This window comes from Pseudomonas sp. 11/12A (assembly GCF_000800055.1).
Taxonomy (GTDB): domain Bacteria; phylum Pseudomonadota; class Gammaproteobacteria; order Pseudomonadales; family Pseudomonadaceae; genus Aquipseudomonas; species Aquipseudomonas mohnii.
This window is the reverse complement of sequence record NZ_JUGV01000001.1, coordinates 5,550,269-5,592,500: the sequence shown is the minus strand read 5'-3', so window position 1 is coordinate 5,592,500 and position 42,232 is coordinate 5,550,269. Positions and strand designations below refer to the sequence as shown.

The window sequence follows — 42,232 nt, the reverse complement described above, 5'->3', positions numbered from 1 at the left end:
AGGAGCAAACCATCCCTCTATATAGAATAAGCCCCTAGAGCACTCCGGACTTTTTAAACGACGCCACCACATCCGCGCCCAGCCCCAACACCCGCTGCAGAACCTCCGACGTATGCTCTCCCAGCAGCGGAGGCGCATAACGGTACTCCACGGGCGTCTCGGACAACCGGATAGGGCTTGCCACTTGCGGCACCATCCCGGCCAACGCATGCGGCAACTCAATCGACAACCCTCGCGCCTTGACCTGAGGATCCGCAAACATCTGCGCAAGATCGTTGATAGGCCCGCACGGCACTCCCGCCTGCTCCAGCTGTGCCACCCATTCAGCGGTGGTCTTGAACACCGTCGCCTGACGAATCAGCGGGATGAGCACTGCACGGTTAGCCACCCGCAGCTTATTGGTAACGAACCGCGGATCGTCTGCCCATTGTGGTTGACCCGCCACCTCGGCAAATTTTCGGAACTGTCCGTCGTTCCCTACTGTAAGAATGAAGTCGCCATCCGCCGTAGGAAAATCCTGATAAGGCACGATGTTCGGATGAGCATTGCCCAGGCGTTTGGGTGCATTGCCGGTAGTCAGGTAGTTCATCGCCTGGTTGGCCAGGCAGGCCACCTGAACATCCAGTAACGCCATATCAATATGCTGACCGCCACCGCCCTGACCCCGATGCGCAAGCGCCGCCAGGATCGCCACCGTCGAATAAAGCCCGGTCAAAATATCCGTCAACGCGACGCCGACCTTGACCGGCCCCGCACCTTCTTCACCTTCAGGTCGCCCCGTCAGACTCATGAGCCCGCCAAGCCCCTGGATCATGAAGTCATAACCCGCACGCTTGGCATAAGGACCGGTCTGGCCAAACCCGGTGATCGAGCAATAAATCAGGTCTGGATTGATCGCCTTCAGCGACGCGTAGTCCAGCCCATAGGCGGCCAGTCCACCGACCTTGAAGTTCTCGATCAGGATGTCCGATTTAGCCGCCAGCTCACGCACCAACTTCTGCCCCTCCGGACGCGTGAAGTCGATGGTGACCGACTGCTTGTTGCGATTGGCCGACAAATAATAGGCGGCCTCGCTGGTGTTCTCGCCATCAGCGTCTTTAAGGAACGGCGGGCCCCAGGCACGCGTGTCATCGCCATTGCCCGGACGCTCGACCTTGATCACCTCAGCGCCAAGGTCCGCAAGAATCTGTCCGGCCCACGGCCCGGCCAGCACCCGCGATAAATCCAGAACCCGTAGATGCGAAAGCGCGCCCATGGCCGTTCTCCTATTAATAGAACGCCTGGATGCCGGTTTGAGCACGACCAAGGATCAGCGCGTGGACGTCATGCGTACCTTCATAGGTATTCACCACTTCCAGATTGACCAGATGGCGAGCGACGCCAAACTCATCGGAGATGCCGTTGCCGCCGAGCATATCGCGAGCCATGCGAGCGATGTCCAAAGACTTGCCGCAGGAGTTGCGCTTCATCATCGAAGTGATTTCGACCGCCGCAGTGCCTTCGTCTTTCATGCGACCCAGACGCAGGCAGCCTTGCAGCGCCATGGTGATTTCGGTCTGCATGTCAGCCAGCTTCTTCTGAATCAGTTGAGTGGCGGCCAATGGGCGACCGAACTGCTGACGATCCAGTGTGTATTGGCGAGCGGTGTGCCAGCAGAACTCGGCAGCACCCAGTGCACCCCAGGCAATCCCGTAACGAGCCGAGTTGAGGCAAGTAAAAGGACCCTTAAGGCCACGGATATCGGGGAAGATGTTCTCTTCCGGAACAAATACGTTGTCCATGACGATTTCACCGGTGATCGACGCACGCAGGCCGACCTTGCCGTGAATGGCCGGAGCGCTCAGGCCTTTCCAGCCTTTCTCCAGAACGAAACCGCGGATATCACCCGCATCGTCTTTGCCCCAAACGACAAACACGTCAGCGATTGGGCTGTTGGTAATCCACATTTTGTTACCGGTCAGGCTGTAGCCACCTTCCACTTTGCGCGCACGAGTAATCATCGCGCCTGGGTCGGAACCATGGTTGGGTTCGGTCAGACCAAAGCAGCCGATCCATTCACCCGAGGCCAGTTTCGGCAAGTACTTCTGCTTCTGCGCTTCAGTACCAAATTCATTGATTGGCACCATCACCAGAGAGGACTGCACACTCATCATCGAACGATAGCCGGAGTCGACACGCTCGACTTCACGGGCAATCAGGCCATAGCTGACATAGTTGAGGCCGCTGCCACCGTACTGTTCAGGGATGGTCGCGCCCAGCAGGCCCACTTCACCCATCTCGCGGAAGATCGCCGGATCGGTCTTTTCATGACGGAAAGCTTCGAGAACGCGCGGCGCGAGGCTCTGCTGAGCGAACTGCGCAGCGGTGTCGCGGATCATGCGCTCTTCTTCAGTGAGCTGTTGATCCAGCAGCAAGGGATCGATCCAGTTGAAGCTAGCTTTACCGGCCATGAGTATGTCCTCTCGAAACAGGTCTAATAACGTGGACTGATGCTAGGCCGGGTTCGACCTCCCGACAAACGAGGATTTTGCATACTGTTGTGCTAATTTCTCACTCCGAAACGTCGCGAAACCCATTTAATGCAATGAATTAGTGAGGTTGGCGTACATGCGTAGAAAAATACCCAGTACAACCGCCCTGATCAGTTTCGAAGCGGCAGCGCGCAACGAGAGCTTTACCAAGGCAGCACAGGAGCTTTCGCTGACACAGGGCGCCATTTGCCGCCAGATTGCCAGCCTCGAAGACTTCCTCGGCGTAGAGCTGTTCCGACGCTCGCGACGCGGAGTCAAACTGACCGAAGCCGGACTTTCTTACAGCCGCCGAGTCGCCACTCAACTGGACGCGGTGGAGCGCGACACCTTGTCCGTGATGGGACAGCAGGGTGCCAACGTGATCGAGTTGGCCGTGGTGCCGACCTTCGGCACCCAATGGCTGCTACCTCGATTGAAGGACTTCCAGAAAAAGCACCCGGAAGTGACGGTCAACCTGACTAACCGCACACGCCCCTTCCTGTTTGCCGACACCGACTTTGATGCCGCGATTTACTTTGGTGACGCGGACTGGTCGGGTACAGAATCCCACCGCCTGATGGGCGAGCATCCGCTCCCGGTATGTAGCCCCGCCCTACTGGGAAACAAGACCGTTCTGACAGCCGATGAAATCGCGGAACTGCCCCTCCTGCAGCAGACCACTCGCCCCTATGCCTGGCGGCAGTGGTTCGACTCCCAGCACCTGAATGTCCCTCGCGACATGACAGGGCCACGCTACGAGCTATTCTCCATGCTGGCTCAGGCAGCCATGCACGACATGGGAATTGCCCTGATTCCGCCATTCCTGATTCAGCGCGAACTGACCGAGAAACGCCTGGTGATCGCCAACCCTCAAGCCCTCTCGAGCATCAAGGCTTATTACCTGATGATTCCTGAACGAAAGGTCGAATCTGCGTCATTACGGGCTTTTCGAGATTGGTTGGTGAATCAAGCACACAGCTACAGCCTAGAGAAATGAAGGCTCATAGGCATTTGCTGACCCCGTAGTCAGCAAAATTAAAACCCTACAGATATAAGTATTTGTCGCATTTTCGCAGACTGTAGACAAAGGTAGTACAGACGTCCTACAAGCGCCTGAAGACGTGGCTTTGAGCTTCTATCTGAAAGCAATGCCGCATCATTCATATGGCCGATGCATAAATTGCTGAAAATCCGCCAAACTCCTTGCAAGGCACGGGTTATAAGGGATTGAGCCGATTAGTTGCGACATTCGGTCACGGGGTGACTTGTAGTTAATTTTCCGTCACCCGTCATAATCCCTTGAAGGGCACAAAGTTCGCCTGCAAAATGCCGCGCCCCGCCCTGATTTGGCGGGATCGTGCTGATCAGCCGCCCCAGTCGCACCATCCGTAGTGCATGGGTTTACTCAATAAGATCACGCAGGAGATTTGACGTGCACATTGGTGTTCCTCTCGAAACCCAGACGGGTGAAACACGGGTTGCTGCAACCCCGGAAACCATCAAGAAGCTGATCGGCCAGGGTCATAAGGTCACTGTACAAAGCGGCGCCGGCATTAACGCCAGTGTTGTCGACAGTGCTTATGAAGCGGCAGGCGCGATCATTGGCAGCGCCAACGATGCGTTTGGTGCGGAGCTGATTCTTAAGGTGGTCGCGCCCAGCGACAGCGAGCTGGCGCTGATCAAGCGCGGCACCGTTGTGGTGGGCATGCTCAACCCGTTCAGCAATGAAACCATCGCCAAAATGGCCGAGTGCGGCATGACCGCGTTCGCGCTGGAGGCCGCACCGCGTACCTCCCGCGCCCAAAGCCTGGATGTGCTGTCCTCGCAAGCCAACATTGCCGGCTATAAAGCCGTGCTGCTGGCCGCTCATTACTATCCGCGCTTCATGCCGATGCTGATGACGGCTGCAGGTACCGTGAAAGCGGCGCGCGTGCTGATTCTCGGCGCCGGCGTGGCCGGGCTGCAGGCGATCGCCACGGCTAAACGTCTGGGTGCCGTGATCGAAGCGTCTGACGTGCGCCCCGCGGTAAAAGAGCAGATCGAATCCCTCGGCGCCAAGTTCGTCGACGTGCCCTACGAGACCGACGAAGAGCGTGAATGCGCCGTCGGTGTCGGCGGTTACGCGCGGCCCATGCCGGGCAGCTGGATGCAGCGCCAGGCGGTGGCCGTGCACGAGCGCGCCAAGCAAGCTGACATTGTCATCACCACCGCGCTGATTCCGGGCCGCAAGGCGCCGACGCTGTTGAGCGCCGAAACCGTGGCACAGATGAAACCGGGCTCGGTGGTCATCGACCTTGCCGCCGCGCAGGGCGGCAACTGCCCGCTGACCGTGGCCGATCAGGTGGTCGTCGAAAATGGCGTGACCATTGTCGGTCCGACCAACCTCGCCGGTGCGGTCGCGGCAGATGCTTCAGCGCTGTATGCCCGCAACTTGCTGGACTTCCTGAAACTGGTCTTCACCAAGGAAGGCCAGTTCGAGATCAACCTCGAAGACGACATCGTCGCCGCGTGCCTGATGTGCCGCGACGGCCAAGTCATCCGCAAAAACGCCTAAGCAGGGATTCAGACGATGGAAGAGCTTATCTCCCCCGGTATCTACAACCTGATCATCTTCGTGCTGGCGATTTATGTCGGTTATCACGTGGTCTGGAACGTTACACCTGCGCTGCACACGCCTTTGATGGCCGTGACCAACGCCATTTCGGCGATCGTGATCGTCGGCGCCATGCTGGCAGCGGCTTTGACCGTGACGCCACTGGGCAAGACCATGGGCACCCTCGCGGTCGCGCTGGCGGCGGTCAACGTGTTCGGTGGCTTCCTGGTCACCCGCCGCATGCTTGAGATGTTCAAGAAAAAAGCCCCGAAAGCCGTAAAAGAAGAGGCGCCGAAGTAATGAGCATGAACCTCGTAACGACGCTCTACCTGATCGCGTCGATCTGCTTCATCCAGGCCCTCAAAGGCCTGTCGCACCCCACCACGTCGCGTCGCGGCAACCTGTTCGGCATGCTCGGCATGGCGCTGGCGATCCTCACCACCGTCGGCCTCATCTATAAGCTGGGCGCGCTCTCTTTTGGACAAGGCGGGGCGACAGCCGGCATTGGTTACGTGATTGTCGGCCTGCTGATCGGCGGCACGGCCGGTTCGATCATGGCCAAGCGCGTTGAAATGACCAAGATGCCGGAACTGGTCGCGTTCATGCACAGCATGATCGGTCTGGCCGCGGTGTTCATCGCCATTGCCGCCGTCGTCGAGCCGCAGTCCCTGGGCATCGTCAAGCACCTGGGTGATTCGATTCCGGCGGGTAACCGTCTGGAACTGTTCCTCGGCGCGGCCATCGGTGCCATCACGTTCTCCGGTTCGGTGATCGCGTTCGGCAAACTGTCCGGCAAGTACAAGTTCCGCCTGTTCCAGGGCGCACCGGTACAGTTCGCCGGCCAGCACAAACTGAACCTGCTGTTGGGCCTGGCCACACTGGCGCTGGGCGTGACCTTCATGCTGACCGGCAACCTCAGCGCCTTCGCCTTGATGCTGGCCCTGGCGTTCGTCATGGGCGTGCTGATCATCATCCCGATCGGTGGCGCCGACATGCCGGTGGTGGTGTCGATGCTCAACAGCTACTCCGGCTGGGCGGCGGCGGGTATCGGCTTCTCGCTGAACAACTCGATGCTGATCATTGCCGGCTCCCTGGTGGGCTCGTCCGGTGCGATCCTCTCGTACATCATGTGCAAGGCGATGAACCGCTCCTTCTTTAATGTGTTGCTCGGCGGTTTCGGCAACACAGCCGACGCAGGCCCGGCAGGCGCCCAGGAAGCCCGTCCGGTGAAATCCGGCTCGGCTGACGACGCGACCTTCCTGCTGACCAACGCCGACACCGTGATCATCGTTCCGGGCTACGGCCTGGCGGTGGCCCGCGCCCAGCATGCGCTGAAGGAACTGACCGAGAAGCTGACCCACCGTGGCGTGACCGTGAAGTACGCGATCCACCCGGTGGCAGGGCGGATGCCTGGCCATATGAACGTATTGCTGGCCGAGGCCGAGGTGCCTTACGACCAGGTGTTCGAGATGGAAGACATCAACTCCGAGTTCGGTCAGGCCGACGTGGTCCTGGTGTTGGGCGCCAACGACGTGGTCAACCCGGCCGCGAAGAACGATCCGAAATCGCCGATTGCCGGCATGCCGATCCTCGAAGCGTTCAAGGCCAAGACCATCATCGTCAACAAACGCTCGATGGCCAGCGGCTATGCCGGCCTGGACAACGAACTGTTCTACCTGGACAAGACCATGATGGTGTTCGGCGACGCCAAGAAGGTCATCGAGGACATGGTGAAGGCTGTCGAGTAATTCTCGCTGGCACCGCAAACGCCCCGACTTGTCGGGGCGTTTTTATTGGTGAAGACCGTCGGACAAACCGCCGCTTTGTTACCGATTCAGTAACAGTGTTTTGTTTAAAACATCAGGAATGGACGGCCCTTTTGCGACCTTGGTAGCGGGACGTGAACCTTCAAAATTCACTAGACTGCACATCCTGCTACCCGTTTCCCGAGATAACAATCCATGTACCGTGACCGTATTCGCCTGCCTTCGTTGTTGGATAAAGTGATGAGCGCCGCCGACGCCGCCGCTCTGATTCAGGACGGCATGACCGTCGGCATGAGTGGCTTCACCCGCGCCGGCGAAGCCAAAGCCGTACCCCACGCATTGGCCGAACGGGCCAAGGTCACGCCGCTGAAGATCAGCCTGATGACCGGCGCCAGCCTGGGCAACGACCTCGACAAACAGCTCACCGAAGCCGGCGTACTGGCGCGGCGCATGCCGTTTCAGGTGGACAGCACCCTGCGCAAGGCGATCAACGCCGGCGAAGTGATGTTCATTGACCAACACCTCTCGGAAACCGTCGAACAGCTGCGCAACCAGCAACTGAAGCTGCCGGACATCGCCGTGATCGAGGCGGTGGCGATCACTGAACAAGGGCATATCGTGCCGACCACCTCGGTGGGCAACTCGGCCAGCTTCGCGATTTTCGCCAAACACGTGATCGTCGAGATCAACATGGCGCACAACTCGAATCTCGAAGGCCTGCACGACATTTATATCCCGACTTATCGTCCGACCCGCACGCCGATTCCGCTGGTCAAGGTCGACGATCGCATTGGCAGCACCGCCATCCCGATCCCGCCGGAAAAAATCGTCGCGATCGTGATCACCAACCAACCCGACTCGCCATCCACCGTGCTGGCGCCGGACGCTGAAACCCAGGCCATCGCCGACCACCTGATCAGCTTCTTCAAGCAGGAAGTCGACGCCGGGCGCATGACCAACAAGCTCGGCCCGCTGCAGGCCGGCATCGGCACCATCGCCAACTCGGTGATGTGTGGCCTGATCGACTCGCCCTTCGAAGACCTGACGATGTACTCCGAAGTGCTGCAGGATTCGACGTTCGACCTGATCGATGCCGGCAAACTGAGCTTTGCTTCGGGCAGCTCGATCACCTTGTCGAGCCGTCGCAACGCCGATGTGTTCGGCAATCTGGAACGCTACAAGGACAAACTGGTGCTGCGCCCCCAGGAGATCTCCAACCACCCGGAAGTGGTGCGTCGACTCGGCATCATCGGTATCAACACCGCGCTCGAATTCGACATCTACGGCAACGTCAACTCCACCCACGTCTGCGGCACGCGGATGATGAACGGCATTGGCGGCTCGGGCGATTTCGCGCGCAACGCGCATCTTGCCATCTTCGTGACCAAGTCGATTGCCAAGGGCGGAGCCATTTCCAGCGTGGTGCCGATGGTCAGCCACGTTGACCACACCGAGCATGACGTCGACATTCTCGTCACCGAAGTCGGCCTGGCGGACTTGCGCGGCCTGGCGCCTCGGGAGCGAGCTCGCGTGATCATCGATAACTGTGTGCATCCGGACTATCGCGAAGCGCTCAATAACTACTTCTCGGCCGCTTGCGCCCTTGGCGGCCATACGCCACACATCCTGCGTGATGCCCTGAGCTGGCACATCAACCTGGAAGAAACCGGGAAAATGCTCCTGGCGTAACGGGTACAGATAGCCGCTGACGCAAACACAGTTTCGTCAGCGGGCTACCTTCAAGCACTATCCCTTCAAAAACTGTACTGCTGTACCGGTCATTTCCTACCGAATCGGCCTACACCCCCGCTCAAAATCCGCAAAATCGCGCCATAATGGTGCAGACAAGTACAGTTGCCTCAATTTCGACCAGTACACCCCCCTTAAACAGTTAACTGAGCCCTCACAATACAGGTGAACTGTATCTACAGAGACTAGGCAAACGAGAGGATCATGGGCACCAGTTAAACCACTACCTAATGCCGCCACAAGCGGAAGGATGACCACCATGGAACGTACAATCAGTTCCGATATGTTTCTCGAAAACACTGCTGCAAAAACCCAGGCTTCCATGCCTCTGCGCGTTATCGCCAACCTGATGCTGTGGCAGCGCCGCATCTCCAGCCGCCATCAACTGGCTCGTCTGGATTCGCGTCTGCTGGCCGATGCCGGGATCAGCGAAGCACAGCGCTACGAAGAGCTGAGCAAGCCGTTCTGGCGCTAAGTTAGCGTCGCTGGCTCTGACCTGTAGGGTCCACCGCCAGCAACCCGAATTGAAAAAACAAAACCCGTCGTGGGAAACCACGACGGGTTTTGTCGTTTAGGGTCACTAAATATGGCCACACAGTAGAGGTAGCGCCAGACAGGTACAGTTAAGTAAAAACCAGAACTGAACCAGTACAATTTAGGCGCATTGTGTCTGTCATGGAAATAGCCTCGGTATCACGATAGGGCCTCTATTCAGCACAAGGGACTGCGCCATGAATCACTTGGTAGATGCGCCTGCTTCCACGCTTCAATCAAACCCACGTTCACACTGGTTTCGCAGACTCTTGAGAGGGCTCTGCAACAGCCTTGAAAGGGCAAGAACCCGGCGAATACTCGGCCAACTCGATGATCGGCAACTCTCGGACATGGGCATCACCCATGCCGATCGTGTCAGCGAACTGGACAAACCGTTCTGGCGCTAATGCTTCACTCGAACAGACAGCACTGTGCTAATTGCCACGCGCAGGCCTAATATCAAACCAGAACGTGGCGAACGCCGAATGCCTGGCGTCTGACTATTCAGGCACCGCGCCCTCTTTCAATCGATTTACCCAAAGGAGTTACACCATGTGCCGTCTTCGTCTGCTCAGCGCTGCAGCCCTGCTTGCCGTGGCTGCCAATTCCCACGCCAGCAGCTTCATCGTGACCACCGATGCGGTCGTCAACGCGCTCAAGGCCACATCCGATGCGACCACCGATGTCGTCTCGTCGTCGTTCAAGGATAACAAGATCGTCCTCGCTGCCCGTGACGACGCGGCGAGCTTTGTTGCCACTGAAGGCGCGATCCGCGGCGTAAAACTGGAAAGTGCACTCGACTACATTCGTCATCAGGCGCCACAACTGAATGCAACCGACGCGCAACTGGCGCAAGCGATTCTGACCATCTAAGCGGCTGGCCTGGAGCGGGACACGCCAGTCGTGTCCCCATGTTGCGATGCTGGCTCTAGACCGGTGCTTGCGCTAGCCTTGGGACTCACCTTCAACTGTCGAGTCTCATGCGCTTTCATTCAAATCTGTTGATCTCTACGGTGTTTTTCGCGGCCATCCACTCGGGTTCGGCCCACGCTTTCGATGCCTTCAACCTCTCTACACAAGGCACTGTCGCCAGCGGTTACGCCACAAGCATGGTGACCTCGGCGCCCTTCGACCATAAACTGCTGCTCGCCGCCCGGGATGACGCTGCAGCATTCATCGCCAGTGACGGCCAACTGAGAGGCGCACAGCTGGAATCGGCCCTGAATTACCTGCGCCGGACCCAGCCAAAACTTCATGCCAGCGACCTTGAACTGGCACAAGCAATTCTCGTCCAATAGCTATCCCAAGTTTCTCCGGAGTCGTTCCATGCGTAACCCGCTGATTGCCGCCACCCTTGGCCTGCTGCTGCTCGCCGACGTGGCCCAGGCCCATACCCTGGTTGCCACCAGTAACATGCTGATTCGTGCCACCCAGCGCACACTTGATTTCACATCCGATACCACCACCTCCATCCGGGATTCGAAAATCGTCCGCGATGCCCAGGACGATGCCGCCAGTTTCGTTGCCAGCAACGGCGACATTCGTGGTGCACACCTGGAAGCAGCCCTGGGAATGTTGCGCACCCGCGTACCGGAGGCCCGTGACGCCAGTGATCAGGTTCTCGCCGAAGCCATTCTCGCGCTGTGAGGTTTCCAGCTGCCTGGCTGTGGGCCGGGGCGTTGTTGCTGTTCGGCAACACAGCCCATGCCGGCCTTGAATTACATCTCAAGAGCGACGGTCTGAGTCCCGCCCAACAGCAAGCCAGCCAAGCCTTGCTCGATGAAGCCATGCAGGCTCTGCCGCCGCGCTTCATCGAGCAACTCGACCGGCGCATCGACGTCGGCTGGACCGACGACATGCCCAGCAACGCCTACGGCCAGGCGTCGCTGGTGTCGGAACTCGACCTGAATCGCAACCTGCTGGCCAGCCTCACCGACGGCAGCGCCGCAAGCAAAAAGACCTATCGCCCCCATGGCACCGTACGCCGCGAGATGCTGGCGACGGTGCTGCACGAACTGACTCACATCTATGACCGTTCACGCCTGTGGTCGAAGTCGGAGCGCCAACTGATTCAGCGCTGCACCCGGCGCCAAAACAGCTCGGGGCTGATCGGTATCCCGGACGAATGCCGCGGTCAGTCCGATCGCCGCTTTACCCTCAGCGATGACCCACGCCTGCTCGACCTCGCCGGATGGCAGCAATACGTCGGCCGTCGTGGCGAACGCGAACAGCACAACCGTCAGATCGCTCGCAGTCCGGATATTTACGAGACCAGCAGCCCCAAGGAGTTCGTCGCGGTCAACATGGAGTATTTCCTCCTTGACCCGAGCTATGCCTGTCGCCGCCCAGCGCTGTACCGCTACTACAAGGAGCACTTCGGCTGGGCACCCAATGCCAAGGGTGCTTGCGGCAAAACCTTCGCCTTCCTGAATGCCGGTAACGATTTCGCCAAAACACCCCTGGGGCAGGTCGATCCGGAGCGGGTTTACGCTGTCGACTATCTGCTGGCGGAGGCCAACCAGAACTGGGTCAGCCGCTGGGGTCATAGCATGTTGCGGCTGGTGATCTGTGCACCAGGCCGACCGCGCGGGCCGGATTGTCGACTGGACCTGGACCAGCATCTGGTACTGTCCTACCGCGCCTTCGTCGGCGATGTTCAGCTGTCGAGTTGGGATGGCTTGGTCGGTAAATACCCGTCGCGCCTGTTTGTTCTGCCGTTGGCCCAAGTGATCGACGAATACACCAAGACTGAATTGCGCAGCCTGGCCTCGGTACCCCTGAACCTGTCGCGCCGCGAGATTGAAGATGTCGTGGAACGCGCCGCCGAAATGCACTGGAGCTACGACGGCAACTACTTCTTCCTGTCAAACAACTGCGCGGTGGAGGAGTTGAAGTTACTGCGTGGCGGCACCAACAATCCCAAGTTGGTCGCTCTGGACAACATCATGCCAAACGGTCTGCTGGAAGTGCTCAAAGGTCGCGGACTGGCGGATACCAGCGTGCTCGACGACCCTCGTGAAGCCCTGCGCCTGGGCTATCGCTTCGACTCCTTCCGCGATCGTTATCAAGCCATGTTCGAAGTGTTGAAACAGCACTTGCCGGTCAAGCAGGAAACCGTAGAGGACTGGCTGGACTTGAAAGCCGAAGAGCGCCGCAAATGGTTCGAACAGGCTGATTTGCGTACGAGCGCAGCGTTGCTCCTGCTGGAACAAGCCAGCTTTCGCCGCCAGTTGCTGTTGGCCCAGGACGAGGTCAAACAGCGTTATCTGGGCGCCAGAGAATTGAAAAACGGTGGAATGGACAAGGCGAACGAGACACTGAGGCAGATTCTCGATAACAGCGGCTTTCTAAGCCGACCGGCAGAATTGCTCGGCACCGGCGGATATGGCTTGCCACAGCCCAGTGAATCGCAACATCTGGAATCGGAAAGCAGCCAGCGACAGAAACAACTGCTGGCACTGTCCGGCGATCTGGATAAGGAAGTCAGAGCGCTGCTTGAACCGAGCCGTGCAGCCGAAATGGCGGCCAATGAAGCCAACGTGAAACAAATCGGAGAGCACCTGCGCAAGTTGCACAAGGCAGCGGGCGGCCTGGAGTTACCTTAAGACCAGAACCTGTAGGAGCGAGGTTGCTCGCGGTGAGGCCGGCACATCCAGCATAGAGACTGGCTGGCCTGCCGCCATCGCGAGCAAGCTCGCTCTAACAAGGGTCAGGACGTTCGCCCATCAGCCTACAAACCTGTCAGTACAGAACCCCCTGCAATACCTCATAGACAATCCCCGTTCCTACAGCGATCAGCACAACATCCGCACCCGCCCGGCGCCATTCGTAACCGGGGTAATACGGCAAGTGGTTCAACGCCCGATTATCCAGGCGCTCGCCGTAATAACCTCGGGGCAGCGGCCGCCCACGCACCACAATGACACCCGGTGGCGGCGGTGCACCCCGTACGAAGTAACCGTGATTGTCGTGAATTGTCTGGCGCACCGGTCCGAAGTCCCGTGGTGGTGGACCGCCACGAGGGTTGTCATGGTCGCGATGATCATCGCCATGATAGTCACCACGGTTATCGTAATGACCGCGATCGTCGTGTTGATCTGCCATGGCCGGCAACAACGGAGTGGCACTGAGCATCAGAACGCCCAGGCTGGCAATCAGACGCTTCGACATTTTCATCAGGTTTTTCCTCACGACACACGCAACAAAAAGGGCTTCAGAACGAGGTTCTGAAGCCCTGGGTCTTGCTCATTAGTCTGTGCCGGAGGGCGCTAATTCCTCTGTATCAGGAACTTTACCCTCAGCTGACGCGCGCTTTACGCACACCTTCGGCCAGCGCCGAACAAAGGCTCAGCACGCCATCCACCGCCTGCTCCGGCGTCGTGGCATTGGCGATGTGATCGATCAACGCCGACCCCACCACCACACCGTCAGCCAGACGCGCGATATTCGCTGCCTGTTCCGGGGTGCGGATGCCGAAACCGATGCTGATCGGCAGATCGGTATGACGACGCAGACGCGCGACCGCTGCTTCGACGTGCTCCAGAGTTGCCGCGCCGGCACCGGTCACACCGGCCACCGACACGTAATACACAAAGCCGGAGCTGCCATTGAGCACGGTTGGCAGACGCACATCGTCAGTGGTCGGCGTGGTCAGACGGATGAAGTCAATGCCCGCGGCCTGCGCCGGGTCGCACAATTCGCCGTTATGCTCGGGCGGAATGTCGACCACGATCAGACCATCGACGCCGGCCTCTTTCGCTTCCGCAATGAAACGCGGCACGCCGTACTTGTGGATAGGGTTGAAGTAGCCCATCAACACCAGCGGCGTTTCGTTATTGTCCTTGCGGAACTCACGAACCATTTCCAGGGTTTTCGCCAGGTTTTGCTTGGCAGCCAACGCACGGATGTTGGCCAGCTGGATCGCCGGGCCGTCGGCCATCGGATCGGTGAAGGGCATGCCCAATTCGATCACATCGGCGCCAGCCGCCGGCAGGCCCTTGAGGATCGCCAGGGAGGTGTCGTAGCTCGGGTCGCCTGCGGTCACGAAGGTCACCAGGGCGGCGCGGTTCTGTTCCTTGAGTTCGGCAAAGCGCGTTTGCAGGCGGCTCATCAGTGTTTCTCCTGCTTCGATTGTTCCATGTGGTGCATAACGGTTTGCATGTCTTTGTCGCCACGGCCCGACAGGTTGACCACCATCAGGTGATCTTTCGGCAGGCTCGGCGCGCGCTTGAACACTTCAGCCAGGGCATGGGCGCTTTCCAGGGCAGGAATAATCCCTTCCAGGCGGCAGCATTGGTGGAACGCCGCGAGGGCTTCGTCGTCGGTCACCGAGGTGTACTGAACGCGACCGATGTCATGCAACCAAGCGTGTTCCGGGCCAATACCCGGGTAGTCCAGGCCAGCGGAGATCGAGTGAGCGTCGATGATCTGGCCATCGTCGTCCTGCAGCAGGAAGGTGCGGTTGCCGTGCAGCACACCCGGTACGCCGCCGTTCAGGCTGGCCGCGTGCTTGCCGGTTTCGATGCCATAACCGGCCGCTTCGACACCGATGATCTCGATGCTCTTGTCGTCGAGGAACGGATGGAACAGGCCCATGGCGTTGGAACCACCGCCGATGCACGCCACCAGACTGTCCGGCAGACGGCCTTCATGGGCCTGCATCTGCTCACGGGTTTCCTTGCCGATCACGGACTGGAAGTCGCGAACCATCGCGGGATAAGGATGCGGACCGGCCACGGTGCCGATCAGGTAGAAGGTATTGTCGACGTTGGTCACCCAGTCACGCAGGGCTTCGTTCATGGCGTCTTTCAATGTACCGGTGCCGGATACCACCGGGATGACTTCGGCGCCCAACAGCTTCATGCGGAACACGTTGGCTTGCTGACGTTCGATGTCAGTGGTGCCCATGTAGATCACGCAATCCAGACCAAAACGCGCGGCCACGGTGGCGGTCGCCACGCCGTGCATGCCGGCGCCGGTTTCGGCGATGATGCGTTTTTTACCCATGCGTCGAGCCAACAGGATCTGGCCGATGCAGTTGTTGATCTTGTGAGCGCCAGTGTGGTTCAGCTCTTCACGTTTGAGATAGATCTTCGCGCCGCCGCAGAACTCTGTCAGACGCTCAGCGTAATAGAGCGGACTTGGACGTCCGACATAGTCACGCTGGAAGTAGGCCAATTCTTCTTTGAACGCAGGATCTTCTTTGGCAGCTTCGTACTCGCGGGCCAGATCGAGGATCAACGGCATCAGGGTTTCGGCGACGTAACGGCCGCCAAACGTACCGAACAGGCCGTTGGCGTCAGGGCCGTTGCGCAGATTTGTCTGAGTCATTTGGCGCTCCAGTTGAATGCGTGAAGTGACGTGTAAAGAGAGAGTGGATTCACTCTACCCCTGACGCCCCGGACTGAAAACCGATAAGATCGCCACAACCTGTCAGGAAAACTCACAGATCATGAGCCACGACCTCCCACCGCTCAACGCCCTGCGCGCCTTTGAAGCCACTGCTCGCTTGAACAGCGTGAGTCAGGCGGCCGAACAGCTGCACGTCACACATGGCGCGGTCAGCCGACAACTGAAGGTGCTCGAAGAACACCTTGGCGTGAGCCTGTTCATCAAGGACGGACGTGGCCTGAAACTCACAGATGCCGGTATACGTTTACGCGACGCCAGTACTGAGGCCTTTGAGCGCCTGCGTACGGTGTGCGCCGAACTCACGCAGAGCACGGCCGACGCACCGTTCGTCCTTGGCTGCTCGGGAAGCCTGCTGGCGCGCTGGTTCATTCCGCGGCTGGGGCGGTTGAATGCCGATCTGCCGGACCTGCGCCTGCATTTGTCTGCCGGGGAAGGCGATCTTGATCCCCGTCGCCCGGGCCTGGATGCCTTACTGGTATTTGCCGAACCGCCATGGCCGGCGGACATGCAGGTGTTCGAACTGGCCAGCGAGCGGATAGGGCCGGTCTTGAGCCCGCGATTCGTCGGCTATGAACGGCTGAAAGATGCACCGGCCACAGCGTTGCTGCAGGAATCCGTGCTACACACCACCTCGCGCCCACAAGCCTGGCCCAGCTGGGCAGAGCAAAGCGGCCTCGACGTGAAGGCGTTGAAATACGGGCAGGGATTCGAGCATTTGTATTACTTGCTGGAAGCAGCCGTGGCCGGATTGGGCGTGGCGATTGCCCCGCAGCCATTGGTCGCCGAGGACTTGAAGGCTGGTCGCTTGGTCGCACCCTGGGGTTTCAGCGAAACCCCGGCACAACTGGCATTGTGGCTGCCCAAGCGCGCTGCGGACGGGCGCGCCCGGCAACTGGCGCAATGGCTCAAAAACGAGCTGCGCCAGACAAATTAGTCACCGCGTTTGCACAACAGATAGGCCGCCAACAGACCCAGCGCCCCCACGGCGACACCAGCTGTAGTCCAAGGGTGTTCCTGGGCGTAGTCCCGGGTAGCGATCCCCGTTTCCCGGGTTTTGACCTTGACCTCTTCATAGGCATCGGCCAGTAGATGGCGCGAATGCCTCAATGCGTTCTCGGCGTTGCCTTTGAGCACCTTGAGGGTTTTACGCGACTCGTCCGAGGCATCGTCCTTCAGGTTTTCCAGGGATTTGAGCAGACTCTCGATTTCCGCTTCCATGCTTTGCAATGAGGCTTTACGTAACGAGCTGTTGGCCATGGTGGCTCTCCTGCATTGTTGATGAGTGGCGTGTGTTGGTTGGGACTCCAGAGGCTCGAGAAAGTGCAGTAAATGTGAACCTCTCTGTCAAACCGAGCGACAAAAGTAAGACAGAAAATCACTGCTAGGCTGTATTTCACACCCTAAGGAGAACGCCATGACTGACCATCACACCTATAAAAAAGTCGAACTGGTAGGCTCGTCCACCAGCAGTATCGAAGATGCGATCAACAACGCATTGACCGAGGCCAGTAAAAGTCTCAAGTACATGGAATGGTTTGAAGTGACGGAAACCCGTGGGCACATCAAGGACGGCAAGGCTGCGCATTTCCAGGTGACACTCAAAGTCGGGTTCCGGATCGCCAGTAGCTGAGTTTTTATCCTGGCTTCTGAACTCGTGCGCTGGCCGAGTGCCACATGAAGTAGCAAAACGCTACATCACTGCGTCCGGCGGCTGGCTGGACGCTCCTTTGATCCGACCAGGGAATGCGACCAATGAAGAAGTTTATTTTGGCGGTAGGTTTATTGAGCCTTGCAGGCAGCGCATTGGCAGCCAGCAAATCGTGTGAAGAGCTCAAAGCCGAAATCGCCGCAAAACTCGATGCCAAGGGCATTTCCGGATACTCGCTGGAGATCGTCGATAAAGGCGCTGCTGCCGGCGGGAAAATCGTCGGTAAATGTGAAGGCGGCGCCAAGGTCATTGTCTACAAGAAATAGGCGATTACCCATTAAAAAGCCGACGCCATGGCGTCGGCTTTTTTGTAGCCGCGGCTTGAACCTCAGCCCTTCATAACCTGCGCCAGCAGTTCATATGAATGGATCCGATCGGAATGTTCATACAGGTCGCAGGTAAAAATCAGCTCATCGGCTTGAGTCTGCTCGATCAGCACCTCCAGCCTGGCGCGGATCTTCTGCGGGCTGCCGATCATCGCCAGGCCCAGGAAATCACTGACGGCTTCTTTCTCATGGGGCAGCCACAGACCGTCCATGGTTTTCACCGGTGGGCGCTGTACCAGGCTCTGGCCACGCATCAGGGCAAGAATGCGCTGGAACACCGAAGTAGCCAGATAATCGGCCTGCTCATCCGTATCGGCCGCCACCAGTGGCACACCGAGCATCACGTAGGGTTTGTCCAGCACCGCTGAAGGTTTGAAATGGTTGCGATAGACGCGAATCGCCTCATGCATGTAACGCGGTGCGAAATGTGAGGCGAACGCATAGGGCAAACCACGCTCACCGGCCAGTTGCGCACTGAAGAGGCTTGAACCCAGCAGCCAGACCGGCACCTGGGTGCCGGTGCCCGGCATTGCGATGACTCGCTGATCCGGAGTGCGCGGCCCGAGGTAACGCATCAGCTCGGCGACGTCTTCGGGGAAGTCATCGGCGCTGCCGGAGCGTTCACGGCGCAACGCGCGAGCAGTCATCTGATCGGAACCGGGAGCACGCCCCAGGCCCAGGTCGATCCGGCCGGGATACAGGCTTTCAAGGGTGCCGAACTGCTCGGCGATCACCAGCGGTGCATGGTTGGGCAACATCACTCCGCCTGAACCGACGCGAATGGTCGAAGTACCGCCGGCCAGATAACCGAGCAATACCGAGGTGGCAGAACTGGCGATGCCGTCCATGTTGTGGTGTTCAGCGACCCAGAAGCGGTTATAGCCGAACTTTTCGACGTGCTGCGCCAAGTCCAGCGAGTTGCGCAACGACTGGGCTGCACTGCCGTTCTCACGTACAGGCACCAGATCGAGGGTCGAAAACTTGATATCGGACAGTCGTTTCATAAACCTGCTTCTCCAATTGAGGGCGCAGGTTTTTTCTTGCGAACGAAAACCTGCCGAATCCAACAGCGTGTTTCATGCAATGAGGGCATATACCCGAGTTTCAATAGCACAGCGAAAATTACTGCCGAATAGGCGGCGTGATCAGATCAGGTGAACTTTGCACCACGGTCTATCCTCAGAACCCTAGCGAGGCAAATCACGTAGGCGCGACGCTCCGCGCCGGCTCTTGAGGAGACAAGCATGGCTATCATCAAAAAAGCATCGGCACATTGGGAAGGTGACCTGAAAACCGGCATCGGTTCGATATCCACGGAAACCGGCGTTCTCAGGGAAGCGCCCTACGGCTTCAAGGCACGTTTCGAAGGCGGCAAGGGCACCAACCCCGAGGAACTGATTGGCGCGGCCCACGCCGGTTGTTTCTCCATGGCGTTTTCCATGATTCTCGGTGACGCCGGTCTCAAAGCCGACAGCATCGATACCAGCGCCGAAGTGACCCTGGACCAAGTGGACGGCGGCTTTGCGATCACGGCGGTGAAACTGATCCTCAAGGCGAAAATCCCCGGAGCTAGCCAGGCTCAGTTCGAGGAGTTGAGCAACAAGGCCAAAGAAGGTTGCCCGGTGTCCAAACTGTTGAATGCCAAGATCAGTCTGGATGCGACTCTGGTCAGCTAGCGCATCAAACATCGCCGCTTCGGCAGCTCAAAGAACCTGCCGAAGCGGCGATCTTTTTTTGCGTGGCCAGAGATTTGCCAAATAAAACTGTGGTCGAATAAATGACAGCAGCCGAATCGCATGATCATCCGCGCTGCCTCAAGGGAGCTTCAACCATGAAACGTTTTACCTTGGCGGTTATCTGTTGCGCACTGGCCACTTCGGTCATGGCGGCACCGAAACCCTGTGAAGAACTCAAGGCCGAAATCGAAGCCAAGATCCAGGCCCGAGGGGTTACGTCCTACACACTGGAGATCGTCAAAAACGAAGAAGTGCACGATCAGAATATGGTCGTTGGCTCGTGCGAATACGGCACCAAGAAAATCATCTACCAGAAGAACGATCGCTGATCGGCCTCACGGTATGCAGTTGATCTGCCTGGCTTCGGCGACAATTTCACGTTGGGCGTTGAACAACCGTGCCTCGGGAGTAAACGCCATGGACCGGGCTTCCAGCAGATAACGTTGACCGGCCTCGAAATGATCGTACTTGATGATCATGTAGCACAGCCGTTCCGTACCTCCGTCGAACAAGTCAGAGCTCCCGCCGGGCACCTCGAAATCAAAGCGCACAGTCAGCTCGTGGCTACCGGGCGTCACCTGGAAAAAACGCCCGTCGCGTGATCGCACGTTGTCCAGCCGTTCGGCCATCAGCAATTTGTCATTGGGGAAGGGCGTAGAGAAATCGACCCACGCCATCTGCGGGTTGACCGCCGGCATAGGACTCGAACAACCGGCGACCACACTTGCAGCGAGTAACAGCATCAACCTGCGCATGATGAATGTCCCGAATATCAGGTATTCAGCATAGCGCCGATCAGGTGCGCTGGCAGCCCGCCGGTGTGCCCTTGCCGATCACTTTTCGCTGTTGATCGTAAAGCCTGGCCCACGGCCTGAAACCAATATTCCCCGCTTGCAGCTGATAACGCTCACCCGCATTGAAGTCATCGAATTTCACGTTTATCTGGCAATCACGCCACAGTGTCTCCGCGTTGGGGCCGATATTGCTGGGTTGAACCGGGAACTGGTAGCGAACCTTCAGCTCATGACTGCCGGGTTGCACCTCGAAATAGCGTTTATCGTTGGCCGCCTGTTTATCCACTGCCAACGCTTGCAACGCCGTATCTTCCTGCTGCGAATCCAGATCGATCCACGCCTGTGACGGATCCTGGCGTGGTATTCCGAATCCAGCACATCCGGCCAGCATCAGCAGGCCTCCCGTCAGCATCAACTTGCGCATAGCGGAGCTCCAGTCAAGCGGGATAGTCTTGCGAGCAGACTTTCCAGGGATTTTTTATTTTGATCAGGCCGCGTCCAAGCCTTGGGTTACTTGATCGCGTTTTGCGCGTTTTGTTTCCGGGCATGTTGTTTTTGTTGCTCAACGGTTGTGCCAGCGTCAGCTACTACAGCCAGCTGGCCAGCGGTCAACTGCAGTTGCTGCGGGCACGGGAGCCGGTTTCCAGTGTGATTGCCGATCCCGATCGCGATCAAAAACTGCGCGCGCACCTGATCCAATCACAGAAAGCCCGCACATTTGCCAGCCAGCAGCTGCATCTGCCGGATAACCAGAGCTACCGTTTGTATGCCGACATCGGTCGGCCCTATGTGGTCTGGAATGTATTCGTCACGCCGGAATTTTCCCTGAAGCCTCAGAACCATTGCTTCCCCATTGCCGGTTGCGTGGCCTACCGCGGTTACTACAGCCAGAGTGCTGCCCGGGGCGAGGCGGCGCTGCAACGTCTGCAAGGCATGGACGTGTCGATCGGCGGTGTCGAGGCCTACTCGACCCTGGGCTGGTTCAACGATCCGATCATGAATTCGATGATGGGCTGGGGCGATGAGCGCCTGGCCACGCTGATCTTTCACGAACTGGCGCATCAACGTGTGTATGTGAAAGACGACACAGAGTTCAACGAGTCATTCGCCACCTTCGTCGAACAGGAAGGCACCCGCCAATGGCGCGCATTCCGTAGCCTTCCACCGGACGATAATAAACAGGCACGACATCGGGACCAGTTCATTCAATTGGTTCTGAACACCCGGACACAACTGGAAGCGCTCTACGCCCTGCCGCTGCCGCCCGAGCAAATGCGCCAGCGTAAAGTCGCAGCGTTCGAGCAGTTACGCGCCGAATACCGTCAGTTGCGCGATGACCAATGGGCTGGAGACAAACGTTATGACGCCTGGATCAACGCACCGTTGAACAACGCACGGTTGCTGCCGTTTGGCCTGTACGACCAGTGGGTGCCGGCGTTTGCGGCGCTGTTCAAGCAACAGGGAGGCGATTGGGTGAGGTTTTATGCGCAGGTCGAGAAGCTTGGGGCTTTGCCGGTTGAGCAGCGCAAGGCGGTGCTCAAGGCAATGGCGGAACCCAAGAGTACCGATGGCTGAACAGGCCTCTTCGCAGGCAGGCCCGCGAAGGCCGTTTGCCTAACGCCGCAAAAACGCCTGATGCATGTCATCCAGGGTTTCAAAATGATAGGTCGGCGCCTCGGCGCTCAGTTCTTCCCGACTGCCAAAGCCATAACCGACAGCCGCCGCATCCATCCCATTGCTCCGCGCACCGATCAAATCGTGCTTGCGGTCGCCGATCATCAGGGTATTGGCCGGGTCCAGGCCTTCTTCGGCGATCAAGTGAGCGATCAACTCGACTTTGTTGGTACGGGTGCCATCCAGTTCGCTGCCGTAAATCACCTTGAAGTGCCTGGCGAAATCGAAATGCCGGGCGATTTCCCGGGCGAACACCCAGGGTTTGGACGTCGCAATGTAAAGCTGTCGCCCTTGTCCGCCGAGGGTTTCCAGTAGCGGGGTGACACCGTCGAAGACCCGATTCTCGTAGAGCCCGGTCACTTTGAAGCGCTCCCGGTAAAAATTGACCGCTTCCCAGGCCTTGGCCTCGTCGAAGTCGTAGAACTGCATGAACGCTTGTAACAACGGCGGGCCGATGAAGTGTTCGAGTTTGCTCAGGTCGGGCTCATCGATGCCCAGTTTGCCCAGGGCAAACTGAATTGAACGGGTGATGCCCTCACGGGGGTCGGTCAAGGTGCCATCGAGGTCGAACAAAACGGTCTGGTAATGCATGAAAATTCCTGGGCAATCGTGGGAGGCTGTCCGTTATCCGGGGCTCAGCGCTGGTCGTAGCCTTCGGCCAGATGCAGATCCTTGAGCTTCACGTAGTTCGCCGCGCTGTAGGTGAAAAAGGCTTGCTCCTTGTCAGTCAGCGGCCGGACTTGCTTCACCGGGCTGCCCACATAAAGGAAACCGCTTTCCAGGCGTTTGCCCGGTGGCACCAGGCTGCCGGCGCCGATGATCACATCGTCGGCGACCACCGCACCGTCCATGACAATACTGCCCATGCCGATCAACACCCGGCTGCCCACGGTGCAGCCGTGCAGCATGACCTTGTGGGCGATAGTCACGTCATCACCGATCAGCAATGGGAAGCCCTCGGGGTTGAACGGCCCGGCATGGGTGATGTGCAGTACGCAGCCGTCCTGCACGCTGGTGCGCGCACCGATGCGGATGCGGTGCATGTCGCCACGGATCACCGTCAATGGCCAGACGGAGCTGTCTTCACCGATTTCGACGTCGCCAATCACCACCGCCGAACGGTCGACAAAAGCGCCTTTGCCAAGCAGCGGCGTGTGGTTCTGATACTTGCGAAGGGACACGATAGGTTCTCTCTCTGTCGCTGATAGCTGCGGTGAGTGTCGATTGTAATTAAGATGGCTGCATGTTTCTCCAGCCAAGGTATCAACCGTGAGCGTGAACAACCCTCTCTTGCAGCCCTACGACCTGCCGCCGTTCTCCACGATCCGTGCCGAACACGTGCAACCGGCCATTGAACAGATCCTGGCTGACAACCGTGCCGCCATTATCGAGATCCTCAAAACCCAGGGCAAACAGCCGACCTGGGCTGGGCTGGTACTGGCGATGGACGAGCTCAACGACCGCCTCGGCGCTGCCTGGAGCCCGGTCAGCCACCTCAATGCCGTGTGCAACAGCGCCGAACTGCGCGAGGCCTACGAGTCCTGCCTGCCGGCCCTGAGCGCCTACGCCACCGAATTGGGCCAGAACCGCGAACTGTTCCAGGCCTTCGAAGCCCTGGCCAACAGCCCGGAAGCCGCCGGTTTCGACGTGGCGCAGAAAACCATTCTGGAACACTCCCTGCGCGATTTCCGCCTGTCGGGTATCGACCTACCGGAAGCCGAGCAAAAGCGTTATGCCGAAGTGCAGAGCAAGCTGTCCGAACTGGGCAGCCGCTTCTCCAACCAGTTGCTCGACGCCACTCAGGCCTGGACCAAGCACATCACCGATGAAGCTGCCCTCGCCGGCCTGACCGACTCGGCCAAGGCGCAAATGGCTGCCGCTGCCCAGGCCAAAGACCTGGACGGCTGGCTGATCACCCTGGAGTTCCCAAGCTACTACGCGGTAATGACCTACGCCCAAGACCGGAAATTGCGCGAAGAAGTCTACGCCGCGTACTGCACCCGTGCGTCGGACCAAGGCCCGAATGCCGGTCAGAACGATAACGGCCCGGTGATGGAACAAATCCTCGATCTGCGTCAGGAACTGGCAAAACTGCTGGGCTTCACCAGTTACTCCGAGTTGAGCCTGGCCACCAAAATGGCCGAATCCAGCGGTCAGGTCCTGAGCTTCCTGCGTGATCTGGCCAAGCGCAGCAAACCGTTTGCCGTCCAGGACCTGGAGCAACTCAAGGCTTACGCGGCGGAACAAGGCTGCCCGGACCTGCAAAGCTGGGACAGCGGCTTCTACGGCGAAAAACTCCGCGAACAGCGCTACAGCGTTGCCCAGGAAACCCTGCGTGCCTACTTCCCGATCGATAAAGTGCTGAGCGGGCTGTTCGCTATCGTGCAACGCCTGTACGGCATCGAAATCGCCGAACTCAAAGGCTTCGACACCTGGCACCCGGACGTGCGCCTGTTCGAGATCAAGGAAAACGGTCAGCACGTCGGCCGCTTCTTCTTCGACCTCTATGCCCGAGCCAACAAGCGCGGCGGCGCCTGGATGGATGGTGCGCGCGACCGTCGTCGTACCGCTGGCGGCGTTCTGCAAAGCCCGGTGGCCAATCTGGTGTGCAACTTCACCCCGGCCGACAGCGGCAAACCTGCCCTGCTGACCCACGATGAAGTGACCACCCTGTTCCACGAATTCGGTCATGGCCTGCATCACCTGCTGACCCGGGTCGAGCACGCTGGCGTGTCCGGTATCAATGGCGTGGCGTGGGATGCAGTCGAGTTGCCAAGTCAGTTCATGGAAAACTGGTGCTGGGAACCTGAAGGCCTGGCGCTGATTTCCGGCCACTATGAAACCGGTGAGCCACTGCCTCAGGACCTGTTGGGCAAAATGCTCGCGGCGAAAAACTTCCAGTCCGGCCTGATGATGGTGCGTCAACTGGAGTTCTCGCTGTTCGACTTCGAACTGCACGCCACCCACGGCGACGGTCGTGGCGTGCTGCAAGTGCTCGAAGGCGTGCGCGACGAGGTGTCAGTCATGCGTCCACCCGCCTACAACCGCTTTCCCAACAGCTTTGCGCACATCTTTGCCGGGGGTTATGCAGCGGGGTACTACAGCTACAAATGGGCTGAAGTGCTCTCGGCCGACGCCTTCTCGAAATTTGAAGAAGAAGGCGTGCTCAACGCCGACACCGGTCGCGCGTTCCGCGAGGCCATTCTGGCGCGTGGCGGATCCCAGGAGCCGATGGTGTTGTTCATCGATTTCCGTGGTCGTGAGCCATCGATTGACGCACTCTTGCGTCACAGCGGCCTGAGTGAGGGCGCAGCAGCATGAGTGAGGGTCCAGTGGTTACTAAACGACGCTTTATCGCCGGTGCGGTTTGCCCGGCTTGCAGCGAGCCGGACAAATTGATGATGTGGAGCGAGGATGGCGTGCCGCACCGCGAATGCGTGGCCTGCGGTTACTCCGACACGCTGAACGAACAGGGCTTGTCAGTACCCAAGGAGCTGGGTACCCGGGTCAACACCCCCGCCTTGAAAGCACCGGATGCCAAGGTTCAGGCAGTGCAGTTCTTCCCGAACCCGAAGCTGAAGAAAAAGTCAGACGAGCAACACTGAGTGACATGAACCGCCTTCCACTGCGCAATGCAGTGGAGGGCATGGTTACTCGACATGTGCCGATTTGAACCAACTTTTCATCGAACACGCCGCGAACGGGCTAGTGCTGCAATCGCCGTTGGCCAGCGCGGTGCGAAGTTTGTCGACATCGGCCTGCATCATGTAACGAATACCGTCCTTGAAGTGGGTGCTGTCACCAAAGCCACCATGGGTCATTTCGTTCAGTGCGTCTTCCTTGCTCCAGCCCTGCACCACAACCCGATACATGGCCGCGATCAAACCGGTTCGGTCAGATCCATGCTTGCAGTGCATCAAAACCGGGCCTTTGGCTTCGGCGGTTTGAATGGTGCGCAGGGCCTTGATGATGTCTGCGTCATCCACATGGTTTGTGCGATAGGGCAGTTGTACCTGGGCGATACCGGGTGTCGACAACCAGCTTGAATCCGCTTCAGGGAGAAAACTGATCACGGTGCCGATCTTGAGTTTTTCCAGAAGCGAAACAGCGCCACTGTCGGGCAGTGCGCTGCGATAGAGCGTCGGGCTCATCTGAAAGAGGTTGTACTGCACCTCGACGGGTTGCGCCCACTCTGGCGGACGAGGCAACGCCGTATCGTCTGCGAAAACTGGTACATGGTTGAAAAGTGCAACAAGCGATAGGCACATCGCCGGAAAAATGCGCGGTAGGGGCATGCTCGGTTGACCGTTCAGGGAGAGACTGGATGTTGATGTCCTATGTTCAGCCCTGAGCGGTCAAAGGCCCGTGAGGCAGGTGTCAATGAAACGTGAAATATGCGCGGATCAGCTGAATTTACAATCTCAATTTGATGAACGCTTTTATCAGGTTTTCCAGGCCGGGGGTTTCTTCGACAGCTGGGCCGGAATGGGGATTGATCCTTCTTACTGAGAAACTTTCACCCTTATCAAAAGAAGTGGCGTTCAGAACATAATTGAATTCCGGCTGCTCAACATCTTCCAGGTCCAACACACTAACTTTCACCAGAAGCCTTTTTTCCTCGACAGGAGTGACTTCAAGAAAAACTCCGCTATCCGAGCTGATTGCTGTCTGATCACGAAACTCCAGCGCAAGCCGAGTGATCACATTTATATCTTTCTCATCAATGCTGCCATCCGCAACAACATTTATGTCGGACCAAGGATCAAACTGCAGAGAGTATTCTTCAGTATCGTTCGGATTAAAATTCAAAACCGTGACTGTTTCTTCAGCAAGATCTGCGTAACCAGCACCAGATGGCTTCCTCAGAATTTTTAGAACTATTTTATTACTTTCCGGTGTTTCTATTCGCTGTAAGAACACACCCGTGCTTGCGGGATTCCACATGATGGACTTCCTTATCTGCAGCTGCGCACAGCTCGTGTGCGCAGCATGCCACTCCACCTTCGGCAACTGAACGTGCCGACAGTGACTGGCAATCATGAATCAGGGACGAACGATATTTGCATAGGCTTTGGCGAGTGCCAGCAATCTGGCCCTGTCGTCATTATCGATATCGCCATCACCATCTACATCTTTGGCGTTGCCAATACTGAAAGATTGGCCACCGTCAGTAGAGGATGCAATGAAAATGGTGGAATCAAGCAACTTTTCAGTGATCGCTCCTTCTTCATCCTGTGCAGACTCTTTCAGAGCGAATTGCATGGAAACCAGCACTTCATCCGGATCGACTACGGTCGGGCCAAGTTTCTGAAGAAAAATACCACGACGATTGAAATACGACATTATTAAATCCTTTTAAGCGATATCCATAATTAGGGTTTGCTGCAAAAAAATAATACCGATACTTATTGCCTGCAAACCAGACTACATATGTATCTATTAATTACCACACTCTGGCTTATATAATTAAAACAGAAAAATGCCGAACGGCACTGGTCGACCACGGCGCAGCGATATACTGTATGTGCGTACAGCTAACAGGATGCCCCCATGCAAACGCCATTGCCCCCCCGTGGCCGCGGCACCGCGACCAACCCGCACAATCGCTTCGCCCCAAATCGTTCGGTGGCCGAGGACGACGGCTGGTATCAGGAAGTGCCGATCACGCAAGGCACCGAGGTGCGCATTGAGACGGCGAAAACCATCATCACCCGCAACAATTCGCCAGATCTGCCCTTTGATCGTTCGATCAATCCTTACCGCGGATGCGAGCACGGTTGCATTTATTGCTATGCACGACCGAGCCATGCCTATTGGGACATGTCCCCGGGACTGGATTTCGAAACGCGCCTGATCGCCAAGACCAACGCCGCTCAGGCGCTGGAGGAACAACTCTCCAAGCGTGGCTATCAATGCGCGCCGATCAATCTTGGCTCCAACACCGACCCGTATCAGCCGATCGAGCGCGAACACGAGATCACCCGCCAAACCCTGGAAGTGATGCTGCGTTATCGCCACCCGGTGACCATCATCACAAAAGGTTCGTTGATCCTGCGCGATCTGGACCTGTTGGCCGAACTCGCCCGGCAGAGACTGGTGGCGGTGATGATCAGCCTGACCACCCTGGATGACGAACTCAAACGCATCCTTGAACCCCGAGCGGCGGCGCCCAAGGCCCGACTTCGCGCGATCAGGGTCATGCGTGAGGCGGGAATTCCGGTGGGAGTGCTGTGCTCACCGATGATTCCCATGATCAACGACAGCGAACTCGAAAGCCTGCTGACCGAGGCCCATGCGGCCGGAGCACAGAGTGCGGCGTATATGATGCTGCGCTTGCCGCTGGAGGTTGCACCGCTGTTCGAGGAATGGCTGGGCGCTCATTACCCGCAACGGGCGGCTCATGTCCTGAGCCTGATTCGCCAGAGCCGTGGTGGTGAGTTGTACGACAGCCGTTTTGGCGCACGGATGCGCGGCGAAGGTCCCTTTGCCGACCTGTTGGCACAGCGCTTCTCCAAAACCATCAGGCGCCTGGGGCTTAATCAACGGGAAGGGTTTAACCTGGATTGCGAATCCTTTTGTCCGCCAGGTCGCCAAATGTCATTGATTTAAGGACGATTGACCTATTGCTGAGTATTGGGAAGCGCTTGCAGGCATTAGGCTGGTCACGTTTTTTGTGACCTGGAACACACGTTCTAGAGCGCTTGATTCAGTTTGAGTTAAGATTCGTCGACTACCTTGTTCATCGAGTGACTGGCGGGTCAGATTTTTTTGACCTGGATGTTTTTAAACAGCCACTGGCTTCACACCGGATAAAAAGGGAAATTCCCTGACTCCGCAAAAGAGGATGAATCATGAGTGACAAGGATAAACAGCCGTTGGCTGCGTCGGCGTCTGCCCAACCGGAGGTGGAAACCGCCGATGCGGCGCTGCAGCATATCGTTGACGGCTTTTTGCATTTTCATCATGAGATCTTTCCGCAACAGGAAGAACTCTTCAAAAAACTCGCGACCGCCCAACGACCGCGAGCGATGTTCATCGCCTGTGCGGATTCGCGCATCGTTCCTGAATTAATCACTCAAAGCTCCCCCGGCGATCTGTTCGTCACCCGCAATGTGGGTAACGTCGTACCGCCTTACGGGCAAATGAACGGTGGTGTTTCCACGGCCATCGAGTACGCCGTGCTGGCTCTTGGCGTGCATCACATCATTATCTGCGGGCACTCCGACTGTGGCGCGATGCGCGCGGTGCTCAACCCGCAGAGCCTGGAAAAAATGCCGACGGTCAAAGCCTGGCTTCGACATGCCGAAGTGGCGAAAACCATGGTTCAGGAGAACTGCAACTGCGCCAATGAAAGCGAAAGCATGCACGTCCTCACCGAGGAAAATGTGATCGCCCAGTTACAGCACTTGCGCACGCACCCGTCAGTGGCTTCGCGCATGGCCAATGGTCAGTTGTTTATCCACGGCTGGGTTTACAACATCGAAACCAGCGAAATCAAAGCCTACGATGCCGATCAGGGCTGTTTCCTGCCGCTTAATGGCAGCCTGCCGATTCCCGTGGCGACGCCCAAAGCGCGCTTCTAAATACTCCTAAATCCCGCGTGGTTATGCCGAGGCTGCCGATCAGGCAGCCTGGCTTTGCCATGCCTGAAGAAAACTTCGGGAGAATCAACATGCGTGCTGCGCAACTCAAAGCTGTTCTGCCACGTGAGCTACTGGCTTCGGTGGTTGTATTCCTGGTAGCCCTGCCCTTGTGCATGCGCATTGCCATTGCTTCGGGACTTCCCCCAGCCAAAGGCCTGATCACCGGGATCATCGGTGGTTTGGTGGTGGGCTGGTTGGCCGGCTCCCCCTTGCAGGTCAGCGGCCCCGCGGCAGGCTTGGCGGTGCTGGTGTTCGAACTGGTGCGCCAGCATGGTGTGGACATGCTCGGGCCGATCCTGTTGTTGGCGGGTTTTCTGCAACTGGTGGCCGGTCGATTGAAACTTGGCTGCTGGTTCAGGGTGACGGCGCCTGCCGTTGTGTATGGCATGCTCGCCGGCATCGGGGTATTGATCGTCCTGTCACAGGTGCATGTGATGCTCGATGCCGCGCCCAAGCCTTCGGGACTGGATAACCTGGCGGCGCTCCCCGCTGCCGTGTCCCAGGCCTTGCCTTCTTTTGGCTGGCAGGCCGGTTTGCTCGGGCTGGGAACCATCGCGGTGATGTGGCTGTGGGAAAAACTACGCCCGCAATCCCTGCGCTTCATTCCAGGTGCGTTGCTCGGCGTTGGTCTTGCCACGGTCACCAGCCTGGTGATGGCATTGCAGGTCAAGCGCGTGGAAGTCCCGGCCAACCTGGCCGAAGCCATTGATTGGTTGCGGCCAGCCGACCTGCTCAACCTGGCGGATCCCACCCTGCTGATCGCCGCGTTTGCCGTGGCCTTTATCGCCAGCGCCGAAACCCTGCTGTCCGCCGCCGCAGTAGACCGCATGCACAGTGGTCAGCGTTCGGATTTCGATCGCGAACTGTCAGCACAAGGAATCGGCAACATGCTCTGCGGTCTGCTTGGCGCGCTGCCGATGACCGGCGTGATCGTTCGCAGCTCAGCCAATGTACAAGCCGGAGCCACCACACGGTACTCGACGATTTTCCACGGACTGTGGCTGCTGGCGTTCGTGATGCTGCTGTCGAGCGTGCTGCAAAGCATTCCCGTGGCAAGTCTGGCCGGCGTGTTGGTTTATACGGGTTTCAAACTGGTCGACCTCAAGGCGTTTCGCAGCCTCGGACGTTATGGCCGCCTGCCGATGTTCACTTACGCCGCGACCGCGCTGTCGATCGTTTTCACCGATCTGCTGACCGGCGTGCTGATCGGCTTTGGCTTGACCCTGGCCAAACTGGCCTGGAAAGCCTCACGCTTGAAGGTCAGCCTGATCGACCTGCCCAAAGAGGGAGAAATGGAGTTGCGGCTGGTGGGCGCGGCCACCTTTCTCAAAGTGCCGGCGCTGACCCGGATACTCGCAAGCATTCCTGACGGCGCGACGGTGCATGTGCCGCTCAATAATCTGAGCTACATCGATCATGCGTGTCTGGAGCTACTGGAGGAATGGGGTCGGGCGAATGCGGCGAAGGGCTCGAAGTTCTTGATCGAGTCCCGGGGATTGAAGCGCCGGTTGGAGGGACGGGTGCGGACCAACACCGGTATAGGTGCATCGGGCTGAATACCCCTGCAGGAGCGAGCTCGCGATGGGCAAAAGAACACCGCGGGGTGTCAGGATACCCGCGTAACCGTTGTCGACCATCGCGAGCAGGCTCGCTCCTACAGTGGACGGAGGTGGATCAGGCTTCCAGCTCCAGGCCCACGCCCAGGCGGCGGGACATGCACGGCCAACGCTTCCACGCGGCGCCGGTGTCCGGGCTGCTGAGCTTCTCGCGGTAGGCCTCTACCGACTCCAGAGCGAAACTCTCTTCGTTGAGCATCTCGTCGATGGCGTGATGCACTGCCTCGTCCAGTTGGTTGGCGAATTCCTCACCGATCAATTGGTGAGCAATCAGGTTGGCGACAGTCATGTCCAAGGGGATCAGTGGCTGGCCAAAATGCTTGATGTACAGGTCATTGACCTCTTCGACAAACCGATGCGCCAGGTAGGCCTCGTCCAGCAGGCTGTCGAGCCCGACGTGCCCGGCCATGATCGCCGGTGGCTGGAGGAAATACTGCTCGGCGATTTTCAGCACCGGTTTGATCTGTGACTCGATACCCGCTTCCCTGGCGACTTCATTGGCTGCGTCCAGCAGATCAGGCACTTCGTCGATGTAGGCGGCGACAAAACGTGTCAGTACGCCATTGGCATCCGCCTCCGGCAATTGGATCGCCGGGTGCAAGCGAGGCAGTTTGCTTTCCAGCTGACGCGTCAGCAGGCCGGTTTCGGATTCGTGTTGTTGGGCTTTTTGGATCTGCTCGCGCAATGCGGCGGTGTTCATGAAAACTCCAGGAAACAAGGCAGTGAAATAGGGAAGACATAACTTAGCTGGCTTACGAAAAATGCTAAGACGCATTTGTCATAATTATTTCATCCTTGAGACACCTGCGTTATATCGATTTGCCACCACTCGTCTGCATCCTTCTCCATTCGTGGCCTGCAACGCAAGTTAATGCTGTTTCAGATCATTTACGCCTTCGCATTGCGAGGTGAGAGTCGCTGTCTATACTCGGACTTGAATGGAGTTAGCTGATGACGCCCGACTGCAAATGCAGCAAGGCCCGGCGATTCAAGTTCGTAGTCTGATGCAGCCGCTCCCTTGCCGCAGGTGAAAGCCGGCGGGATAACAAGAACGATAAGGGGAACCCGCAATGATGCGACATCCACATGTCTGGATGGGCCTCCTGTTGTGGTCGATTTTCAGCCAGGCGCAAGCCGCCTGGACTGTGAATATGGCGCCTGGAGCGACTGAAATCAGTCACGCTGTATTTGACCTGCACATGACCATTTTCTGGATCTGTGTAGTGATCGGCATCATCGTCTTTGGCGCCATGTTCTGGTCGATGATTCTGCACCGCCGCTCGACCGGGCAGGTGGCCGCAAAATTCCATGAAAGCACCACCGTCGAAATCCTCTGGACCATCGTGCCCTTCATCATTCTGGTGGCCATGGCGGTTCCCGCGACGGCGACCCTGATCAAGATGTACGACCCCAGTGAGCCGGATATCGATATCCAGATCACCGGTTATCAGTGGAAGTGGCATTACAAATACCTGGGCCAGGACGTCGAGTTTTTCAGCAACCTGGCCACCCCCGCCAACCAGATCCACAACAAGGAAGCCAAGGGCGAGCATTACCTGCTTGAGGTCGACAAGCCGTTGGTGCTGCCGATTGGCGCCAAGGTGCGCTTCCTGGTGACATCCGCCGACGTGATCCACTCCTGGTGGGTGCCGGCCTTTGCGGTCAAGCGCGATGCGATCCCGGGGTTCGTCAACGAAGCCTGGACCCGCGTCGACAAACCCGGCATCTACCGTGGCCAGTGCGCCGAGCTGTGCGGCAAGGACCACGGCTTCATGCCGATCGTGGTCGAGGTCAAGGAAAAGGCCGATTACGACAAGTGGCTGGCCGACCGCAAAGCCGAAGCCGCTCAGCTTAAAGAACTGACCAGCAAGGAATGGACCCTCGACGAGCTCAAGGAGCGCGGCGACAAGATCTATCACACCACGTGCGTAGCCTGTCACCAGGCCGAAGGCCAGGGACTGCCGCCCATGTTCCCGGCGCTCAAGGGCTCGAAAATCGCCACCGGACCGAAAGAGGCTCACCTGAGCCTGGTCTTCCACGGCAAGCCAGGCACCGCCATGGCGGCGTTCGGCAAGCAGCTCTCGGAAGTCGATATCGCGGCGGTCGTGACCTACGAACGTAACGCCTGGGGCAACAACAAGGGCGACATGGTCACTCCTAAAGAAGTGCTGGAGCTGAAACAGGCGGAAAGCAAATGACCCGGTCTATTGCGCATGTAAGGAACCGGTCGGGGCACAGTGCCCCGGCCTGCCCAGCCCATCTGTTGACAGGAGACAGGCCATGAGCGCCGTTATCGATGACCACGGTCATGCCGACCACGCCCACGGCCCCGCCAAAGGCCTGATGCGCTGGGTGCTGACCACTAACCACAAGGACATCGGCACGCTGTACCTGTGGTTTGCCTTCACCATGTTCCTGCTCGGCGGTTCGTTCGCGATGGTGATCCGCGCCGAATTGTTCCAGCCAGGCCTGCAAATCGTCGAACCGGCGTTCTTCAACCAGATGACCACCATGCACGGTCTGGTGATGGTGTTCGGTGCGGTGATGCCCGCGTTCGTCGGCCTCGCCAACTGGATGATCCCACTGATGATCGGCGCGCCGGACATGGCCCTGCCGCGGATGAACAACTTCAGCTTCTGGCTGCTGCCGGCGGCGTTCATCCTGCTGGTCTCGACCCTGTTCACCCCCGGTGGCGGACCGAACTTCGGCTGGACCTTCTACGCCCCGCTGTCAACGACCTATGCACCGGAAAGCGTGACGTTCTTCATCTTCGCCATCCACTTGATGGGGATCAGTTCGATCATGGGCGCGATCAACGTGATCGCCACCATCCTCAACCTGCGCGCCCCCGGCATGACGTTGATGAAAATGCCGCTGTTCGTCTGGACCTGGCTGATCACCGCGTTTCTGCTGATTGCGGTGATGCCGGTACTGGCCGGATGCGTGACGATGATGCTGATGGACATCCATTTCGGCACCAGCTTCTTCAGCGCCGCCGGTGGCGGTGACCCGGTACTGTTCCAGCACGTGTTCTGGTTCTTCGGCCACCCCGAGGTGTACATCATGATTCTGCCGGCCTTCGGCGCCGTCAGTTCGATCATCCCGACCTTCTCGCGCAAGCCGCTGTTCGGCTACACCTCGATGGTCTACGCCACGGCGAGTATCGCGTTCCTGTCGTTCATCGTCTGGGCGCACCACATGTTCGTGGTCGGCATTCCGCTGGTGGGCGAGCTGTTCTTCATGTACGCCACGCTGCTGATCGCGGTGCCGACGGGCGTGAAGGTGTTCAACTGGGCCAGCACCATGTGGCAGGGCTCGCTGACCTTCGAGACACCCATGCTGTTTGCCGTAGCGTTCGTGATCCTGTTCACCATCGGCGGTTTTTCCGGGTTGATGCTGGCCATCGCCCCGGCGGACTTCCAGTACCAGGACACCTACTTCGTGGTCGCGCACTTCCACTATGTGCTGGTGCCAGGGGCGATCTTCGGGATCTTCGCCTCGGCCTACTACTGGATGCCGAAATGGACCGGCCACATGTACGACGAAACCCTCGGCAAGCTGCATTTCTGGCTGTCGTTCATCGGCATGAACATGGCCTTCTTCCCGATGCACTTCGTAGGGCTGGCCGGCATGCCGCGCCGGATTCCGGACTACAACCTGCAATTCGCCGACTTCAACATGGTGTCGTCGATCGGCGCGTTCATGTTCGGCGCCACGCAGATCTTCTTCCTGTTCATCGTGATCAAGACCATTCGCGGCGGCCCGCCAGCACCGGCCAAACCGTGGGATGGGGCCGAAGGCCTGGAGTGGAGCATCCCGTCGCCGGCGCCGTATCACACCTTCACCACGCCGCCGGAAGTGAAATGAACGTAACCCCTGTAGGAGCGAGCCTGCTCGCGAAAAACCTGAGAGCGCCGCGGAGCATCAGGCTTGCAGCGTTATCGTTGACGACCATCGCGAGCAGGCTCGCTCCCACAGGGGGCCCGGTTGCGGGTTGGAACCATGGCTGACTCGATTTCGATGAAGAAACTGGTCACCCGCCTGCTATTGGTGGTGGTAGCGATGTTTGTTTTCGGCTTTGCCCTGGTGCCTATCTACGACGTGATGTGCAAGGCATTCGGCATCAATGGCAAGACCGCCGGGCAGTACGAGGGCGAGCAAACGGTCGACACCTCGCGGCAGGTTCGCGTGCAGTTTCTGTCGATGAATAACGCCGACATGCCGTGGGAGTTCTATCCCAAGGGTGATGATCTGGTGGCCCATCCGGGGGCGGTGAACGAGATGATCTTCATCGCGCATAACCCCACCGACCGCCCGATGAGCGCCCAGGCTGTCCCGAGCATCGCGCCCAGCACCGCGGCGGCGTATTTCCACAAGACCGAATGTTTTTGCTTTACCCAGCAAGTGCTGCAGCCCGGTCAACGGATCGAGATGCCGGTACGTTTCATCGTTGACCGTGACATGCCCAAGGATGTGAAGCACCTGACGCTGTCCTACACGCTGTTCGATATCACCGCCCGACATCCACCGGTAGTCGTTGCAAACACTGGCGGTTGAGCGTGCCCGATAAGGAGAACAATCAATGGCAACTCATGAACATTATTACGTTCCCGCCCAGAGCAAGTGGCCGATCATTGCCACGCTCGGCATGCTCACCACCGTGTTCGGCCTGGCCACCTGGTTCAACGACCTGAAAGCCGCGCGGCCGGAATCCCACGGCCCACTGATTTTTTTCGTCGGTGGCCTGCTGTTGGCCTACATGCTGTTCGGTTGGTTCGGCGCGGTGATCAAGGAAAGTCGCGGCGGACTGTACAGCCCGCAGATGGATCGCTCGTTCCGCTGGGGCATGAGCTGGTTCATCTTCTCGGAGGTCATGTTCTTCATCGCCTTTTTCGGCGCGCTGTTTTATGTGCGCCACGTCTCCGGCCCGGCTCTGGGTGGCGAAGGCGCCAAAGGCATCGCCCATATGCTGTGGCCGAACTTTCAGTTCACCTGGCCACTGCTGAACAATCCGGACTCCAAACTTTTCCCGCCGCCCAAGGAGGTCATCAGCCCCTGGGGCCTGCCGCTGCTCAATACCGTGTTGCTGGTGAGCTCCAGCGTGACGGTGACGATCGCCCACCACGCCTTGAAGAAAGGCCATCGCGGCGCGCTGAAACTCTGGCTGGCGATCACCGTGCTGCTCGGTTGCGCGTTCCTGACCTTCCAGGCCGAAGAGTACATGCACGCCTACCACGAACTGGGCCTGACCCTGGGCTCGGGCATCTATGGCGCAACGTTCTTCATGCTCACCGGCTTCCATGGTGCCCACGTGACCATCGGCACCATCATCCTGTTCGTGATGCTGATGCGGATCATGCGCGGGCACTTCGACGCCGATCATCAGTTTGGCTTCGAGGCGGCAAGTTGGTATTGGCACTTCGTGGACGTGGTGTGGATCGGACTGTTCGTTTTCGTGTACGTGCTTTAAGAGCAGCTATAAGCCGCAAGCTGCAAGCCTCAAGTTGGAAGCGCTTGAAGCTTGAAGCTACCAAGGGGCATGGGAAACCAACTGGCCGCTGAAAAAACCCCAGGCGATCAAGCCGACGGTAATGGCGGCCAGTGCAACACGGACACTCAAGGCAATGACGAGGCGGTTCGAGCTGCTGTCGTCCTTGACCAGAAAAAACAGGCCGCTGAACAGGCTGACAACCGTGGCAATCAGCATCAGGACGATGGCTGCTTTGAGCATGGTGGAACTCCGGGGGACAGGCGATGCATTTGAGTATAGCTATCGCAATGACCGACTTTCTGGCCACGCCATGAAGCGCTTCCGGCCGGGCATCGTGCCGACACTGGTGGTGGCGCTGTTGCTGCCACTGCTGGTGTCCCTGGGGTTCTGGCAATTGAGCCGGGGCGCGGAGAAAAGCGCACTGCTGCAAAGCTACACCGAGCGCCGGGCCGCCGAGCCGATGGCCAGCACCGAGCTGCAACACACCGCAGACCCTGCCTTTCGCCGCGTGCGCCTGCACGGCCAGTTCGATGCCGCCCACAGCCTGCTGCTGGATAACCGTCAGCGCGATGGCAAGGTCGGGGTCGAACTGCTGCAACCATTTCAGGATCAGGCGACCGGACTCTGGCTGCTGGTCAACCGCGGCTGGCTGCCATGGCCGGACCGGCGCACACCGCCTCAATTCACCACCCCTGCCGATGCCTTGAGTCTCGACGCGTGGGTCTACGTCTCCCCCGGCGCGACCTTCCAGCTCCATGCCGATCCCAACGCAACGACCTGGCCTCAACTGGTCACGGCGGTTGACCCGGCAAAACTCTGGTCAGCCCTCGAGCGCGAAGGGTTCGCCTACGAATTACGCGAGGAAAGCGGCCCCGCGTCCTACCAGGCTGACTGGCCGGTGGTCGCCATGGGCCCGGAAAAACACATCGCTTACGCCGTGCAGTGGTTCGCCATGGCGATCGCCCTGTTCGGCCTTTATCTCTACCTCGGCTGGCACAACGCAAAGGAGAAACACCATGGGAGCGGCCATGAATCCACCCAGCATGTCTGAGGCGAAAACGCCGGCGAGTCGGCGCAAGGGTCGCTTGCAGTTGCTGTTGATCCTGCTCGGGGTGATCGGTCCGATGATCCTCGCCACCGGCATGTACAAACTGCAGTTCTGGGTGCCGGAGGGCCGCAGTTATCACGGCGAACTGATCGGCAACGGTCAGACCCGCGCCGACATCGGCGTGCAGGCACAGGAGGACCGCTGGCAGATGCTGGTCACCGCGCCGAAGGATTGCGCGTTGGACTGCCAGCAGTTGGTGTATCTGGCACGGCAAATCCAGATCGGCCTCGGTCGCGATGCCTCTCGCGCCAGCCACGCACTTGCCGCCGCCCAGCCCCTGACGTCCGAGTACGACGCCAAACTGACTCGGGAATATCCGCAGCTGCAGCGCTATCCGCTGGATTTGAGCACTTTCAGTCAATCGAACGGCGACAAGACCACGCCGCAACTGTGGATCATCGATCCACACGGCAATCTGGTGCTGCGCTACGACCCGTCGGTCAAGGGCAAGGACTTGCTCAACGACCTGCGCCACCTGCTGAAACTGTCGAACATCGGATAAGGGCATCGTCATGGCCAAACCTGGATTTCGCCTCGCGCTGTTTGCCACCTTGCTGGCACTGATTGTGGTGTTGCTCGGCGCCTATACCCGCCTGACCCACGCCGGCCTCGGCTGCCCGGACTGGCCGGGCTGCTACGGCTTTATCAGTGTGCCGAAAAGCGAAGCCCAACTGGCCCATGCCGAATTGCATTTCCCTGACGCTCCAGTAGAGGCCCACAAGGGCTGGAACGAGATGATCCATCGCTACTTTGCCGGCACCCTCGGCATGCTGATCTCGGTGCTGGCCGGACGTGCCTGGATCAATCGCCGGCATCCGGGACAACCGCTGAAGCTGCCGTTGTTCCTGCTGGCGGTGGTGTTTGGCCAAGCGGCGTTTGGCATGTGGACGGTGACGCTCAAGCTCTGGCCGCAAGTGGTCACCGGGCATTTGCTGGGCGGCTTTGCCACGCTGAGCCTGTTGTTTCTGCTGACCTTGCGCCTGTCCGGCGTACTGCCGGCGCTGACCGTGCCACGACGCTTGCAACACTGGGCGACGGCCGGGTTGCTGCTGGTGATCCTGCAAATTGCCCTCGGCGGCTGGGTCAGTTCCAACTACGCCGCCGTGGCCTGCATCGACTTCCCGACCTGCCACGGTCAATGGCTGCCCCCCGCCGACTTCGCCAACGGCTTTCACCTGACCCAACACATCGGCCCGAATTACCTCGGCGGGCAACTGGACAGCGATGCCCGCACCGCGATTCACCTGACGCATCGCATCGGCGCGTTGCTAGTGACCCTCGTGCTACTGGGTCTGGCGTGGCAACTGAAGGCGGTCGGCATGACGCGCCTGGCGGGCCTGGTACTGATCGCTCTCGCCGCACAAATCACCCTCGGTATCAGCAACGTGCTGTTTCATCTGCCCCTGCCAGTGGCCGTCGCGCACAACGCCGGAGGCGCTGCGCTGCTGCTGACCATGGTGTTGGTCAATTATCACGCCCGCACCAGCCTGATTCGGGTCAAACAACCGACTCGCTGGCGCTTCAGTCCGCGTAAACAAACAGCCGGGCCCATAACAATAAAAGGAGAGATGCCATGGCGATTCTGATCGGCGAACGACCCAGTCAGGCGATCTGGCGTGACTACCTGGAGCTGACCAAACCAAAAGTGGTGGTGCTGATGCTCATCACCTCGCTGGTGGGGATGTTCCTCGCAACCCGCGCCGGCGTGCCATGGACCGTGTTGCTGTTCGGCAATCTGGGGATCGCCCTGTGCGCGGGCGGTGCGGCAGCGGTCAACCATGTGGTGGACCGGCGCATCGATGCGGTGATGGCCCGCACGCACAAACGGCCACTGGCTGAAGGTCGGGTGACACCGGCCGCCGCGCTGACCTTTGCCCTGGTGCTGGCGGTGCTCGGCCAGGCCTTGCTGCTGGCCTTCACCAATCCGCTGACGGCCTGGCTGACCCTCGCCTCCCTGCTCGGCTATGCCGTGGTGTACACCGGTTTCCTCAAGCGCGCGACGCCGCAGAACATTGTCATCGGCGGGCTGGCCGGTGCCGCTCCGCCCTTGCTCGGCTGGACTGCCGCCACCGGTCATGTCAGCGCCGAACCGCTGTTGCTGGTCCTGATCATCTTCGCCTGGACCCCACCACATTTCTGGGCCCTGGCCATTCACCGCAAAGAAGAATACGCCAAGGCCGATATTCCGATGCTGCCGGTGACCCATGGCGAGCATTACACCAAGGTGCATATCCTGCTTTACACCGGTGCGCTGCTGGCCGTCAGCCTGATGCCGTATGTGATTCACATGAGTGGCCTGCTCTACCTGATTTGCGCCATCGGACTGGGCGCCCGATTTCTGCAATGGGCGGTGGTGCTGTACCGTGGCACTCGGCCGCACGCGGCGATCAACACCTTCAAGTACTCTATTTACTACTTGTTCCTGCTGTTCATCGCCCTGCTCGTTGACCACTACTTATTGTTGAATCTATGACTCGAACCCAGAAAACCGTCTTCATCCTCGTCGCCCTGATCGCGCTGGTCCTGGGCCTGACCATCAACAAAGTGCTGTCGGGCAAAGGCCAGGGCGACCCGACGGCGCTGATCGATGCGGGGATTATCCTGCTACCGCAAAGCCGCAGTCTGCCGAGCGTGACGATGACCAATCAGGACGGCCAACCGGTCACGATCAACGAGTTGAAAGGCAAATGGAGCCTGCTGTTCTTCGGCTACACCTTCTGCCCGGACATCTGCCCGACCACCCTCGCCCAACTGCGCCAGATCAAAAGCGAACTGCCGCCCGAGGCGGTGGACAAGTTGCAGATCATACTGGTCAGCGTTGACCCGAATCGCGACACGCCCAAGCAGCTCAAGCAGTATCTGGGCTACTTCGATCCACAGTTCATCGGCCTGGCCCCGGCATCGGTCGAAGAACTGCAAAAAGTCGCCAATGCCGTGAGCATCCCGTTCATTCCGGCGGACACCAGCAAACCGAACTACACCGTCGACCACAGCGGCAACCTGGCGGTGATCGGACCGGACGGGACACAGCGCGGTTTTATCCGGGCGCCGTTGAACAACCAGAAACTGGTGGCGCAATTACCGGTGATGTTGAAGCGTCAGTGAGAACGCCACGGAACCTGTAGGAGCGGGCTTGCTTCGAGCGGCGTTCCGACGATGGTCGTGAACGTTAACGCGTAAATCCAGATGCCCAGTGGCGTCCTTTTGTTTTTCGCGAGCAAGCTCGCTCCTACAGAAGGCGGTGTAATCGGCATAAAAAAGGGGACGCTCATGGCGTCCCCTTTTTCGTTGCTTTCAGCCAATCAGAACGCCGGCACCACCGCGCCTTTGTACTTCTCGAGAATGAATGCTTTCACTTCCGGGCTGTGCAGCGCAGCAACCAGTTTCTTCATCGCATCGCTGTCCTTGTCGTCCGGACGGGCAACGAGGATGTTCACGTAAGGCGAGTCGCTGCCTTCGATGACCAGTGCATCCTTGGCCGGATCGAGCTTGGCCTCCAACGCGTAGTTGGTGTTGATCAGGGCCAGGTCGACCTGGGTCAGCACGCGCGGGATGGTCGCGGCTTCCAGTTCACGGATTTTCAGGTCCTTGGTGTTTTCGGTGATGTCCTTGACGGTCGACAGGATGTTGTTCGAATCCTTCAACTTGATCAGGCCAGCCTTCGCCAGCAGCAGCAAGGCGCGACCGCCGTTGGTGGCGTCGTTCGGGATCACCACGTTTGCGCCGCCCGGCAGATCTTCCAGTTTTTTATGCTTGCTGGAGTAGGCGCCCAGCGGCTCCAGGTGTACACCGGCTACCGAAACCAGGTTAGTGCCCTTGGCCTTGTTGAATTCATCGAGGTACGGCTGGTGCTGGAAGAAGTTGGCATCCAGGCGTTTTTCCGCGACCTGCACGTTCGGCTGGATGTAGTCGGTGAAGACTTTGACCTTCAGGTCCACGCCTTCTTTGGCCAGGGCCGGTTTAACGAATTCGAGGATTTCCGCGTGTGGAACCGGGGTCGCCGCGACCGTCAGGGTGTCGGCAGCGTGAGCGGAAAAAGCTGCAACAGCAGCGAATGCGACGAGTAGTTTTTTCATTCAGCTAACTCCTTGTGGATACTCGCTTGCGACGCCTGAAACCAGCGCCTGCCAGCCAATGGCCAGTTCATTGATCATTTACGGGAAAAGTGGACAACCAGTTTGTCGCCGACGGTTTGCAGTACCTGAACCAGTACCAGCAGTAAAATCACGGTGACCACCATCACATCAGTTTGAAAACGCTGGTAACCGAAACGAATCGCCAGGTCACCTAGCCCACCCGCACCGACCACACCCGCCATCGCCGTGTAGGACACCAGTGTAATCGCTGTCACCGTAATCGCCGCGAAGATGCCCGGACGGGCTTCAGGCAGCAACGCATTGGTGATGATCTGCCGCGTCGTCGCGCCCATGGACTGGGTCGCTTCGATGATGCCGCGATCCACTTCACGCAACGCGGTTTCCACCAGTCGCGCGAAGAACGGCGTGGCGCCCACCACCAGAGGCGGAATCGCACCGGCGACACCGAGGGAAGTACCAGTGATCAACACGGTGAA

The 42,232-nt window shown here is 58.7% G+C and carries 49 protein-coding genes (1 of these 49 only partly in view); 31 read left to right on the top strand and 18 right to left on the bottom strand.

Annotated features, from left to right (window positions below):
* Positions 1 to 34: 34 nt before the first annotated feature.
* Positions 35 to 1,255 carry a CaiB/BaiF CoA transferase family protein gene (locus tag GQ39_RS25730; RefSeq protein ID WP_047535955.1) on the bottom strand — a complete coding sequence of 407 codons (1,221 nt, stop codon included), beginning with the start codon at positions 1,253 to 1,255 and terminating at the stop codon, positions 35 to 37.
* A gap of 13 nt (positions 1,256 to 1,268) precedes the next feature.
* A complete protein-coding gene (locus GQ39_RS25725) occupies positions 1,269 to 2,450 on the bottom strand; it encodes an acyl-CoA dehydrogenase (protein ID WP_047535952.1) in 1,182 nt (393 codons plus the stop codon).
* Positions 2,451 to 2,607: 157 nt separating this feature from the next.
* Between GQ39_RS25725 and GQ39_RS25720 the strand changes: the two genes are divergently transcribed.
* From GQ39_RS25720 to GQ39_RS25675, 11 genes are all read left to right on the top strand, one after another.
* Positions 2,608 to 3,507, top strand: coding sequence for a LysR family transcriptional regulator (locus GQ39_RS25720; protein WP_047535949.1), 900 nt, complete (start codon positions 2,608 to 2,610; stop codon positions 3,505 to 3,507).
* Positions 3,508 to 3,942: 435 nt separating this feature from the next.
* Complete coding sequence (locus GQ39_RS25715; protein WP_047535946.1) at positions 3,943 to 5,064, top strand: Re/Si-specific NAD(P)(+) transhydrogenase subunit alpha; 1,122 nt, start codon at positions 3,943 to 3,945, stop codon at positions 5,062 to 5,064.
* 15 nt (positions 5,065 to 5,079) lie between these two features.
* The gene (locus GQ39_RS25710; RefSeq protein ID WP_003187010.1) at positions 5,080 to 5,403 is read left to right on the top strand and encodes an NAD(P) transhydrogenase subunit alpha; all 324 of its coding nucleotides are present in this window, start codon (positions 5,080 to 5,082) and stop codon (positions 5,401 to 5,403) included.
* Entirely contained in the window at positions 5,403 to 6,851 is a 1,449-nt protein-coding gene (locus GQ39_RS25705; protein ID WP_047535943.1) for an NAD(P)(+) transhydrogenase (Re/Si-specific) subunit beta, read from the top strand. Before GQ39_RS25710 ends, GQ39_RS25705 begins: the two co-directional genes overlap by 1 nt.
* 213 nt (positions 6,852 to 7,064) lie before the next feature.
* Positions 7,065 to 8,558 carry an acetyl-CoA hydrolase/transferase family protein gene (locus tag GQ39_RS25700; protein ID WP_047535941.1) on the top strand — a complete coding sequence of 498 codons (1,494 nt, stop codon included), beginning with the start codon at positions 7,065 to 7,067 and terminating at the stop codon, positions 8,556 to 8,558.
* Between the two features lie 319 nt (positions 8,559 to 8,877).
* Entirely contained in the window at positions 8,878 to 9,093 is a 216-nt protein-coding gene (locus GQ39_RS25695) for a DUF1127 domain-containing protein (protein ID WP_047535938.1), read from the top strand.
* 256 nt (positions 9,094 to 9,349) lie between these two features.
* A complete protein-coding gene (locus tag GQ39_RS31930; RefSeq protein ID WP_081997976.1) occupies positions 9,350 to 9,559 on the top strand; it encodes a DUF1127 domain-containing protein in 210 nt (69 codons plus the stop codon).
* 145 nt (positions 9,560 to 9,704) lie between these two features.
* A complete protein-coding gene (locus GQ39_RS25690; protein ID WP_047535935.1) occupies positions 9,705 to 10,025 on the top strand; it encodes a DUF2388 domain-containing protein in 321 nt (106 codons plus the stop codon).
* A gap of 107 nt (positions 10,026 to 10,132) precedes the next feature.
* A complete protein-coding gene (locus GQ39_RS25685) occupies positions 10,133 to 10,450 on the top strand; it encodes a DUF2388 domain-containing protein (protein ID WP_047535932.1) in 318 nt (105 codons plus the stop codon).
* Positions 10,451 to 10,478: 28 nt separating this feature from the next.
* The gene (locus tag GQ39_RS25680) at positions 10,479 to 10,799 is read left to right on the top strand and encodes a DUF2388 domain-containing protein (RefSeq protein ID WP_047535930.1); all 321 of its coding nucleotides are present in this window, start codon (positions 10,479 to 10,481) and stop codon (positions 10,797 to 10,799) included.
* Entirely contained in the window at positions 10,796 to 12,757 is a 1,962-nt protein-coding gene (locus tag GQ39_RS25675) for a DUF7844 domain-containing protein (RefSeq protein ID WP_047535928.1), read from the top strand. The genes GQ39_RS25680 and GQ39_RS25675 overlap by 4 nt, the downstream gene beginning before the upstream one ends.
* Before the next feature lie 136 nt (positions 12,758 to 12,893).
* On the opposite strand, the gene GQ39_RS25670 is transcribed toward GQ39_RS25675, so the two are convergent.
* The 3 genes from GQ39_RS25670 to trpB form a co-directional block, all read right to left on the bottom strand.
* Complete coding sequence (locus tag GQ39_RS25670) at positions 12,894 to 13,328, bottom strand: anti-virulence regulator CigR family protein (RefSeq protein WP_047535926.1); 435 nt, start codon at positions 13,326 to 13,328, stop codon at positions 12,894 to 12,896.
* Between the two features lie 121 nt (positions 13,329 to 13,449).
* On the bottom strand, positions 13,450 to 14,262 hold the full coding sequence (trpA, locus tag GQ39_RS25665) for a tryptophan synthase subunit alpha (RefSeq protein WP_047535924.1): 813 nt from the start codon (positions 14,260 to 14,262) through the stop codon (positions 13,450 to 13,452).
* Positions 14,262 to 15,482 carry a tryptophan synthase subunit beta gene (gene trpB, locus GQ39_RS25660; RefSeq protein ID WP_047535921.1) on the bottom strand — a complete coding sequence of 407 codons (1,221 nt, stop codon included), beginning with the start codon at positions 15,480 to 15,482 and terminating at the stop codon, positions 14,262 to 14,264. Before trpB ends, trpA begins: the two co-directional genes overlap by 1 nt.
* 121 nt (positions 15,483 to 15,603) lie before the next feature.
* Here trpB and GQ39_RS25655 point away from each other — a divergent pair, with 121 nt between their 5' ends.
* Positions 15,604 to 16,497, top strand: coding sequence for a LysR family transcriptional regulator (locus GQ39_RS25655; protein WP_047535919.1), 894 nt, complete (start codon positions 15,604 to 15,606; stop codon positions 16,495 to 16,497).
* Here the strand turns inward: GQ39_RS25655 and GQ39_RS25650 are convergent.
* On the bottom strand, positions 16,494 to 16,820 hold the full coding sequence (locus GQ39_RS25650) for a DUF883 family protein (protein ID WP_047535917.1): 327 nt from the start codon (positions 16,818 to 16,820) through the stop codon (positions 16,494 to 16,496). The two genes, GQ39_RS25655 and GQ39_RS25650, sit on opposite strands and share 4 nt — an antisense overlap.
* Positions 16,821 to 16,977: 157 nt before the next feature.
* On the opposite strand from GQ39_RS25650, the gene GQ39_RS25645 reads away from it, so the two are divergent.
* Together GQ39_RS25645 and GQ39_RS25640 are read left to right on the top strand one after the other, a co-directional pair.
* On the top strand, positions 16,978 to 17,193 hold the full coding sequence (locus GQ39_RS25645) for a dodecin (RefSeq protein ID WP_047535914.1): 216 nt from the start codon (positions 16,978 to 16,980) through the stop codon (positions 17,191 to 17,193).
* A 122-nt stretch (positions 17,194 to 17,315) separates the two neighbouring features.
* The gene (locus GQ39_RS25640) at positions 17,316 to 17,537 is read left to right on the top strand and encodes a DUF1161 domain-containing protein (RefSeq protein ID WP_047535910.1); all 222 of its coding nucleotides are present in this window, start codon (positions 17,316 to 17,318) and stop codon (positions 17,535 to 17,537) included.
* Positions 17,538 to 17,599: 62 nt separating this feature from the next.
* Here GQ39_RS25640 and GQ39_RS25635 read toward each other — a convergent pair whose 3' ends face one another.
* Positions 17,600 to 18,601 carry an LLM class flavin-dependent oxidoreductase gene (locus GQ39_RS25635; protein WP_047535907.1) on the bottom strand — a complete coding sequence of 334 codons (1,002 nt, stop codon included), beginning with the start codon at positions 18,599 to 18,601 and terminating at the stop codon, positions 17,600 to 17,602.
* A gap of 240 nt (positions 18,602 to 18,841) precedes the next feature.
* Between GQ39_RS25635 and GQ39_RS25630 the strand changes: the two genes are divergently transcribed.
* Positions 18,842 to 19,273: an OsmC family protein gene (locus GQ39_RS25630; protein ID WP_047535904.1), complete on the top strand. Its 432-nt coding sequence runs from the start codon at positions 18,842 to 18,844 to the stop codon at positions 19,271 to 19,273.
* A 155-nt stretch (positions 19,274 to 19,428) separates the two neighbouring features.
* Complete coding sequence (locus GQ39_RS25625) at positions 19,429 to 19,662, top strand: DUF1161 domain-containing protein (RefSeq protein ID WP_047535900.1); 234 nt, start codon at positions 19,429 to 19,431, stop codon at positions 19,660 to 19,662.
* Between the two features lie 6 nt (positions 19,663 to 19,668).
* Here GQ39_RS25625 and GQ39_RS25620 read toward each other — a convergent pair whose 3' ends face one another.
* Both GQ39_RS25620 and GQ39_RS25615 read right to left on the bottom strand, forming a co-directional pair.
* A complete protein-coding gene (locus tag GQ39_RS25620; RefSeq protein WP_047535898.1) occupies positions 19,669 to 20,088 on the bottom strand; it encodes a PA0061/PA0062 family lipoprotein in 420 nt (139 codons plus the stop codon).
* A 40-nt stretch (positions 20,089 to 20,128) separates the two neighbouring features.
* On the bottom strand, positions 20,129 to 20,551 hold the full coding sequence (locus GQ39_RS25615) for a PA0061/PA0062 family lipoprotein (RefSeq protein WP_047535895.1): 423 nt from the start codon (positions 20,549 to 20,551) through the stop codon (positions 20,129 to 20,131).
* Positions 20,552 to 20,610: 59 nt separating this feature from the next.
* Between GQ39_RS25615 and GQ39_RS25610 the strand changes: the two genes are divergently transcribed.
* Positions 20,611 to 21,702, top strand: coding sequence for an aminopeptidase (locus GQ39_RS25610; RefSeq protein WP_047535892.1), 1,092 nt, complete (start codon positions 20,611 to 20,613; stop codon positions 21,700 to 21,702).
* Positions 21,703 to 21,741: 39 nt separating this feature from the next.
* Here the strand turns inward: GQ39_RS25610 and GQ39_RS25605 are convergent, their stop codons facing one another.
* A complete protein-coding gene (locus GQ39_RS25605) occupies positions 21,742 to 22,392 on the bottom strand; it encodes an HAD family hydrolase (RefSeq protein WP_047535889.1) in 651 nt (216 codons plus the stop codon).
* Between the two features lie 44 nt (positions 22,393 to 22,436).
* The gene (locus GQ39_RS25600) at positions 22,437 to 22,982 is read right to left on the bottom strand and encodes a gamma carbonic anhydrase family protein (RefSeq protein ID WP_047535886.1); all 546 of its coding nucleotides are present in this window, start codon (positions 22,980 to 22,982) and stop codon (positions 22,437 to 22,439) included.
* Between the two features lie 88 nt (positions 22,983 to 23,070).
* Between GQ39_RS25600 and prlC the strand changes: the two genes are divergently transcribed.
* Positions 23,071 to 25,122 carry an oligopeptidase A gene (gene prlC, locus GQ39_RS25595; protein ID WP_047535883.1) on the top strand — a complete coding sequence of 684 codons (2,052 nt, stop codon included), beginning with the start codon at positions 23,071 to 23,073 and terminating at the stop codon, positions 25,120 to 25,122.
* Complete coding sequence (locus tag GQ39_RS25590) at positions 25,119 to 25,406, top strand: YheV family putative zinc ribbon protein (RefSeq protein WP_047535880.1); 288 nt, start codon at positions 25,119 to 25,121, stop codon at positions 25,404 to 25,406. Before prlC ends, GQ39_RS25590 begins: the two co-directional genes overlap by 4 nt.
* Before the next feature lie 45 nt (positions 25,407 to 25,451).
* On the opposite strand, the gene GQ39_RS25585 is transcribed toward GQ39_RS25590, so the two are convergent.
* From GQ39_RS25585 to GQ39_RS25575, 3 genes are all read right to left on the bottom strand, one after another.
* Positions 25,452 to 26,096 carry a phosphatase domain-containing protein gene (locus GQ39_RS25585; RefSeq protein ID WP_047535876.1) on the bottom strand — a complete coding sequence of 215 codons (645 nt, stop codon included), beginning with the start codon at positions 26,094 to 26,096 and terminating at the stop codon, positions 25,452 to 25,454.
* Between the two features lie 118 nt (positions 26,097 to 26,214).
* The gene (locus tag GQ39_RS25580; protein WP_047535873.1) at positions 26,215 to 26,745 is read right to left on the bottom strand and encodes a hypothetical protein; all 531 of its coding nucleotides are present in this window, start codon (positions 26,743 to 26,745) and stop codon (positions 26,215 to 26,217) included.
* Between the two features lie 99 nt (positions 26,746 to 26,844).
* Entirely contained in the window at positions 26,845 to 27,144 is a 300-nt protein-coding gene (locus tag GQ39_RS25575) for a hypothetical protein (RefSeq protein ID WP_047535870.1), read from the bottom strand.
* Positions 27,145 to 27,351: 207 nt separating this feature from the next.
* Here GQ39_RS25575 and GQ39_RS25570 point away from each other — a divergent pair, with 207 nt between their 5' ends.
* The 3 genes from GQ39_RS25570 (at position 27,352) to GQ39_RS25560 (ending at position 31,000) form a co-directional block, all read left to right on the top strand.
* Complete coding sequence (locus GQ39_RS25570; RefSeq protein ID WP_047535867.1) at positions 27,352 to 28,410, top strand: PA0069 family radical SAM protein; 1,059 nt, start codon at positions 27,352 to 27,354, stop codon at positions 28,408 to 28,410.
* 242 nt (positions 28,411 to 28,652) lie between these two features.
* Entirely contained in the window at positions 28,653 to 29,384 is a 732-nt protein-coding gene (locus tag GQ39_RS25565; protein WP_047535864.1) for a carbonic anhydrase, read from the top strand.
* A gap of 89 nt (positions 29,385 to 29,473) precedes the next feature.
* Positions 29,474 to 31,000 carry a SulP family inorganic anion transporter gene (locus GQ39_RS25560; RefSeq protein ID WP_047535862.1) on the top strand — a complete coding sequence of 509 codons (1,527 nt, stop codon included), beginning with the start codon at positions 29,474 to 29,476 and terminating at the stop codon, positions 30,998 to 31,000.
* A 118-nt stretch (positions 31,001 to 31,118) separates the two neighbouring features.
* Here GQ39_RS25560 and GQ39_RS25555 read toward each other — a convergent pair whose 3' ends face one another.
* The gene (locus GQ39_RS25555; RefSeq protein ID WP_047535859.1) at positions 31,119 to 31,760 is read right to left on the bottom strand and encodes a hypothetical protein; all 642 of its coding nucleotides are present in this window, start codon (positions 31,758 to 31,760) and stop codon (positions 31,119 to 31,121) included.
* A gap of 370 nt (positions 31,761 to 32,130) precedes the next feature.
* Between GQ39_RS25555 and coxB the strand changes: the two genes are divergently transcribed.
* The 4 genes from coxB to GQ39_RS25535 all read left to right on the top strand — a co-directional run bounded on the left by coxB (position 32,131) and on the right by GQ39_RS25535 (position 36,530).
* Entirely contained in the window at positions 32,131 to 33,258 is a 1,128-nt protein-coding gene (coxB, locus tag GQ39_RS25550; RefSeq protein WP_047535858.1) for a cytochrome c oxidase subunit II, read from the top strand.
* Between the two features lie 82 nt (positions 33,259 to 33,340).
* Complete coding sequence (gene ctaD / locus GQ39_RS25545) at positions 33,341 to 34,927, top strand: cytochrome c oxidase subunit I (RefSeq protein WP_047535857.1); 1,587 nt, start codon at positions 33,341 to 33,343, stop codon at positions 34,925 to 34,927.
* 135 nt (positions 34,928 to 35,062) lie between these two features.
* Positions 35,063 to 35,617 (top strand): cytochrome c oxidase assembly protein, encoded by a 555-nt coding sequence (locus GQ39_RS25540; protein WP_047535851.1) that lies wholly within the window; start codon positions 35,063 to 35,065, stop codon positions 35,615 to 35,617.
* A 25-nt stretch (positions 35,618 to 35,642) separates the two neighbouring features.
* Positions 35,643 to 36,530, top strand: coding sequence for a cytochrome c oxidase subunit 3 (locus GQ39_RS25535; RefSeq protein WP_047535850.1), 888 nt, complete (start codon positions 35,643 to 35,645; stop codon positions 36,528 to 36,530).
* Positions 36,531 to 36,587: 57 nt separating this feature from the next.
* Here GQ39_RS25535 and GQ39_RS25530 read toward each other — a convergent pair whose 3' ends face one another.
* Positions 36,588 to 36,791 carry a twin transmembrane helix small protein gene (locus GQ39_RS25530; RefSeq protein WP_008064738.1) on the bottom strand — a complete coding sequence of 68 codons (204 nt, stop codon included), beginning with the start codon at positions 36,789 to 36,791 and terminating at the stop codon, positions 36,588 to 36,590.
* Positions 36,792 to 36,861: 70 nt separating this feature from the next.
* On the opposite strand from GQ39_RS25530, the gene GQ39_RS25525 reads away from it, so the two are divergent.
* The 5 genes from GQ39_RS25525 to GQ39_RS25505 are packed head-to-tail and all read left to right on the top strand — an operon-like array spanning position 36,862 to position 40,764.
* Positions 36,862 to 37,602 (top strand): SURF1 family protein, encoded by a 741-nt coding sequence (locus tag GQ39_RS25525; protein ID WP_047535845.1) that lies wholly within the window; start codon positions 36,862 to 36,864, stop codon positions 37,600 to 37,602.
* Positions 37,568 to 38,161, top strand: coding sequence for a hypothetical protein (locus GQ39_RS25520; RefSeq protein WP_047535841.1), 594 nt, complete (start codon positions 37,568 to 37,570; stop codon positions 38,159 to 38,161). The genes GQ39_RS25525 and GQ39_RS25520 overlap by 35 nt, the downstream gene beginning before the upstream one ends.
* A 10-nt stretch (positions 38,162 to 38,171) precedes the next feature.
* Positions 38,172 to 39,245 carry a COX15/CtaA family protein gene (locus GQ39_RS25515; protein WP_047535838.1) on the top strand — a complete coding sequence of 358 codons (1,074 nt, stop codon included), beginning with the start codon at positions 38,172 to 38,174 and terminating at the stop codon, positions 39,243 to 39,245.
* Positions 39,233 to 40,132 (top strand): heme o synthase, encoded by a 900-nt coding sequence (cyoE, locus tag GQ39_RS25510; protein ID WP_047535836.1) that lies wholly within the window; start codon positions 39,233 to 39,235, stop codon positions 40,130 to 40,132. The genes GQ39_RS25515 and cyoE overlap by 13 nt, the downstream gene beginning before the upstream one ends.
* The gene (locus tag GQ39_RS25505; RefSeq protein ID WP_047535832.1) at positions 40,129 to 40,764 is read left to right on the top strand and encodes an SCO family protein; all 636 of its coding nucleotides are present in this window, start codon (positions 40,129 to 40,131) and stop codon (positions 40,762 to 40,764) included. Before cyoE ends, GQ39_RS25505 begins: the two co-directional genes overlap by 4 nt.
* 197 nt (positions 40,765 to 40,961) lie before the next feature.
* On the opposite strand, the gene GQ39_RS25500 is transcribed toward GQ39_RS25505, so the two are convergent.
* Both GQ39_RS25500 and GQ39_RS25495 read right to left on the bottom strand, forming a co-directional pair.
* Positions 40,962 to 41,735: a MetQ/NlpA family ABC transporter substrate-binding protein gene (locus tag GQ39_RS25500; RefSeq protein WP_047535829.1), complete on the bottom strand. Its 774-nt coding sequence runs from the start codon at positions 41,733 to 41,735 to the stop codon at positions 40,962 to 40,964.
* A gap of 74 nt (positions 41,736 to 41,809) precedes the next feature.
* A protein-coding gene (locus GQ39_RS25495) for a methionine ABC transporter permease (RefSeq protein ID WP_047535826.1) crosses the window boundary here: on the bottom strand, positions 41,810 to 42,232 show its 3' portion. 252 nt of this gene lie beyond the right edge of the window; the window shows 423 of its 675 coding nt (coding positions 253-675); the start codon falls outside the window, past its right edge; it ends in the stop codon at positions 41,810 to 41,812.

Excerpts from the sequence above, each read along its gene's own strand:
- GQ39_RS25630 (WP_047535904.1), top strand. The coding sequence starts at position 18,842 with ATGGCTATCATCAAAAAAGCATCGGCACATTGGGAAGGTGACCTGAAA.
- GQ39_RS25635 (WP_047535907.1), bottom strand. The coding sequence starts at position 18,601 with ATGAAACGACTGTCCGATATCAAGTTTTCGACCCTCGATCTGGTGCCT.
- GQ39_RS25575 (WP_047535870.1), bottom strand. The coding sequence starts at position 27,144 with ATGTCGTATTTCAATCGTCGTGGTATTTTTCTTCAGAAACTTGGCCCG.
- GQ39_RS31930 (WP_081997976.1), top strand. The coding sequence starts at position 9,350 with ATGAATCACTTGGTAGATGCGCCTGCTTCCACGCTTCAATCAAACCCA.
- GQ39_RS25525 (WP_047535845.1), top strand. The coding sequence starts at position 36,862 with ATGAAGCGCTTCCGGCCGGGCATCGTGCCGACACTGGTGGTGGCGCTG.
- GQ39_RS25570 (WP_047535867.1), top strand. The coding sequence starts at position 27,352 with ATGCAAACGCCATTGCCCCCCCGTGGCCGCGGCACCGCGACCAACCCG.
- GQ39_RS25640 (WP_047535910.1), top strand. The coding sequence starts at position 17,316 with ATGAAGAAGTTTATTTTGGCGGTAGGTTTATTGAGCCTTGCAGGCAGC.
- GQ39_RS25680 (WP_047535930.1), top strand. The coding sequence starts at position 10,479 with ATGCGTAACCCGCTGATTGCCGCCACCCTTGGCCTGCTGCTGCTCGCC.
- GQ39_RS25705 (WP_047535943.1), top strand. The coding sequence starts at position 5,403 with ATGAGCATGAACCTCGTAACGACGCTCTACCTGATCGCGTCGATCTGC.
- trpA (WP_047535924.1), bottom strand. The coding sequence starts at position 14,262 with ATGAGCCGCCTGCAAACGCGCTTTGCCGAACTCAAGGAACAGAACCGC.
- GQ39_RS25590 (WP_047535880.1), top strand. The coding sequence starts at position 25,119 with ATGAGTGAGGGTCCAGTGGTTACTAAACGACGCTTTATCGCCGGTGCG.
- GQ39_RS25565 (WP_047535864.1), top strand. The coding sequence starts at position 28,653 with ATGAGTGACAAGGATAAACAGCCGTTGGCTGCGTCGGCGTCTGCCCAA.
- GQ39_RS25645 (WP_047535914.1), top strand. The coding sequence starts at position 16,978 with ATGACTGACCATCACACCTATAAAAAAGTCGAACTGGTAGGCTCGTCC.
- GQ39_RS25700 (WP_047535941.1), top strand. The coding sequence starts at position 7,065 with ATGTACCGTGACCGTATTCGCCTGCCTTCGTTGTTGGATAAAGTGATG.
- GQ39_RS25535 (WP_047535850.1), top strand. The coding sequence starts at position 35,643 with ATGGCAACTCATGAACATTATTACGTTCCCGCCCAGAGCAAGTGGCCG.
- GQ39_RS25730 (WP_047535955.1), bottom strand. The coding sequence starts at position 1,255 with ATGGGCGCGCTTTCGCATCTACGGGTTCTGGATTTATCGCGGGTGCTG.
- GQ39_RS25560 (WP_047535862.1), top strand. The coding sequence starts at position 29,474 with ATGCGTGCTGCGCAACTCAAAGCTGTTCTGCCACGTGAGCTACTGGCT.
- ctaD (WP_047535857.1), top strand. The coding sequence starts at position 33,341 with ATGAGCGCCGTTATCGATGACCACGGTCATGCCGACCACGCCCACGGC.
- GQ39_RS25655 (WP_047535919.1), top strand. The coding sequence starts at position 15,604 with ATGAGCCACGACCTCCCACCGCTCAACGCCCTGCGCGCCTTTGAAGCC.
- GQ39_RS25620 (WP_047535898.1), bottom strand. The coding sequence starts at position 20,088 with ATGCGCAGGTTGATGCTGTTACTCGCTGCAAGTGTGGTCGCCGGTTGT.
- GQ39_RS25725 (WP_047535952.1), bottom strand. The coding sequence starts at position 2,450 with ATGGCCGGTAAAGCTAGCTTCAACTGGATCGATCCCTTGCTGCTGGAT.
- GQ39_RS25625 (WP_047535900.1), top strand. The coding sequence starts at position 19,429 with ATGAAACGTTTTACCTTGGCGGTTATCTGTTGCGCACTGGCCACTTCG.
- GQ39_RS25555 (WP_047535859.1), bottom strand. The coding sequence starts at position 31,760 with ATGAACACCGCCGCATTGCGCGAGCAGATCCAAAAAGCCCAACAACAC.
- coxB (WP_047535858.1), top strand. The coding sequence starts at position 32,131 with ATGATGCGACATCCACATGTCTGGATGGGCCTCCTGTTGTGGTCGATT.
- GQ39_RS25690 (WP_047535935.1), top strand. The coding sequence starts at position 9,705 with ATGTGCCGTCTTCGTCTGCTCAGCGCTGCAGCCCTGCTTGCCGTGGCT.
- trpB (WP_047535921.1), bottom strand. The coding sequence starts at position 15,482 with ATGACTCAGACAAATCTGCGCAACGGCCCTGACGCCAACGGCCTGTTC.
- GQ39_RS25515 (WP_047535838.1), top strand. The coding sequence starts at position 38,172 with ATGGCCAAACCTGGATTTCGCCTCGCGCTGTTTGCCACCTTGCTGGCA.
- GQ39_RS25605 (WP_047535889.1), bottom strand. The coding sequence starts at position 22,392 with ATGCATTACCAGACCGTTTTGTTCGACCTCGATGGCACCTTGACCGAC.
- GQ39_RS25520 (WP_047535841.1), top strand. The coding sequence starts at position 37,568 with ATGGGAGCGGCCATGAATCCACCCAGCATGTCTGAGGCGAAAACGCCG.
- GQ39_RS25540 (WP_047535851.1), top strand. The coding sequence starts at position 35,063 with ATGGCTGACTCGATTTCGATGAAGAAACTGGTCACCCGCCTGCTATTG.
- GQ39_RS25685 (WP_047535932.1), top strand. The coding sequence starts at position 10,133 with ATGCGCTTTCATTCAAATCTGTTGATCTCTACGGTGTTTTTCGCGGCC.
- GQ39_RS25710 (WP_003187010.1), top strand. The coding sequence starts at position 5,080 with ATGGAAGAGCTTATCTCCCCCGGTATCTACAACCTGATCATCTTCGTG.
- GQ39_RS25650 (WP_047535917.1), bottom strand. The coding sequence starts at position 16,820 with ATGGCCAACAGCTCGTTACGTAAAGCCTCATTGCAAAGCATGGAAGCG.
- GQ39_RS25720 (WP_047535949.1), top strand. The coding sequence starts at position 2,608 with ATGCGTAGAAAAATACCCAGTACAACCGCCCTGATCAGTTTCGAAGCG.
- GQ39_RS25585 (WP_047535876.1), bottom strand. The coding sequence starts at position 26,096 with ATGCCCCTACCGCGCATTTTTCCGGCGATGTGCCTATCGCTTGTTGCA.
- GQ39_RS25695 (WP_047535938.1), top strand. The coding sequence starts at position 8,878 with ATGGAACGTACAATCAGTTCCGATATGTTTCTCGAAAACACTGCTGCA.
- GQ39_RS25670 (WP_047535926.1), bottom strand. The coding sequence starts at position 13,328 with ATGAAAATGTCGAAGCGTCTGATTGCCAGCCTGGGCGTTCTGATGCTC.
- GQ39_RS25530 (WP_008064738.1), bottom strand. The coding sequence starts at position 36,791 with ATGCTCAAAGCAGCCATCGTCCTGATGCTGATTGCCACGGTTGTCAGC.
- GQ39_RS25505 (WP_047535832.1), top strand. The coding sequence starts at position 40,129 with ATGACTCGAACCCAGAAAACCGTCTTCATCCTCGTCGCCCTGATCGCG.
- GQ39_RS25500 (WP_047535829.1), bottom strand. The coding sequence starts at position 41,735 with ATGAAAAAACTACTCGTCGCATTCGCTGCTGTTGCAGCTTTTTCCGCT.
- GQ39_RS25580 (WP_047535873.1), bottom strand. The coding sequence starts at position 26,745 with ATGTGGAATCCCGCAAGCACGGGTGTGTTCTTACAGCGAATAGAAACA.
- cyoE (WP_047535836.1), top strand. The coding sequence starts at position 39,233 with ATGGCGATTCTGATCGGCGAACGACCCAGTCAGGCGATCTGGCGTGAC.
- GQ39_RS25615 (WP_047535895.1), bottom strand. The coding sequence starts at position 20,551 with ATGCGCAAGTTGATGCTGACGGGAGGCCTGCTGATGCTGGCCGGATGT.